A 57671-nucleotide genomic window follows, 5' to 3' on the forward strand; every position below is an offset into this window, starting at 1 on the left:
GACGTTCCAGCGCACGATGAAGGAAGCAGCATGAGCCTGAAACATAAAGCATTTATCACGGGCGCCTCCAGTGGTATCGGTCAGTCGATGGTGGCGGCCTATCTGGCTGCCGGTTATGCGGTAGAGGGCATTGACTGTTCCCCGTCCGTTTTCGCCAATGAACCTGACTACGTTCATCACCAGCTGGATATTACCGATTCAGTGCGCCTGGATGGCGTGTTTGAAGCAGCAGAATACGCCAGCGATAACAATGTCTTAATAAACTGCGCCGGTACGCGTGAAATCTGCCGTATCGATGAATTATCCCTCTCACTGTGGGAACGTGTTTTTGCCGTCAACGTGACCGCCAGCTTTGTTGCCGGACGTGCATTCTGTCAGCAACTGGTTCGCCATAACCTGCCCGGCAATGCCGTCAATATCGCCTCGGTCTCCGGTCTGATGGGCGAGCCTGACCGCACCGCCTACGTCTCATCAAAGCACGCCGTGATCGGCCTGACGAAACAGCTGGCGCTGGAATACGGCAAACATCACATCCGGGTGAATGCCATTGCACCCGGCGTTATCCGCACGCCGCTCACTGAACCTTACTATGACAACCCGGCACAGATGGAGAAGATCCAGCGGGGTCAGTTCCTGCCTGTGCTGGGCGAAACGCAGGATGTGGCACAAGCGGCAATGTATCTCACCTCTTCTGATGCGCGATTTGTGACCGGCTCCACGCTGGTGATCGATGGCGGCTGGACGATTGGTAAAGACCTTTAATCCGATGGCCGGCATAACGGCCACAACTGACCTGCAGGAGTTTTACGATGAACAACACCTATATTTTGATCCTTGGCGGCGAGTTTGCTTTACGTGAGCGTGTGCTGGCGGGGGCGTTACGTGCCTCAGGCGGAATGCGGGTACTGACGATGGCAAAAAACCGCACCACGCCGACCATCAAATTTTTCGACGGCTTTTTACCGGGAGATGTCGCCGATGCAGAGGCTGTGCTGCGTGCTGTACAGGCTCATCAACAAGAAACCGGTGAAACCCCTGCGGCGGTGATCCCGATGAACGACTTCACCGTGCGCGCCGCCAGCCTGCTGACGGAGCATTACCAGCTTCACGGCAATGATTGCCAGACAATCACCAACTGCCGTGACAAATTTGTGATGAAGCAAATCCTGCAAGATGCCGGTCTGCCGGTGCCTCGCTTCGCTGCGTTTCGCACCCTCAGCGAGCTGAAAAACCTGATCGCAGAGTTTGGTCTGCCGGTGGTGATTAAACCGCGTGAACTGGCGGGCAGCCTGGGCGTGTTGAAAATCAGTCACGAACAGGAAATCGAAGAAGTGTTTGCCCGCTGCGTTACCGATGTGATTTCACTCAATGGTGAATCCTTTGCGCCGGAAGACTTGTTCCAGGTCGAGGAATATGTTCCGGCCTGGCAGGAAGTCAGCGTGGAGGTGATCAATCAGGGCGACTATCACCGGGCCATGGCGGTAACCGACAAATATCTCGGTGAAGAGCCGAACTTTGTCGAAGTGGGCCACAGTATGCCGTCGCTGCACAGTGACAATCAGGCCCTGCGTGACATCGCTGAACGCGCCTGTCATGCCCTGGGGATCCGTTACGGGGTGGCGCACTTTGAAGCCCGTATTACGCCAGCCGGTGAGATCAAAATCATCGAAGTGGGGGCGCGTACCGGCGGCGACACCATCATGGATCTGGTGGAAAGAACCTACGGCATCAACCCGTATGAACTGCACGTACTCAGCCATCTGAACAAACTCAAACCGCTGCCGGAGACGCTCGAGCCGCGCGGCCTGAGCGCCGTCGCTTTTATTAAAGCCGACGTGGGCGTGATCGAGAAAATCACCTTGCCCGCCAGCCTGCCCGATCATGTGGTGAATATGCAGGTTACCGCTAAGCCGCTGGATCTGTCGAAAAAGCTGGTGTCGTGGAAAACCCGTGAAGGTTCCGTCGAGTATTTCTGGCCACAGCGTGCCGCAGAACCGGGTTTTGACGAGCACTTAACGATTGCTGATCAATACGCTCGTTCGCTGTTTACCCTCCGTCAGGCCTGATATCCCCCGAGCCACCTCATGCGGGGTGGCTCCCGAACTTTTTTTAAGGAAAGCAACGATATGAACAGTGATCGTTTTGGATTAAAACGTTTCGTCTTTTCCCGCTTTGCCGGGTCACTGTGCGATCAGTTTCTGCTGTTTGCCGTGCCGCTGGCGATTTTGAAAGCGACCGGTTCCCTTACCTTTTCCTCGCTGGCATTCGTGATTGAATGGCTGCCGCGCATTCTGTTTTTCCCGCTGTCAGGTTTTCTGGCTGACCGTATTAAGCCCCGTTTTATCTTCTTTAACGTGGAAGCCGGACGCTGCGTGTTAATGGTGGTCGCTTTCCTGACCCTGACCTTTCATCCCGGCGCCACATTTCCGGTGCTGGCGGTCATGATGGCGCTGCTGTCGGTGGCCTATGTCCTGAACTTTGTCGCCACTGAGGCGCTGCTACCGCGCCATATTCCCGCAGAGACGCTGCCGAAAGCCCATTCCATGTTACAGGGTGTCGACCAGACCACGCAGGTTCTCGGCCCGGCGCTGGCAGTGGCCATTTCCGTCTATGGTGGCGTCGGGGCAATTTTAGCCTGCGCCGCCGTGCTGTTTGCCGTTTCTGCCATCAACTATCTGTTCCTCGAAACGCATGACCTTGAAGTGGCAGAGAAGATGAGTCTGCGTTCCATTTTGCAATCCAACATGACGGCGATTCAGGTGCTTAAGCAGAATAAAATCCTGCTGCATCTGTGTGCGCTGACCTGGGTGGTGAATCTGGTGTACGGTGCAGCGCTGGTGGTGAGTGCGGCGGTGATCCTCAAAGAGTTTCATCTGCCTGAGAGTTACTTTGGCGTATTACAGACCTCGGCGGCGCTTGTCACCATCGTGACGTTTTTCTTTGTGCCGCGGATTGCCAAACGCTTCGGGCTTTCCACGCTGGGCACCCTGTCGTTTTGCGGCATGATATTGTCAGGTGCGCTGATGTCGCTTTCACTCGATTACGCGATGTATCTGGCCGGTTACGCCTTACTGATGGCGTTTGACGGCGCATTCAGCGTCTACCTGCGCACCTTACGCAGCCAGATTATTCCGCAGAAACATCTGGGGAAAACCATGGGGCTGATTGGTCTGATGAATATGTGTTCGGTCCCCGTGAGCGGTCTGGCGGTGACAGCACTGGCAGGCAGCTTTATGCCGTTGCAAATCATCGCCATCATTTTGATTTTTGCGCTGATCTTAGGATTGATGTTGATCGTCATTGGCCGCCGCGCGTTCGGCTACAACAGCTGGCTACCGCCGGTCATCGCGCAGCCGCAGGCCTGAAAGGATCATCTCTTTTCAAACGATAAATAATGGGGAGAAAATCCCCTTTTCGGTTTATCCACATTTGTGCTTTGAGTTATCAGCGCAGTGAATGGTATTTTTAAGGCCATTTATCTGCGCTGAGAAAAAACAGACATTATGTCGATAAAACGCTATCCGCAACTGGCCCACTGGGGCGCTTATACCGCCGTGGTGGAAGATGGCCGGTTGATCCGCTGCGAGCCTTATCAGGCCGATGCCGATCCTTCCCCTTTACTCGATTCCATTGCGCCGCTGGTTTATTCCGACAAACGTATCCGTAAACCTGCCGTGCGCCGGTCGTGGCTGAAACACCGCGAAAACAGCGATCGCTCGCTGCGTGGCCGTGAAAATTTCGTCGAAGTGGACTGGGATCTGGCGCTGGATCTGGTGGCTGAAGAGAATAAACGCGTACGTGACCGCTACGGTGCGTCCGGTATTTTCAACGGCTCTTACGGCTGGTCATCCGCCGGTCGTCTGCATCATGCCCGTTCGCTGGTGCGTCGTTTTTATTTCACCGGCGGCGGCGGTGTGGATCAGCAGGGCAACTACAGCTGGGGTTCGGCGCAGTTCTTCCTGCCGTATGTTATCGGCACGTTTACCCCGCTGACCGGGCGCGTGACCTCGTGGCCGAGTGTGGTGGAACATGCTGAGATCCTGGTGGCGTTCGGCGGACTGGCGTTAAAAAATGCGCAGGTGGCGTCCGGCGGCGCGGTGGAACATACCCTGAAACCGGCACTGGAACAGCTGGCGAAGAAAGGCACCCGCGTCATTAACATCAGCCCGATGCGCGACGACTGCCCGGAATTCGTTAATGCCGAGTGGATCCCGATCCGCCCGAACACCGACGCCGCGCTGATGATGGCGGTCGCCTATGAAATTCAGCGCCGCGATGCGCAGGACGACGCGTTTCTGGCCAGCCACTGTGTCGGTTATCCGCAGCTTGCCGCCTATCTGCGTGGCGACACGGACGGCATCCCGAAAACCCCTGACTGGGCGAGCGACATCACCGGCGTACCGGCTGAACGTATTGCGCGTCTGGCTGACGATCTGATCGGCGTACGCAGCTTTATCACCTGTTCCTATTCCGTGCAGCGCGCCCACCGCGGCGAGCAACCTTACTGGATGATGATCGCCATTTCCGCCATGCTCGGGCAGGTCGGTTTGCCGGGCGGCGGCTTCTCGTTCGGCCATGGCTCGATGAACAGCGTGGGCAATCCGCGTTATGACACGCCGGGGCCAGCCGTCAGCGCCGGACCGAATCCGTCCGGTTTGTCGATTCCGGTGGCGCGTATCAGCGACATGCTACTCAATCCCGGCCAGCCGTATGAATTCCAGGGCGAGACGCTGAATTATCCTGATATCCATCTGGTGCACTGGGCGGGCGGTAATCCGTTCCATCATCATCAGCAGCTTAACCGTCTGGTGGAAGGCTGGCAGAAACCGGACACGGTGATTGTGCAGGATAACGTCTGGACACCGGCGGCGCAGATGGCGGATATCGTGCTGCCTGCGACCACGTCGCTGGAACGTAACGATATCGGCGGATCGTCGCGTGACCGCTTCGTGCTTGCGATGCATCAGGCGATAGCGCCTCAGCATCAGGCGCGTAACGATTTTGATATTTTCGCGGATATTGCGGATCGTCTCGGTTATCGCGAGCAGTTCACGCAAGGGCGCAATGAAGATCAGTGGCTGCGCCATATTTACCGTCAGTGCGGTGAGGCACAGAAAGGCACCGGCGTGGAATGGCCGGACTTCGACACCTTCTGGGAGCGCGGTTTTGTTGAACTGCCGATGCCGGAAAAAGATTACGTATTCTTTGAGGAATTCCGTAAAAGCCCGCGTGCGAATCCGCTGGGGACACACAGTGGCAAAATCGAACTGTTCTCTGAAACCATCGCCGGTTACGGTTACAAAGATTTTGCGCCGCATCCCGAATGGCAGCCGCCGGTGGAATGGCTGGGGGCTGAAAGCGCGAAACAGTGGCCGCTGCACCTGATTTCCATCCAGCCGAAAGATCGTCTGCACAGCCAGCTTGATCAGTCTCCGCTGGCGCAGGCGAACAAAACCGCCGGAAAAGAGACGCTGTTTATGCATCCGGAAGATGCGGGCAGCCGTCAGCTGAAAAACGGCGACCGGGTGAAAGTGCACAATACACGCGGCAGTTGTCTGGCGGGCGTGTCGCTGAACGACGGGATCACGCGCGGCGTGGTGCTGATGTCCACCGGCGCCTGGTTTGATCCGGGCTTTGGCGGTCAATGGCAGGAAACCGAGCAGGCCGGCAACCCGAATGTGCTGACGCTCGACATCGGCACGTCGCGTCTGACGCAGGGACCGAACGCCATGAGCTGCTTAGTCGACGTTGAGGCTGTTTAGCGTCTTTTTAATCAGTTAGGCTCTTTTGAGATAAATCGGGCCTATTTTCACCACTGGTTACATTTTGCGGGATTATGTTTCGATTGCCTGCTGGCGGTAGATCTCATAAACCAGCTAAATTGAACGTCCCAGAGGTATTGATTGGTGAATCATCAACGTGCTCTGCATGTTGATACCGATTAAATTTGCACCAACCTACGCGGATGCGTAGGTTTTTTTTTGCCTCAATTCCGGCACACCGATCAGTTCCCTCCTAAACTCTCTCTGACTGTCGTCATTTTTCAGCGGCTTATAGTATGCTGTTTCCCCAACCTTTTTCTTTCAAGATCAGGGATGACACATAAGGAGATGGCAAACATGTATAACTTTCTTTTCGCCGCGTTCAGGTGGCTTTTCCGTCTGATGTTCCGGGTCACGGTGACCCCGGTGAAAAACAACTTTGATTACCCGCGTTTAATCCTCACGCCAAACCATGTTTCGTTTATTGACGGCATGCTGCTGGTGCTTTTCCTGCCGATCAAACCGGTATTTGCGGTGTATTCCAACATCACGGACAGTTGGTTTATGCGCTGGCTGAAACCCTACGTGGATTTCATGCCGCTGGATCCGACCAAACCGATGGCGATCAAGCATCTCATCCGTCAGGTCGAAAAAGGGCGTCCGGTGATTGTGTTCCCGGAAGGCCGCATCACGGTGACCGGCTCACTGATGAAGATTTATGACGGCGCGGCCTTTGTGGCGGCGAAGTCTGGCGCAACGGTGATCCCGGTGCGTATCGACGGGGCGGAATACACGCCGTTTGGCCGCCTGTTCGGCAGCTTTAAAATCCGCTGGTTCCCGAAAGTCACTATCAACCTGTTACCGCCAACCACCATTCCGATGCCGGAGGCCGCACGTTCCCGCGACCGCCGCGTGCTGGCCGGTGAGCACTTACATCAGATCATGATGCAGGCGCGCATGGACACCCGCGAGCCGCAAACGCTGTATCAGGCGCTGCTGTCTGCGCAAACCCGTTATGGCCGCCGCAAACCCTGCATCGCCGATATCGCGTTCAAAGAAGATTCCTATCAGGGCCTGCTGAAAAAATGTCTCGGTGTCAGTCGCATACTGCAACGTTTTACCCGCGAAGGTGAGCACGTCGGCATGCTGCTGCCGAATGCCACCATTATGGCGGCGGCGCTGTTTGGCGCGTCGATGCGCAACCGCATTCCGGCGCTGCTCAACTACACCGCCGGGGCGAAAGGGCTGCAAAGCGCGATGAAAGCCGCGCAGATCAAAACCATCGTGACCTCCCGCCAGTTCCTTGAGAAAGGCAAACTGACGCATCTGCCGGAAAATGTGCCGGAGGCGAACTGGGTCTATCTGGAAGATCTGAAAGATACCGTGACCACGCAGGATAAGCTGTGGATCCTGTTCCATCTGATTTTCCCGCGTCGTGCGATGCTGCCGCAAAAGCCTGATGATGCGGCGCTGGTACTGTTTACTTCCGGTTCGGAAGGCAATCCGAAAGGTGTGGTGCATTCCCATGCCAGCCTGCTGGCGAACGTTGAGCAAATCCGGACTGTTGCAGACTTTACGCCGCGTGACCGATTTATGTCGTCGCTGCCGCTGTTCCACGCTTTTGGCCTGACCGTCGGATTACTGACGCCGCTGATCACCGGCGCACGCGTATTTTTATACCCAAGCCCGCTGCATTATCGCATCGTGCCGGAACTGGTGTATGACCAGAACTGTACCGTGCTGTTTGGGACTTCCACCTTCCTGGGAAATTACGCCCGCTTTGCCCACCCGTATGATTTTGCCCGTTTGCGTTATGTGGTGGCTGGCGCTGAGAAACTGGCTGAAAGCACCAAGGAAATCTGGCAGAACAAATTCGGTATCCGCATTCTGGAAGGCTACGGCGTGACCGAATGTGCGCCGGTGGTGGCCATCAACGTACCGATGGCGACCAAAGTGAATACCGTCGGCAAAATTTTGCCGGGGATGGAATCGCGCCTGATTACCGTGCCGGGGATTGAAGAGGGCGGTCGTCTGCAACTGCGTGGCCCGAACATCATGAAAGGCTATCTGCGCGTGGAAAATCCGGGCGTGCTGGAAACTCCGCAGGCTGAGAATGCCGCAGGTGAAATGCAGGCTGGCTGGTATGACACCGGTGATATCGTCACGCTGGATGAAAAAGGTTTCTGCGCCATCCGTGGTCGCGTGAAGCGTTTTGCCAAACTAGCGGGAGAAATGGTGTCGCTGGAAAGCGTCGAGCAACTGGCGATCAAGGCTTCACCGGATAAACAGCATGCGGCGACGTCGCGCAGTGACGCCAGCAAAGGCGAGGCATTGGTGCTATTTACCACCGATACTGAATTGCGTCGTGATGCGCTGAGCAAAGCTGCCCGTGAACTCGGGCTGCCGGAACTGGCGGTACCGCGTGATATTCGTGTCGTTAAAGCGTTACCGTTGCTCGGCAGCGGTAAACCCGATTTTGTCACCCTGCGCCAGATGGCAGAAAACCCGGAGACTGAGGCATGATCCAGCCAGTCAAGGCGGCATCGCCGCTAATGTCAAAAAGTATGAGTGCGGTGATTGTGGCGCAGTTCCTGTCCGCTTTCGGTGACAACGCACTGCTATTTGCCGCGCTGGCGCTGATCAAACAGCAGCTTTATCCCGACTGGAGCCAGCCCGTCTTACAAATGGCGTTTGTGGCGACGTACATTATCCTCGCACCGTTTGTCGGGCAGTTCGCGGACAGCTTCTCGAAGGGCCGCGTGATGATGGTCGCTAACCTGCTGAAACTGGCGGGCGCAGCGGTGATTTGCGCCGGTATGAATCCGTTCCTCGGCTATACGCTGGTCGGCATTGGTGCTGCGGCGTATTCACCGGCGAAATACGGCATTCTCGGTGAAATCGCCAGCGGTGAGCAGTTAGTGAAAGCCAACGGTCTGATGGAAGCCTCCACCATTGCTGCGATCCTGCTGGGTTCTGTTGCCGGTGGCGCACTGGCGGACTGGAGCATTCTGGCGGCGCTCGGGATCTGCGTGCTGGCGTACGGCGCGGCAGTGGCGGCAAACTGGTTTATTCCGAAGCTGAACCCGGCGCGTCCGGGGCAGTCGTGGAATCCGGCAAACATGAGCCGGACATTTTTCTCCGCCTGTAAAACACTGTGGCAGGACGGCGAAACCCGCTTCTCGCTGATGGGCACCAGTTTGTTCTGGGGCGCGGGCGTGACCCTGCGCTTCCTGCTGGTGCTGTGGGTGCCGGTAGCGCTGGGTATCACCGATAACAAAACCCCGACGTTGCTCAACGCCATGGTGGCGATCGGGATTGTGCTTGGTGCGGGCGCGGCGGCGAAACTGATCCGTCTGGACACCGTCAAACGCTGCCTGCCCGCGGGCGTTGCCATCGGCATTGCCGTGGTGGTATTTGCGTTACAAACCAGCATGTTGAGTTCCTACATTGTGCTGGTGGTGGTGGGGATCCTGGGTGGTTTCTTCGTGGTGCCGCTGAATGCGTTGTTACAGCATCGCGGGAAAATCTCTGTCGGCGCGGGGAATGCTATTGCCGTGCAGAACCTTGGAGAAAACACCGCCATGCTGCTGATGCTCGGTCTGTATTCGCTGGTGGTGATGGCGGGTGCGCCGGTAGTGGCAATTGGCATCGGATTCGGTGTGGTGTTCGCGCTGGCGATCGCCGGGTTGTGGATCTGGAAGAACATGCAGAAACGCCGTCTGGCGTAATGTTATTTGGCATAAAAGAAAAGGGCGCTCAGCGCCCTTTTTTGTTGCCTGCAATCCGGTGCTTATGGCGCCGGAATGGTGAAGCGTTTGTGGATATTTTCCAGATCCGCGAGGATTTCCGCATCAAGCGTCACATCCTGACTGTCGATGTTGATCTTCAGCTGTTCCAGCGTGGTCGCGCCTAACAGTGTACTGGCGACGAACGGTTGCTGACGCACAAAGGCCAGCGCCATCTGTGAAGGATCCAGATTGTGTTTCTTCGCCAGCGCCACGTATTCGGCAATCGCCGCTTCCGCCTGCGGTGAAGAATAACGGGTGAAGCGGCTGAACAGTGTATTACGCGCTCCGGCCGGTTTCGCGCCGTTGAGGTATTTACCGCTCAGCGTGCCGAAGGCCAGGCTGGAATACGCCAGCAATTCCACGCCTTCATGCTGACTGATTTCCGACAACCCGATTTCAAAGCTGCGGTTCAGCAGGCTGTACGGGTTTTGAATGGAAACGATACGCGGCAGATCGTGTTTTTCCGCCAGTTGCAGATAACGCATCACGCCCCACGGAGTTTCGTTCGACACCCCGATATAACGGATTTTACCGGCGCGTACCTGTTCGTTCAGCGCTTCCAGCGTTTCCAGCAAGGTCACCGGAGATTGCTCTTCGGTGTACTGATAGCTCAGTTTGCCGAAGAAGTTGGTCTGGCGCTGCGGCCAGTGCAACTGATAGAGATCCAGATAATCCGTGTTCAGACGTTGAAGACTGGCATCCAGTGCCGCGCGGATATTTTTGCGATCCAGCATCTGAGCCGGGCGAATGGCGTTGTCACTGCCACGGGAAGGTCCGGAGACTTTGCTCGCCAGAACAATTTTCTCACGGTTGCCCCGGGCTTTCAGCCAGCTGCCGATATAGCTTTCCGTCAGACCCTGCGTTTCAGGGCGCGGCGGAACGGGATACATCTCTGCGGTATCAATCAGGTTGATGCCCGCCGCAACGGCGTAATCGAGTTGCTGGTGGGCGTCGGCTTCGCTGTTTTGTTCACCAAAAGTCATGGTGCCAAGTCCCAGTAAGCTCACTTCTAAAGAACTGTGGGGTATACGGTGATATTGCATTGCCGGTCTTCCTTTATATCTGAGAATGTCAGCCTGTTAGAAAAAGCGCCTTAACTGACTATATACAAGGCAGGCAGATGGGGGAAGTGGCAGTGTGTGCGGGAGAAACGGCGCGGGCGGGGGATAAAATGTAAAGAGCCAGTCATGAGAACCGGCTCCCTCAGGGTAAAGAGAAATCCTGCTTAACGCTTCATGACCTGGCTGACATTATCATTGTTGATCTGGCGGTCATTGCCTTGCTCATCTGTATAACTCAGCAGACCGGTGGATTTATCCAACTTGGGTTTGCCGTCGGTCAGGATCATATTGCCGTCTTTGGTTGAGATCACATAGTCGCTGGCACAACCCGCGAGACCCAACACCAGAATCGCAGCACCTGCTGCCATCAACGTTTTCTTCATCATGGTTAACATTCCTTTTTGTCAGTACCGAAGAGAGTCACAATTTAGCGTAGCAAACTATGCCGCCGGCGTCGGAAAATGATATCGGTTAAAGCTGAAAATGACGGGCCAGCAGCGCGGCGGTGAAACGCTTCTTAAGATAGAAGCCACGCGGCAGCGTCATCACCGGTTGGCCGAATTCGCCGATCGCTTCTGTCAGCGCTTTACTGTTTGCGGCTTTTGGGCGTATTTGCAGAAATTCCCCGTGACGCGCGGTGATGCTTTCCACTTTGCCCAGTACGATCAGATCCATCAGTTCTTCCCAGTCCTGACGCAACTGGTCGTCTTCTTCCTGCGAGGGTTGCCACAATAAGGGCGCGCCGATGTGGCGCTCCGCCAGCGGGATCTGTCGCTCTCCTTCCACCGGTATCCACAACACCCGCGCGAGTTTGTGGCGCACATGGCTGTTTTCCCACGTTACGCCGCTGTTGCCGGTTAACGGGGCGACGCAGACAAACGTGGTTTCCAGCGGCCTGCCACGGGAATCAATGGGGATGGTTTTCAGCTCAATACCGAGGTCAGCGAAATCCTGCTCCGGTTTGCTTCCTGCCACCGCACCGAGATAGACCTCGAGCAACATGCCGACCCAGCCTTTTTCCCGTTTCAGGTTTTCAGGAATAGGCAGCCCGGCGTGGGTGGCAAGTTCACCCAATGTATGACCCGCCAGAGATTGCGCGCGGAGCAACAGTGCCTGTTCGTTGTGAGGGGGCTGGGTGGCTGGCAAAGGAATAGACATAAAAAACAATGCTCACTCAATAGATTAAATTTCGTACTGCTTTTGTCGGGCACAGGGAATAAAAACGTATCCCTGTGGAACAATGAAATAATAGCATGATTTGCCTTAGGTTTTTTTTCGCTTTCTGGCCTGTTTTGTTCTCAGATGATTAGGTTGATCACCTGTTGAAGGCGACAATGAACAGGATCTTCCACCTACTTATCCACAGATTTCTTGGATAACCTCGTCTTAATCCGATCACTGGTTCGATTTACAGGCTTGACGCGCGGGGTTTTATCCAATTTTTGGGCTGACTGCGTCAACTTTTAGGCGATCGCTGTGGATAAAAACGACATTGGTGGATCTTTCGCCAGATCACTTTTGAGTGTGAGATAACTCTCATTTTTTGCCCTGGGATAACTGTGTGAAATGTCTTTATCGTTATGTTTTAAAGGGGTTTAATGGGATTTAATTTTTGGGATAAAAATAAGTTCCGCAGAGTTTTACCCCGCTTACTATGAAGTTCTTCACATATCTATCCACAGAAAAAGTGAATAAAATCGCGGGTGATTTCTAAAATCTGTTTATAACTTGGCGTATAACTGTGAGTTATCCCATTTTTATTCATGCCGTTCGGCATTAACCAGTGGTTTACCGCCTGTTGGTAGTATGAAACAATCAGAACATCTATGAGTTTAAGCTATTGAGGTAGTCCGGTGATCGATGATGATGGCTACCGCCCGAATGTTGGTATTGTAATCTGTGACAAGCAGGGTCAGGTGTTGTGGGCCAGACGATACGGCCAGCACTCCTGGCAGTTTCCGCAAGGGGGCATCAACCCCGGCGAAACCGCTGAGCAGGCCATGTACCGCGAGCTGTTTGAGGAAGTGGGGCTTGGCCGTAAAGATGTGCGTATTCTGGCTTCAACCCGTAACTGGTTACGTTATAAATTGCCAAAACGTTTGGTGCGTTGGGACACAAAGCCGGTTTGTATCGGCCAAAAGCAAAAATGGTTCTTGCTGCAACTGATGTGTAACGATGCTGATATCAATATGCAGCGCAGCAGTACGCCTGAATTTGATGGCTGGCGTTGGGTGAGTTTCTGGTATCCGGTTCGTCAGGTGGTGTCATTCAAACGCGATGTTTACCGGCGCGTCATGAAAGAGTTTTCCACTACGATTATGCCGATGCAGGAAGTCTCTCTTCCCAGGACATCACCCGCTTATCGTCGTAAAAGAGGCTAAGTCACGAAGAGATGCTCACGCGTTTGCGAGAAATTGTTGAAAAGGTAGCAATGGCGTCCAGCCTCAATGATGCGCTGGACGTACTGGTCAACGAAACCTGCCTGGCGATGGACACAGAAGTGTGTTCCGTCTATCTCGCTGACAATGACCGCCGTTGTTATTACCTGATGGCGACGCGAGGTTTGAAAAAACCTCGCGGGCGGACTATTACGCTGGCCTTTGATCAGGGGATTGTCGGACTGGTAGGGCGTCTGGCAGAACCCATCAACCTTGCCGATGCGCAGAGCCATCCCAGCTTCAAATACATTCCTGCCGTAAAAGAAGATCTTTTCCGATCCTTTTTGGGCGTGCCGATCATTCACCGTCGTCAGCTGCTGGGCGTGCTGGTTATTCAGCAACGTGAACACCGTCAGTTCGACGAGAGTGAAGAGTCATTTATGGTCACGCTGGCGACTCAGCTGGCGGCGATCCTCTCTCAGGCACAGCTGAATGTCCTTTACGGACGTTTCCGCCAGACCCGCGTCCGCGCACTTGCGGCATCGCCGGGCGTGGCGATAGGCATCGGCTGGCAGGACAGCTCGCAGCCTTCGCTCGACCATGTTTATATGGCGTCCACGCTTGATACCGTGCGTGAACGCGAACGCCTGACCCGCGCACTGGAAGATGCCGGTGCGGAATTCCGCCGTTTCAGCAAACGCTTCACCGCCAGCGCACAGAAAGAAAGCGCCGCGATTTTCGATCTCTATTCCCACCTGCTTAACGATGCCCGTCTCAAACGCGAATTGTTCGCCCAGATAGATCAGGGTGCGGTGGCCGAGTGGGCGGTCAAAAAGGTGGTTGAAGAGTTCGCTGCACAATTCGCCAGCCTGCAGGATACCTATCTGCGTGAGCGCGGCAGTGATTTACGCGCCCTGGGCCAGCGTCTGGTATTTCATCTCGATGACACCATTCAGGGCAACACGCAGTGGCCAGAACGTTTCATACTGGTCGCCGATGAACTGACCGCGACCTTGCTGGCGGAAGTGCCGCAAGACAGGCTGGCAGGCGTGGTGGTACGTGATGGTGCGGCCAACTCCCATGCGGCAATTTTAGTCCGTGCGATGGGCGTACCGACCATTATGGGCGCCGACATCCAGCCAGCCCTGCTCAGCCAGCGGCAACTGATCGTCGACGGTTATCGCGGTGAGTTGTTGATTGACCCGGAAGCTGTGCTGGTCACGGAATATAAGCGACTGATCAGCGAAGAAATGGAGCTGAGTCAGAAGGCTGAAGACGACGTTGAGCAACCGGCGGCGCTGAAAAGCGGCGAGCGGGTGAAAGTCATGCTCAATGCCGGTCTGAGTGCCGATCACGAAAAACTGTTTGGCAGCCGCGTTGACGGTGTCGGGCTGTACCGCACTGAAATACCGTTCATGCTGCAAAGCGGTTTCCCTTCCGAGGAAGAGCAGGTCGCGCAATATCAGGGCATGTTACAGCTGTTTCCGCAAAAGCCGGTGACGCTGCGTACGCTGGATATCGGTTCCGACAAACAACTGCCTTATATGCCCATCAGCGAGGAAAACCCGTGTCTGGGCTGGCGTGGCATCCGCATTACCCTCGATCAGCCGGAAATTTTCCTGATCCAGGTGCGCGCCATGCTGCGTGCTAATGCCGCGACCGGTAATCTCGGCATTCTTTTGCCGATGGTCACCAGCCTCGAAGAGATTGATGAGGCGCGGCGTTTAATCGATCGCGCCGGGCGCGAGGTGGAAGAACAGCTGGGTTATGAGCTGCCACGAACCCGCCTTGGCGTGATGATTGAAGTGCCGTCGATGGTCTTTATGCTGCCTGCGCTGGCCGGGCGGGTAGAATTTATTTCGGTCGGCACCAACGACCTGACGCAATATCTGCTTGCTGTCGATCGTAACAATACGCGGGTCGCCGGGCTTTACGACAGCCTGCATCCGGCGATGTTGCGGGTGCTCAAGCAAATCGTTACCAGCGCAGAAGCGGCCGGACTGGATGTCAGTTTGTGCGGCGAGATGGCGGGTGATCCGATGGGGGCTCTGCTGCTCACCGGCATGGGCTTTCGTAATCTCAGCATGAACGGCCGCAGCGTCGCCCGTGTGAAATACCTGCTGCGCCGTATCGAATTGCATGACGCCGAAGAGCTGGCCGGACGGGTATTGCAGGCGCATTTCACCACCGATGTGCGTCATATGACCGCTGCATTTATGGAACGACGCGGACTGGGCGGCCTGATCCGTGGGGGTAAATAAGCGCCGGACGCCACGTTCTGCGCTGCGTTATGCTCATCCTGATGGTCTTGCGGCACAGGATGAGATGATTTTTTACAGAACTTTTCCAGCGGCTTAGCCCCGGAAAACCTTCCGGCTATGCTACTATTCGCTCCCTGCTGGCCCCTGACCGGGCAATAATGATAAACAATTTGTGGTGATAGATGAGCAACAGCTATCTGGCGTTTCCCCAGTTTGATCCCGTGATTTTCTCAATCGGACCGGTATCTCTCCACTGGTACGGACTGATGTATTTAGTCGGTTTTGTCTTCGCGATGTGGCTGGCGGTGCGCCGTGCCAATAAGCCAGGCAGCGGCTGGACCAAAGACGAAGTCGAAAATCTGCTTTATGCCGGTTTCCTCGGGGTGTTCCTCGGGGGGCGTATCGGTTACGTTTTCTTCTACAACCTGCCTCTGTTCCTCGAAAATCCGCTATATCTGTTCAAAGTCTGGGATGGCGGCATGTCCTTCCACGGCGGCCTGATTGGCGTGATCGTGGTGATGCTGATTTTTGCCCGTCGTACCAAACGCAACTTCTTCCAGGTTGCCGATTTTATCGCGCCGCTGATCCCGTTTGGTCTGGGTGCCGGTCGTTTAGGTAACTTCATCAATGGCGAACTGTGGGGCCGTGTGACCACCGATGTGCCCTGGGCGATGCTGTTCCCCGGTTCCCGTCAGGAAGATATCGCCATTGCCGCCGCGGATCCTAAATGGCAGCCTTTGCTGAACCAGTACGGCGTATTGCCGCGCCATCCTTCCCAGCTGTATGAACTGCTGCTTGAAGGCATCGTACTGTTCATCATCCTGAACCTGTTTATCCGCAAATCACGCCCGATGGGCGCGGTATCAGGCTTGTTCCTGATCGGTTATGGCTTATTCCGCATCATCGTTGAACATTTCCGCCAGCCGGATGCACAGCTTGGCCTGTTCGACGGGGTCATCAGCATGGGACAGGTGCTGTCCATTCCAATGGTTGTCATTGGCCTGATTATGATGGTCTGGGCATATCGCCGTCCGCAGAAACAATTGTCGTGAGGTAACATGAAACAGTATCTGGATTTAATGCAGAAAGTGCTCGACGAGGGCACCCCTAAAGCCGACCGTACCGGTACTGGCACGTTGTCGATTTTTGGTCATCAGATGCGTTTCAACTTGCAGGAAGGCTTCCCGCTGGTCACGACTAAACGCTGTCATTTGCGCTCCATCATTCATGAACTCCTGTGGTTCCTGAAAGGCGAAACCAACATCGCCTATCTGCGTGATAACAATGTCAGCATCTGGGACGAATGGGCTGACGAAAATGGCGATCTCGGACCGGTTTACGGTAAGCAATGGCGCGCCTGGGGCGCTGCTGATGGCAAGCAAATCGACCAACTGGCAAACGTGGTTGAACAGCTGAAAAAAGACCCGGATTCGCGCCGCATTATCGTGTCTGCATGGAACGTGGGCGAACTGGATCAGATGGCGCTGGCGCCATGCCATGCGTTCTTCCAGTTCTATGTGGCCGACGGTAAATTATCCTGTCAGCTGTATCAGCGTTCATGCGATATCTTCCTCGGCCTGCCGTTTAACATCGCCAGCTATGCGCTGCTGGTGCATATGATGGCGCAACAGTGTGATCTGGAAGTCGGTGACTTTGTCTGGACCGGTGGCGATACGCATCTCTACAGCAACCACATGGACCAGACCCATCTGCAACTGACCCGTGAGCCACGGGCCTTGCCAAAACTGGTGATTAAACGCAAACCTGCCTCCTTGTTTGATTACAACTTCGAAGATTTTGAGATTGAAGGGTACGATCCGCATCCTGCGATCAAAGCGCCTGTCGCGATCTGATTCTCCGTTGTTTACCGCCTGACCCTGTCGTCAGGCGGTGATTTACCTCTCTTCACGTTTCCTGCTGCACTTTTTACTCTTTTTCCTGACGAATCCCACTCCGATTTTCATCCGGATGTTATCCCTGCGAGACATCACGCAAACTTTCTGTCGCGTGCGTTTTGTTGCAACGATTGCTCTGAAGACATCCTGGAAAAAATGCTTTTGCCGCTGGCAGTAAAAATCTAAACGCCTATTTTGACCGCATGAAAACAGATAAGCGTGCAGGAGAGCAGGGAATGTCGCTGGTTGAAATGATGGTCGTGGTGGCGCTGGTGGCCATGTGTACGTTATGGGGAATACACCGCTGGCGCAGTTATCAGCAGGCCCTGACGCTTGAACAACATGCGCAGCAGTTGCGGATGTCACTGTATGGCACTCAGGCTGAAGCCAATCATTACAATCGCTCAGCGGTGTTATGGGCGGTCGAAGGGCACGCCGGATGCGTGGGAACGGGAACCCGACCTGCTGATTGTCATCATGCGACCGGTAAAATCCTTACCCTCACTGATCCGGATATTGAGTTGCTCGATTTTACCAACAAATCGATGGGTTTTTACGGGCTGCGTAACGCGGCAATGGCCGGACATCTGACCCTGAAAAATTCAGCCGGAAGCCTGCGGGTAGTGCTTTCCGCCAGAGGCCGGCTGCGCATATGCAGTGAAAATCAGCCTTTGCTCGGTATCGGGGTATGCCAGTGATGACCTCGCGCTGTCAGGGATTCACCTTACCAGAGGTCATGATTGCGATGGGGATTGGCAGCATGCTGATGCTCAGTGTCGCGCAGCTCTATCCGCTGATACGTCAGAGAAGTCAGAGCCTGGGAAGGCATTATCAGCTGGAACAACTGCTGCGTCAGACGCTTTTTACCGTCGCGAAAGATCTCCGGCGAGCGGGTTTCTGCAACGGCGACTGTGACGGCAAACCGGTCATTATCGGTAACGCTGCCGGTGAAGCCACCGGTTCATGCGTTATTCTTCAGTATGACCTGAACCGCAACGGACGCTGGGAAAAACAAGACACTGCGGAGTCTGAGTATTTTGGCTATCGCTTGCATCAGGGGAGCATTGAAATCCAACGCGGGGCGGGGGACTGCAGCAGTTCCGGCTGGGAAAAGCTTCTCGATACGTCAGAAGTTAAGGTCACAACCTTTAGGGTGACGGAAACGGCGGGAATTTATCCGGGTAGCCTTTACACCCTGCAACTGGGGGCCAGCTGGAGCAACGATCCGTTAATTCACCGGCAGGTCACCGACGTGCTGGCCGGGCATGCCTTATGAGCCGCAGAACGCGCACTGACATGCAAAGTGTTGGCCTGCTACGACAAAAGGGGAGTGCCATGATATTGAGCGTGATGGTCATGATGGGATTGGGTCTGCTTGCCCTCAACGCCCTGCAACAGCAGCTTTCAGCGGGGCTGGCACTGACATCAAATCAGCACCGTTATGTGATTGCCTGGGAAAATGCCGCGTCAGCCTTATCCTGGGGCATCCGTCAGCCCTGGAGAAATGTGCAGGAACCACAATGGCAATGTCTGAATGTGGCATCGGGCGTGGTGGTCACGGGAAAAGGCAGAGCCTGTGTCAGGCCGTCATTGCGGGAAGACATTTTTCTGGTGCGCGGCGAGGGGCGAATGACGGATGACAGCGAACCGGTCATGCTTTATCAGCAGGTGAGCAGGGAGGAGCAGGCCGACGGCAGTTCGGGCTTTTTACCTTTAAAGCAGGGATGGCTGGATTTTTGCCCTGAAGCTGATGAGCGAATCTGCAATGAATAACCGCACCGCAACGCAGCACGGATTCAGCATGGCGGAAGTATTGATCGCGATGCTATTGCTGTCCGTTTCGCTGCTGGGATTACTGAATTATTACCAGGTACTGACCTATGGATTTATGCGTCAGTGGCAGGTTCAGCAGGCATGGGAAGATGCACATTCACAGCTTGAAGCCTGTTCAGTAACAGGAAAGGGCGCAGAGATTTTGGCAAAAGGCTGGGATTATCAGCTGTCTGATGCTTTCGCCGGAAAATCGTGCGGGCTGGTCAGTGTAGTCGTCCAAACCCCTGCAAAATATCAGGCGGGGTTGCAGCGCTTTTACTGCAGATAACTTCTCAGAATAAGAGATGGTGAACCGCTAAATGTAGGGCAAAAATAGCGTTAAGCCCCTTGCAATGGTGGGCTAACAGCTTAGAGTGGTTTAACAGGGTGATTTTTCCCTCTCGGGAGCATTTGACTTTATGGCATGGGTTGAATGAAATCTCAGACAGGGCAGCCCGATGGATTTTTTACAACTATCCTGTCCCGGCGGGGTCTGAACAGAGTCAACCGCAGAAAATGGCAGGTTGAGGTTCATGGATAACTGAACCGCTTATTTTATTGCCCGTGTGGCACGTTTATTCGATTGAGGGAGAGTGGCAATGTTGAAACAGGTTACCCGAATTTACGGGTTACTGTTGTTATTGACCTTTTGGGCCCCTGTTGTCTCTGGTGCAGCCGAATGGCAGCCATACGCACAAGCTATCAATAAAAGTCAGAACGACCCGCGTCAGTATCAGGCCATCAAACTGGCCAATGATATGACAGTCTTGCTGGTGTCTGATCCCCAAGCTCCCAAGTCACTCGCTGCACTGGCTATCCCGGTCGGCTCGCTGGAAGACCCTGATTCTCAGCTGGGCCTGGCCCATTATACTGAGCACATGTTGCTGATGGGGTCGAAGAAATATCCTCAGCCGGAAAGCCTGTCAGAATTCCTGAAGAAACATGGCGGCAGCCATAACGGCAGCACGGCGTCTTACCGCACCGCGTTCTATCTCGAGGTGGAAAATGACGCTTTGCCGGAAGCCGTCGATCGTCTTTCAGATGCTATCGGTGAGCCTTTGCTGGATCCTGCTAACGGTGACCGCGAACGTAATGCTGTTAACGCCGAACTGACAATGGCCCGTTCGCGGGACGGCATGCGCATGGCGCAGGTTCGTGCTGAAACCTTAAACCCGGGGCATCCGGCAGCCCGTTTTTCCGGTGGTAATCTGGATACATTGAAAGATAAGCCGGGCAGTAAATTACATGACCAGCTGACCGCGTTCTATCAACGTTACTATTCTGCCAATCTGATGGTGGGCGTGATTTACAGTAATAAACCCCTGCCGGAGCTTGCTGATCTGGCCTCAGAGACGTTCGGGCAGATCGCCAATCATCACGCGGTGGTACCGGCGATAACGGTACCGACATTAACCGCTGCGCAGAAAGGTGAGTTCATACACTTTGTTCCCGCACAGCCGCGTAAAGAACTGCGCGTGGAATTTGCCATTGAAAACAACAGTGCAGATTTTCGCAGTAAAACGGATACCTATATCAGTTACCTGATTGGTAACCGCAGCCCGAACACTCTGTCTGACTGGTTGCAGAAACAGGGTTATGCCGACGGGATCAGCGCAGGTGCTGACCCGATGGTTAACCGCAATATGGGCGTATTCAATATATCCGTTTCCTTAACGGATAAAGGCCTGGCGGAACGGGATACCGTTATTGCGGCTATTTTCAATTACCTCAATGAAATACGCGCGCAGGGCATAAAAAAATCCTACTTTGATGAAATCGCGCATGTCATGGCGCTCGACTTCCGCTATCCGGCGCTGACCCGCGATATGGATTACGTCGAATGGCTGGTGGATACTATGCTGCGCGTGCCTGTTGAGCACGTTCTCGACTCGCCTTATCTGACCGACCAGTATGATCCTAAAGCGATAGAATCTCGCCTGACGGAAATGACGCCACAAAATGCGCGTTACTGGATCATCAGCCCGAACGAGCCGCACAATAAGGTGGCGTACTTTGTGAATGCCCCTTACGAGACAGATAAGGTGCCGCCAAAAACGTTTGAGCGATGGGCTACGCTGGAGAATGGCATTTCGCTGTCTTTGCCTGCGCTCAATCCTTACATCCCGGACTCTCTGGCGCTTGTCACCAAAGATTCCAAAGCGACAAAACCTGAGTTACTGGTTGAAGATAAAGGGCTGCGTGTGTTCTACATGCCGAGCCGTTATTTTGCTGCCGAGCCTAAGGCGAATGTGACCGTGTCTTTCCGCAATGAGCAGGCACTCAGCACGGCTAAAAATCAGGTGTTATATGGCCTGACGGATTACCTCACCGGCGTGGCATTTGATCAACTGAGCTATCAGGCCTCCATTGGTGGGATCACGTTCGGCACTTCGCCGGACAACGGTCTGCAATTTACCGCCACCGGTTTTACCGAGTGCCTGCCGGATTTGCTGGCGGCGCTGGTGGATAACTATCCCGATTTTAAACCGACTCAGGAACAGCTTGATCAGGCCAAGTCCTGGTATCTGGAACGGCTGGCGTCGGCGGACAAAGGCAAAGCCTTTGAACTGGCGCTGCAACCTGTTCAGCTTCTTTCCCGCGTGCCTTATACCGAGCGCAGCGAGCGTGAGAAGCTGGTTTCCGCCATCACGCTGGATGATGTGAATGCTTACCGTGAACAGCTGGTTCATCATGCGGCCGTGGAAGTGATGGTCGTGGGCAATATGACGGCTGATCAGGTTAAGGCGATGTCTCAGCAGATTATGCAAAAGCTGGGTGCACACGGGACGCAGTGGTGGCGGGGTAAGCAGGCTGAAATCACAGAGCCGCTCAAAGCCAATATCCAGCGTGTCGGTACCAGTTCAGACTCCGCGCTGGCGGCGGTGTATGTACCTACCGGTTACGATGAAGTACAAAGCATGGGCTACAGCGCGCTGCTCGGGCAGATTATTCAGCCGTGGTTCTACAGTCAGCTTCGCACACAGGAACAGTTAGGCTATGCCGTGTTTGCTTTCCCTATCCCGGTCGGGAAGCAGTGGGGGATTGGTTTCCTGCTGCAAAGCAACAGCAAGCAACCCGATTATCTGTATCAGCGTTATCTGGCGTTTTATCCGCAGGCTGAAAAGCGTCTGCGTGAGATGAAGGATGATGAGTTCCTGCAATATAAGCAGGGACTGGTAAATGAAATGCAGCAGCGTCCGCAGACCTTAGATGAAGAGGCCGATCGTCTTGGCAATGACTTCAGTCGCGGGAATCCGCAGTTTGATACCCGTGCGAATGTCATCCGGGTGATTGCGGGGCTGACACAAACTCAACTGGCGGATTACTTTCATCAGGCCGTGATTCAACAGGATGGTCTGGCGATGTTGTCACAGGTTTCGGGGAATGACAGCAAGACACCGCAATATGCCGCGCCTGCAGGCTTTAAAACCTGGCCGGATACCTCAACGTTGCAACAGACGTTTGAGCCTCACACCGATAAATAACCTGCTGATATTCAGGGAGAAACAAAAGGACGCATGAGCGTCCTTTTTTACGGCTTAATAATGGTTTGCAGATTTCTAGAGTTCAGCAATCAGGATTTTTGAACGACGCTGGTAGTTGTACATTTCCTGTTTCTGAATCGGCAGAACATCCACTTCCGCAGGTTTGAAGCCGCGCTCCTGGAACCAGTGAATGCTGCGGGTTGTCAGGACAAACAGCCGGTTCAGCCCCATCAGTTTCGCCTGGCTGGCAACACGTTGCAGCAGCATTTCACCGCGTGACGAACTGCGGTAATCCGGGTGAACCGCCACGCAGGCCATTTCGCCGATCCTCTCATCATGGAACGGGTAGAGCGCCGCGCAGGCAATGGTCAGGTTGTCCCGCTCGATAATGGTGAATTTATCGATTTCCATTTCCAGCTGTTCGCGGGAACGGCGAACCAGAATACCTTGTTGTTCCAGCGGCCGGATAAGCTCAAGGATGCCGCCAATATCATTGATAGTGGCGCGGCGCACTTGTTCGGCACTTTCCATCACGATTTGCGTACCAATGCCGTCGCGGGAGAACAGTTCCTGAACCAGCGCGCCATCTTCCTGATAACTGATCAGGTGGCTGCGGCGGACACCGCTGCGGCAGGCTTTCACCGCGCCACGCAGGAACCGCACGGTACCGGAAAGATAATCTCCGCTGGATTCCATCTGGTCGATTCGCAGCTGTGCATCATTCGGGAACAGTTCGGAAATGATGTTGCCTTCCTCGTTGATCACTCCCTGCGAAGAACAGAAGCCGATCATTTTTTCCGCTTTCAGTTTAATCGCCAGTTGCGTCGCCACTTCTTCAGACGTCAGGTTGAAGCTTTCACCCGTGACAGAAACCGCTACCGGGCCGAGCAACACAATGGCGTTGCTGTCGAGCTGACGGTGAATGGCTTCTTCATCGATACGGCGGATACGGCCACTGTGGCAGTAATCAATCCCGTCATCGACGCCCAAAGGCTGAGCGATGATAAAGTTACCGCTGACCACGTTGATGTGCGCGCCTTGCAGTGGCGTATTATTCAGACTCATCGAGAGCCGCGCCGTGATATCGAGCTGTAACAAACCGGCGGCCTGCTTGACCAGTTCGAGAGCACGGGCATCGGTGACGCGAATGTTTTTATGATAAATCGGTTCGTAATTATGCTCAGAAAGGTTCTCATCAATCTGCGGGCGGGCGCCATACACCACCACCAAACGGATGCCTAAACTGTGTAACAGTCCGATATCATTGACAATGTTGCTGAAGTTCTCATGTTCAATGGCTTCTCCACCGAGCATGACAACGAATGTTTTGCCACGGTGAGCATTAATATAGGGAACTGAGTGGCGAAATCCCTGAACCAGTTCAGTACTACGTTCCTTCACGGCAAAACCTCGTTTGAATTTTTATTCGTAATTTTTGTATTTTTATTCTTTTGGGGGGCTGTGGCAAGTAGGAAATCTCTGTTTTTGTTTTAACACTTATGACAAACAGTCAACAAACTGATTAATCGGGTAAATGTTTAGGAATGACTTGCAGGATATGATTCGTTAGAATTCGTAACCTGCTTTTTTTATCCTCTATTTTTTACTTTTGAAGACTTTTTGAGACTGCATGACTGACGATACTCACAATCCCGGAAGACGACGCCTCCTGCAAACCGTAGCTGCTTCCTGGATGCTCAGTGTGAGTAAAGTGGGTTTTGCTGCCAGCTCGCAGGTGATCGCCGTGCGTATCTGGCCTTCTTCAACCTATACCCGCATCACCCTCGAATCCAGCACCCCCTTAAAATATAAACAGTTTTTGCTCAGCGATCCGCCGCGCGTGGTCATTGATATCGAAGGCGTTCATCTCAACAGCGTCCTTAAAGGTCTGGGTGAAAAGGTTCAGCAGAGCGATCCTTATATCCGTCAGGCGCGGGTGGGGCAGTTTGATCCCAAAACGGTTCGCATGGTGCTGGAACTCAAGCGCGCCATCAGCCCGCATGTTTTCACTTTGAAACCGGTCGCGGAGTTTCATAACCGGCTGGTGGTTGATCTGTATCCGCAAGAGGGGGAAGTCACCGCACAAGATGATCCGCTGCTGGCCTTGCTGGAAGATTATAACCGCGGGGATGTGGCGAAAAACCTGCCGCCGGAAACGCCGAAAGACGGACAGGCGGGCAGAAGCCGTCCGCTGGTGATCATGCTCGATCCCGGGCATGGCGGCGAAGATCCGGGGGCTATCGGCAAATATAAAACCCGTGAAAAAGACGTGGTGCTACAGATTGGTCGCAAGTTACAAAAACTGATCGCGCGTGAACCCAACATGAAAGCGCACATGACGCGCAATGAAGACGTGTTTATTCCCCTGAAAGTGCGTGTGGCCAAGGCGCGAAAGCTACGGGCCGATCTTTTTATCTCTATCCATGCGGATGCCTTTACCAGCCGTGCCGCGAAAGGCTCGTCGGTATTTGCCTTGTCGACCAAAGGTGCCACCAGTTCAGCAGCACGTTTTCTCGCACAAACGCAGAATGAATCTGACCTGATAGGCGGCGTCAGTAAAAGCGGCGACCGGTATCTGGATCATACGATGTTTGATCTGGTTCAGACCGCGACCATCAGCGACAGCCTGAAATTTGGCAAAGAAGTGCTGACCCGTATGGGGAAGATTAATCATCTGCACAAAAACAAAGTGGATCAGGCTGGATTCGCCGTGCTGAAAGCGCCGGATATTCCGTCCATTCTGGTCGAAACGGCGTTTATCAGTAACATCAATGAAGAGAAAAAATTGCGAACGTCCCATTTTCAGCAGCAGGTGGCGGAATCCATTCTGGCAGGGATCAAAGCGTACTTCGCGCAAGGTGGGATGTCGGCGAGGGGATGAGTAAGGCAGGGCGGGACGACGACTCCCGTGGTTTGCCGGAATTCAGATACAAAAAAACACCCGTTAAGGTGCTTGTTGTTTTTACTTTACTGCTTGTTTTAGTAGTTGGTTGCGGGGGCCGGATTTGAACCGACGACCTTCGGGTTATGAGCCCGACGAGCTACCAGGCTGCTCCACCCCGCGTCCGTCACTACTGATACTGCTTTACTTCATCACATTATCCGAACTGAGCATCTTCATGCATCGGTCTCGAATTGGTTGCGGGGGCCGGATTTGAACCGACGACCTTCGGGTTATGAGCCCGACGAGCTACCAGGCTGCTCCACCCCGCGTCCGTATACTGCTTTACTTCATCGTACAATTCAACTGAGCATTTCATGCATCGAAATCGAATTGGTTGCGGGGGCCGGATTTGAACCGACGACCTTCGGGTTATGAGCCCGACGAGCTACCAGGCTGCTCCACCCCGCGTCCGATGGAGGCGAACTATACTCCCCATGAGATTTCGTGCAACCCTTTTTTGAATTTATTCAAATAAAGCACTTAGTTGCTGGCTTTTTATCCACAAAATGGCCGTTTGAGGTCCAATTTGGCTCAGTACACTTTTTTCGACTGTGGCAATTCCTTTCTGATAGTCCGTTTGTTATCGTTTCGCCAGTCATTTCCCTGAAAGTAAGAGAGCGCGGCAATAATGAAAGGACGTTGGAGTAAGTATCTGCTGGGTGGTTTGGTGCTGGCGGTGCTGGCGGGTTGTTCTTCGCGACCGACTGACCGGGGTCAGCAATATAAGGATGGCCGTCTGGATAACGCGCTCGAATACGTGAATGAGCCGAACGCCACAGGCAAGCCGGTGAATGCGCTGGATTACTCCAATCAGGTGGCCGCCGTTCAGATCGCCTCTTCTTCTTTATATGGCCGCAATAACACCACCTTTCAGGCCGTCGAGCAGTGGCTGCGCTCCGGCGCGGATACCCGCAATCTGAGCCAGTACGGCATCAGTGCCTATCAGATGGAAGGGGCCGACAATTTTGGTAACGTGCAACTGACCGGCTATTACACGCCGGTGGTGCAGGCACGCTATACCCGTCAGGGCGAATTCCAGTACCCGCTTTACCGGATGCCACCTAAACGTGGACGTCTGCCGGATCGCGCCTCTATTTACTCCGGTGCGCTGAGCGATAACTACGTCGTGGCCTGGACTAACTCCCTGATGGATAACTTCATGATGGAAGTGCAGGGCAGCGGCTATGTCGATTACGGCGACGGTCGTCCGTTCATGTTCTTCGGTTATGCCGGTAAAAACGGCCATGCTTACCGCAGCATCGGCAAGGTGCTGATTGACCGTGGCGAAGTGGCGCGCGAGAACATGTCGATGCAGGCGATCCGCCAGTGGGCAGATACCCACAGCCCGGCAGAGGTGCGTGAGCTGCTGGAGCAAAACCCGTCTTTCGTGTTCTTCAAACCTGAGCCTTTCGCCCCGGTACGCGGTGCCAGCGGTGTGCCGCTGATTGCTAAAGCCTCCGTGGCGTCTGACCGTTCGCTGATCCCGGCGGGCACCACGTTGCTGGCAGAAGTGCCGGAGCTTAACGATAAAGGCAAGTTCACCGGTAAATATCATATGCGTCTGATGGTCGCGCTGGATGTTGGCGGGGCGATTAAAGGACAACATTTCGATATGTATCAGGGGATTGGCCCTGACGCCGGACATTCCGCAGGATTTTATAATCACTACGGGCGCGTCTGGGTGTTAAAATCAGCGCAGAACGGCAAACCGCTGTTCACGGCTTACGCACCATCAAACTAGATTTCGACATAACGTACTGAGGTTTATTTTTTCATGACAGCAACATACTCCGACGCTTATCAGCAACGCTTTGGCGGCACTGCCCGGCTTTATGGCCAGCAATCGCTTGAGCTGTTCTCACAGGCTCACGTCTGTGTGATTGGTATTGGCGGAGTGGGGTCATGGGCGGCGGAAGCGCTGGCCCGTACGGGAATTGGCGCGATCACGCTGATTGATATGGATGATGTCTGCGTGACCAACACCAACCGGCAAATCCATGCGTTACGTGAAAATGTCGGACAGGCGAAAACGGAAATCATGGCGCAGCGTATTCTGGCGATTAACCCGGAATGCAAGGTGACCTGTATCGACGATTTCATCACGCCGGATAACGTTGCTGCGATGCTCAACCAGGGTTTCAGCTACGTGATTGATGCTATTGACAGCGTGCGGCCAAAAGCAGCTCTGCTGGCTTATTGCCGTCGTTATAAGATCCCGGTGGTAACGACAGGCGGTGCGGGCGGGCAGATCGATCCGACGCAGATCGCGGTCGTGGATCTGGCGAAAACCATTCAGGATCCGCTGGCGGCAAAACTGCGCGAACGGCTGAAAAATGATTTCAACGTGGTGAAAAACAGTAAAGGGAAGCTGGGGATTGATTGTGTCTTTTCCAGTGAACCGCTGATGTACCCGCAGGCGGATGGCTCAGTGTGCGCTTCACGGGCAACGGCAGAAGGCCCGAAACGGATGGATTGCGCGTCCGGCTTCGGCGCGGCGACGATGGTCACCGCCACCTTTGGTTTTGTCGCCGTGTCTCACGTTCTGAAAAAAATGATGGCGAAAGCGCAGCGTCAGGCGGCTCAGGCAGCCTGACGGGCAAGGGCGATCACGCCTTCTGCCAGCGCGTTCAGTCCGCTGGAACGGCTGGTGCTGAGTTGTTCCCGCAAACCTAGAACATCAAACAACGCCAGCGGATCCCGCTTTAAGATTTCTTGCGGTGTTTTGCCTTCCACGGCGGTCAGCAGAACCGCCAGCAAACCTTTGACGATCCGCCCTTCACTGTCGCCATAGAAGTGCATCGTCCCGTTCTCCGTTTTTTCCGCACCGAGCCAGACGCGATTTTCACAGCCAGACAGTTCGTGGTCGGGTGTTTTCAGTGACGGATCCAGCGGTGGCAACGATTTCGCCAGCAGGATTAACTGACGATAACGATCTTCCCACTGACGGAATGACGCGAATTTCTCCGTCAGTGAGGATTCAGTGATCTCATGGCCGAAAGGATGGGGCGCTGACATGGTATTCCTCGAAGTCTTCAATGATGTTAATCCGCCAGCAGGTCGAGCGCATAGTGAACTGCCGTGACCAGCCGGGTGACGTCCTGCTCATTATTATAAGGCGCGAACGAGGCACGCAATGTTCCGCTGATGCCCAGCGCCTCCATCAGGGGCTGGGCGCAATGTTGCCCGGCACGTAGTGCAATCCCCTGTTCTGCCAGTAACGCCACCAGATCACTGTGATGCACACCGGCAATATCAAATGCCAGCAGCGATGAATTCTGACAGCGGAAGCTGCGGAAACCTTCAAGTGCAGAAAGCTGCTGTTCAGCCAGCGTCGCAAGACGTTGTGCATGCGCTTCGGCAGCGGGCATATCGACCTCTTTCAGCCAGGTCAGCGCGGCCGCCATTCCTATTACTCCGGCAATATTTGGCGTACCGGCTTCGAAACGATGCGGCACCGCCTGAGGGATAAATCCCGTCATGGATGCCCGGGTCAGCATTTTGCCCCCGCCTTGCCACGGTGCCATGCTTTCCAGTAATGCCGTTTTGCCGTACAGCACGCCGATACCGGTCGGCCCGTAAAGCTTATGACCGGAAAAGGCGTAAAAGTCGATATCCAGCTGCTGAACGTCCGGCGGACAATGCACCACACCTTGTGCGCCATCGATCATCACCGGCGTACCGTTAGCGTGTGCCAGCTCGATGGCGCGGGCAATATCGGGCATGCCGCCGGTGACATTCGACATTTGCGTCAGCGCCAGCAGGCGGGTTTTTCTGTTCAGCAGGGCAGGGAGCGCCTGAACATCCGGTACGCCGTCAGTATCCAGCGGCAGCGTGATGACCTGCGCCTGACACTGTTCAGCCACGATAAGCCACGGGATCAGGTTCGCGTGATGTTCCGCCTGACTGACAATGATTTCATCGCCGGGCTGTAAACGCGGGCGTAGCCAGCCTTGTGCCACCATATTGACGGATTCTGTGGTCCCCCGTGTCCAGACGATATCCTCAGAACGCGGCGCGTTAATCCATTGTGCGGTCAGCGTTCTGGCCTGTTCATAGGTTTCAGTCAGGTTTTGCGCGGCACGATGCTGGCTGCGGTGAACGGTGGCCCCTTCCTGAGAATAGAAATTCAGGGTGGCGTCGATCACGGCCTGCGGTTTCAGTGCTGTGGCGGCGCTGTCGAGATAACACTGCCCCTGAGACAGCGCGGGAAACTGTTGACGGAAATCAGCAGGATTAAAATCAGTCATACGAAATCGGATCCTTCGGCCTGAGTGAGAAATACAGGTGTATCTGTAACACAAGCCACTTATTCATTTTAGGAATGGTTACCTGGAAATTTATCAGAGGTTTGTTATGCTGAATTACGATGACTAGAAGCATTAGCCTGGAGTCTTACCAGGAATTTAAAGCATTTTAATCTGCAAGGAGTCTATGATGAAGAAGATCGCCGCCGTAATTTCTGCTGCACTGCTGACGACAACACTTGCCGCCTGTTCGAGCAACTACGTGATGCATACCAACGATGGCCGTACCATTGTTGCGGATGGCAAACCGAGCACGGACAGTGATACCGGTATGATCAGTTATACCGATGCGTATGGCAACAAGCAGCAGATCAATAAATCTGAAATCAAAGAAATGGCAGAAGGGAATTGATCCCCGATGTGAACACCTTGAGTCTGATGCTCAGGTAACCTCACACTGTGCTTTATGACAAAACCGGCCCCTCTTGCGATGTGGCCGGTTTTGTCACATTATGCGCTCGCCTGACGACCCTTTTGCCCGCATCGCACAGCATCAACGGCAAAAAAAGGGTAAAAAAAAGCACCGCAAATTGCGGTGCTAAAAAATCACTTTGGACAGACAGGGTAATGTACAGGAAGTGAAAAGTTTGTAGCATTCAAGCTACGTGTCCGGATTGCCAGACAATTGCAAACACAACATCACAACCACAAGCCAAAAGTATTTCAGCATCCTCATACCAATCTACTTTTCGTTCCGGCTCAGGAAGTGGCGCCACTATAGGTTTTTGCCTGTACATCCTCAACGGACAAATTATAATGTCTCGGATTAAAAAAACTAATATCTAAACCCACGGACAGGCGTTCCGCTTACCGGCGAATAAGAAGTATCCATTCTATGTCAAAACGTTTACCGCCTTTGAATTCACTGCGGGTGTTTGATGCCGCAGCGCGCCACCTTAGTTTTACTAAGGCTGCCGAGGAATTGTTCGTCACGCAGGCCGCTGTTAGCCACCAGATTAAGTCACTTGAGGACTTTTTAGGGCTAAAACTGTTTCGGCGGCGAAACCGGTCTTTGTTACTGACCGAAGAAGGGCAGAGCTATTATCTGGATATTAAAGAGATATTCTCATCCCTGAATGAAGCCACGCGCAAACTGCAGGCGCGCAGTGCAAAAGGGGCGCTGACCGTCAGTTTGCCGCCAAGCTTTGCGATTCAATGGCTGGTGCCAAGATTGTCTGGCTTTAACTCAGCTTATCCGGGCATCGATGTGCGCATTCAGGCTGTCGACCGTGAAGAGGACAAATTGTCCGACGATGTTGACGTCGCCATTTTCCATGGCCGGGGCAACTGGCCGGGGTTACGGGCAGAGCGTTTATATGCGGAATATTTACTGCCCGTTTGTTCTCCCTCTTTGCTGATGGGCGATAATCCGCTGAAGGAACCGGCCGATTTAAGCCATCACACGTTACTGCATGACGCTTCCCGCCGCGACTGGCTGGCTTACACCAAGCAACTGGGTTTGCAGCAAGTGAATGTGCAGCAGGGGCCGATTTTCAGCCACAGTGCGATGGTGGTGCAGGCGGCGGTTCACGGGCAGGGCATCGCGCTGGTGAATAATGTTATGGCGCAGACTGAAATTGAGGCCGGGCGTCTGGTGTGTCCGTTCAGTGAAGTGTTGATCAGCAAAAATGCTTTTTATCTGGTTTGTCATGACAGTCAGGCAGAACTGGGTAAAATAGCCGCCTTTCGTCAGTGGATCCTCGCCCGCGCAGCCAGCGAGCAGGAAAAACTGCGTTTTCGTTTCGATCAGGCATAAGGCCAGATCGCCGGGGATAGAAAGTTGTAAGTCTGTCGATATGACTGTTTTGTCAGGGTTTTATCGGCACATAATGATAACAGGTAACGCATAATGACCAGTCGTTCAATGTTGATCTTTGCCGCCATCAGCGGCTTTATTTATGTCGCTTTCGGAGCCTTTGGCGCACACGTGTTGAGCCAGTCGCTCGGCGAAGCGGAAATGGCATGGATCCATACCGGGTTAACTTATCAAAGTATTCATACGCTGGCGGTGATGATTCTGGGTGTTGCGATGCAGCGCCAGCGCAATGTGTGGTTCTACTGGAGCAGCGCCTTTTTAGCGCTGGGAACCGTTTTATTCAGCGGCAGCCTCTATTGTCTGGCGCTGTCACATCTCCGTTTATTCGTTTTTGTCACTCCGATTGGCGGTACCTTGTTCCTGGTCGGTTGGATTTTGTTGTTGATCGGCGCATTGCGCCTGAAGAAAAAGGCCGAACGCCATGAATAAAGTTGCTCTCTACTGCCGTCAGGGTTTTGAAAAAGAATGCGCAGCAGAAATTACCGACAAAGCCGCGAAGATGGAAATCTTCGGGTTTGCCCGCGTAAAAGAAAACAGCGGATATGTGCTGTTTGAATGTTATCAGCCGGATGATGCTGACAAGATTGCGAAGAATTTGCCGTTCCGCGAACTGATTTTTGCCCGTCAGTTAATTGTGGTCGGTGAATTGCTGAAAGATTTACCGCCGGAAGATCGCGTTTCTCCGATCGTCGGCATGGTTCAGAATGTGATCACCAACGGTGGCGAGTTGCGCGTTGAAGTGCCGGACACCAATGAAAGTAAAGAACTGACCAAGTTCTGTCGCAAACTGACGGTGCCGCTGCGTGCTGCGATGCGTGAACGTAAGGTTCTGGGCAAGAAAGAGAATGCGTTGCGCCCTGTCGTCCATGTGTTCTTCATTGCGCCGGGTTGCTGTTATGTCGGGTATTCCTACAGTAATAACAATTCACCGTTCTATATGGGGATCCCGCGCCTGAAATTCCCTTCCGAAGCGCCAAGCCGTTCAACGCTGAAACTGGAAGAAGCTTTCCACGTCTTTATTCCTGCCGATGAGTGGGATGAGCGTCTGGCAAGCGGCATGTACGCCGTCGATTTGGGCGCGTGTCCGGGCGGCTGGACCTATCAGCTGACACAACGCAGCATGATGGTAACGGCCATCGATAACGGCCCGATGGCACCAAGCCTGATGGAAACCGGTCAGGTGATCCATCTGCGTGAAGATGGCTTCCGCTATAAATCCACCAGTACAAAGAACTACTGGCTGGTGTGTGACATGGTAGAAAAACCGGCGAAAGTGGCGGCACTGATGTGTGACTGGCTGGTCAACGGCTGGTGCCATGAGGCAATTTTCAACCTGAAGCTGCCGATGAAAAAGCGTTACGAAGAAGTGTCGAACATTCTTGAGCGCATCGACGAACGTCTTAAAGAAAATGGCGTGAATGCCGAGATCTTCGCCAAACAGCTATATCACGATCGCGAAGAAGTCACTGTGCACATTCGCCGTTTCTGGTCGGCAATTGGCGGACGTCGCGATGAGCGCGATCGCTGATACTGGTCATACTTCGGGTTGCTGATGCGTTGGCTGCGTGTGTTCACCCTGCCGCCTTCCTGCCACTCGGATTATTCAGAGTATCTTTCCTGAGCGCTTCCTTTTGAGAAGCGCTTTTTTTATGGCAGGCGCAGTTGCTGTAAGTTGCCGTCCAGCGCGACGTCGGTTTGCAGCGTCGACACCCGTTTGCAGGCATAGGCCAGTTCCCGGTGCTCCTCCAGCTTATGACGCCATTTTTCCGGCACGCCTTCCAGATTGTCGTAAAGTGCATCCAGCGAGCCAGTTTGCGTCAGCAAGGTGACCGCTGTTTTCGGGCCAATGCCCGGCACGCCCGGAATTTTGCTGCTGCTGATCCCCGCCAGTCCCCAGTAGTCGGTCAGCTGGTGCGGCAATACACCAAAGGTTTCCTGCACAAAAGGCATATCCAGCCAGCGTTTCTGAAAATAATCGCGGATCTGGATATTCGGTGCCAGTAACTGACAGTAACCTTTGTCCGTTGAAACGATAGTGACCTGATGACCGCCCGCCGACACTTTTGCCGCCAGCGTCGCCGCCAGATCATCGGCTTCATTCCCCGCCGAGTGCCAGCAGGCAATGCCCTGTGCTTCGAAACCGGCTTTCAGGCTGGGCATTTCCGCGAACAGGTTGTCCGGCATCGGTGAACGTCCGGCTTTGTAGTCCGGCAGGCACTGATGACGCCAGCTGTCGGCGCGGTCGTCTTCATCGAACACGGCAACGGCATGAGTGGGTTGTGTATGTTGGATCAGTTGCCCGATGGCATTCTGGCAGGTCACCAGACAAGGCGAGCCCTGCACCGCATGGATCCGGCGGATCAGGTTCAGGGCATCGATAATCAGCAGATGTATAGCCATGATAATCTCCATAATAAAGGCGACTCGCGTCGCCCTTAGATCTGCTTCAGAAGTGTGACTGGTCGTATATTCAGCCGGTCAGGCACAAATCTCATAACAAGGGATGTACGCGCTGCCCGGCAATTTCATGCGGTGCTGTGCGACAAAACCTTGCAGCAGGCTGTCCATTTTTTTCATTAAGGCCGGGTCACCGTGCAGTTTGAAGCGCCCGTGTTTTTCGATGGCGTGGATCCCAAATTCTTTGACGTTACCGGCCACAATCCCGGAGAAGGCGCGGCGCAGGGCAGCGGCCAGCTCCTGTGGTGGCTGGTTTGGATAAAGATTCAGGTTCGCCATATTTTCGTGATTTGGCTCGAACGGATGCTGTAAATCAGGCGCAATACGAATCGACCAGTTGAAGCTGTAGGCATCACCGCTGTTACGGCGGTTCTCTTTCACCAGCGGCATAGCGTGTTTCATCTGACGGGCGACTTCGGTCGGATCGTCGATAATGATGGTGTAGAACTTACAGGCTTCCTCACCCAGCGTCTCTTTAATGAAGGCATCGAGAACGTGGAAATAGTCGGCGCTTTCTTTCGGGCCGGTGAGGATCAGCGGTAAAACCTGATCGCTGTTTTCCGGATCCATCAGAATGCCCAGCAGATACAGCAATTCTTCTGCCGTGCCCACGCCGCCCGGGAAAATAATGATCCCGTGGGCAATGCGTACGAACGCCTCAAGCCGTTTTTCGATATCCGGCATGATGATCAGTTCGTTAACCAGCGGATTCGGCGGCTCGGCGGCAATAATTGAAGGTTCGGTCATGCCGATGAAGCGTCCGGCTTTGTAGCGCTGCTGCGCGTGACCCACGGCGGCCCCTTTCATTGGCGCTTCCATCGCACCCGGCCCACAGCCGGTACAGATGTTCAGTTCGCGCAATCCCAGCTGGCTGCCGACGTTACGGGCGTACTGGTATTCGATTTCATTGATGGAATGGCCGCCCCAGCAGACCACCATGTTCGGATCTTCATCCAGATGCAGGGCGCGGGCGTTGCGTAAAATAGAAAACACCAGGTTGGTCAGATGCGCTGAATTTTCGGTATTCAGATTCTGGTAGCGACCGGCGTTGTCGATTTGCCCGCTGACGAAGAGGATATCGCGCAGGACGGCAAACAGGTTGGCCTGCAACGAGCGGATAATCCGGCCATCAACAAACGCATCTTCCGGCGGATTCACCAGTTCAAGTTTCACGCCACGCTCTCTGCGCAGCACATTGATATCAAAGCTTTCGTAACGATCGAGGAGTTCTTTACTGCTGTCAGTCTGGCTGCCGCTATTAAGGACGGCCAGTGAACAATTTCGGAAAAGGCGATAGAGGTCGCTGCTCGCCGTGCGTTTGAGCATGTCGACTTCCAGCTGCGACAACAAATCCATTGAGCCTAACGGGCTGATATGTGTAATCAAAGTTGCTCCTTGACACCAACGGGTGCAGTGATTCTTTCTGCTACCTGATTGCGGCGCATGATTTTTCGGATCATGTTTTTTGCGCCGTATGCAATTTAACAGTAACCCTGTCATCAGGCTTTTACCAATGCTCACAGAGCGTTAGCTCAGTTCTTGAGCAACGTCTCGCATTATTGTCTGACAAGTCTCGCTGTTGCAGGTTCAAACGGGAAGTTGGATCTCCACGGATTGATATCCAGCCCGCCGCGACGAGTGTAGCGGGCGTACACGGCGAGTTTTTCCGGCTGGCAGAAACGCAGCAGATCGTTGAAGATCCGTTCGACGCATTGTTCGTGGAATTCGTTGTGATGACGGAAAGACACCAGATAGCGCAGCAGGGCTTCGCGGTCGATTTTCGGGCCACGATACCGGATTTGCACGGAACCCCAGTCGGGCTGATGGGTAATCAGACAGTTTGATTTCAGCAGATGACTCACCAGAGATTCTTCAACGATTTCTTCACCTTTGGCACTGGCCAGATAATCAGTGCTGAATTCGTAGTTGTCGATTTCAATATCCTGCTCATCAATACAGATACCGTCGAAACGTCCTACCGGCGTGCCTTCAATTTCAGACAGGCGGCTGACCGTTACGGTCACGTCACCTTGCGCACAGGCGCTCAGGTCACGGGTTAAGGTTTTCTGCACTGTTTCCCAGTCCGGGAATACCGTCTGGTTGAAACTGTTCAGATAGAGCTTGAAGCTTTTGGACTCGATCAGGTTCTGGCTGTTAGCATTCAGACTGATTTCGCCCACGGCAACCTGCGGCAACCCTTTAGCATTGAGCCACGACAGTTCATACAGCGTCCAGATATCTGCGCCATGAAAGGGCAGGTTGTCAGGGTATAAACCCAGGGGTTCGCGGTTCATGCTGCGTGGCACGGCCTGTAATAAAGACGCGTCGTAGTGATCGACATAAGCCGTACTTTTACCCAGCGTTAGTTGCGCCAGGGCGGGGTTATCCTGATATGAGGACATGCTGTCACCTTACGAAATAGGTACAATAAAGAATAATCCCTAGTTTACCCCAGCCTTACCGGAAGATGAGAGAATTATGGAGTCTGAAGTTTCTGTAGCATTGCGTGAATTTACTCAGCGTTATGTCGATTTCTGGCAACAGGAAACCGGCATGCCGCCCGCCAGCGAAGCCCTTTTGGGTGTGGCATCACCTTGTGTGGTGAAAACGGAGGAAGATAAGGTTTACTGGCTGACGCAGACGTTTATCCCTGAAGCAACGCTGCAAAATGTGGAGCGCGCGCTGGAATTACAATTGCGTCCCGAAGCCCATGCGTTTTACACCACGCAATATGCCGGTGACATGACCGCCAGCTGGCAGGGAAATGCGCTGACGTTATTGCAGGTCTGGAGCGAGGATGATTTCACCCGCTTGCAGGAAAATCTGATCGGCCATCTGGTGACGCAAAAGCGGCTGAAACTGACGCCAACAGTCTTTCTGGCGACCACCGATTCTGATCTGGATATGGTCTCGTTATGCAATGTGACCGGCAATGTGCTGCTCGAACAATTCGGCAGTAAAAAACGCACTATACTCTCGCCATCGTTGCCAGAATTTCTTACAATGCTGACCGCTGTTTACCCCGCCTGATTTATATCCGTTGAACACCCCATCCCGCAGAGCACAAATGGCTCACAAGCGTGTGAGAGATCTCTCACAAAGGCTGTAAGAGATCTCGCTAATTTGACTTAATTATCTTCTGCGGTAAATGTGTTAACTATTAAAAAACAACACTTTAGGTTTTAAACGGGGTGTGAGGCGGCTTACGCGCCCTGGATATGGCTTACAGCCTGTCTTGCCCGGAAGGGCGAAATCAACGATTCTAATCGGGCAGAAAGGAAGCATGAAACAGAACATCAGGATGATGGCTGATTCATCAAGAAGGGGACGACTCAGGAAGAGTCAGGACGGCATCGGATTATGCCAGGATGTTTCAGGATGAAACCAGGGACACCTCCAGGACGGAGAAGAGAGCTCACAAAGGAAGCTGAGCGGGTCACAGATGACCAAGGGATTTCAGTCAGGATGACTTAGGACAGACCGTCAGGATGAAAGTTGGACGATGCGAAGGACAGCCGGTTAGGATAACCGCAGGAAAAGTTTTCAGGGATTGAGCAGGGAGCACTTAGGTAGCTGGATTGCTATAAAACGAACCGGGGGCACTGTGTAAACAGTGCCCCCAACTTTTTGTCTCAATAAAATTTTCCCGCCGGACACTCCCGCCTGTCAGCCGATTGCCCCTAATACATCATCCTGTCCCTGCTTTTTCGGTAACAGGAATAACGTGGCGAAAATATCCAGCAGATAAATTGCCGCCAGCAAAGTAATGGCCGCGGTAAATGACACCTGCGCCACCAGCATGCCGATCACCAGCGGACCAAAACCGCCGACACCGCGTCCAAGGTTAAATAACAGATTTTGCGCCGTCGCCCGGACACGCACCGGATAGAGATCGGAAATCAGCCCGCCGTAACCGCCAATCATGCCATTCACAAACATGCCCATCAGCGCGCCCGCGAATAACATCAGCGTCGGGTCAGTCAGTTGTGCGTAACACACCACCATCACGACCGCACCAATCTGATAAATCAGGAAGATTTTCCAGCGCGGGAAACGATCCGACAACATGCCGAACAGCCAGATGCCAAAGGTCATGCCGATCACTGTTACGGCGGTCCACAGGCCGGATTTGGTCAGCGAAAAACCAAAGTTTTTCGACAGGTAACTTGGCATCCAGATCATCAGTCCGTAATAGCCAAAGTTCTGCACGGAACAGAGGATCAGAATGCCGAGGCTGGCTTTGGTGGTGGCTTTATCGCGGAACAGTAATTTAATGCGGCTGAACAGGGAACCGTCATTGCTGGCGGTGGCGCTTTTTACGAAGGCTTCCGGTTCGCCCATCGTCCGGCGGATCAGGAAAGACGCCAGCGCGGGCAGCAGACCGACCAGGAACATGCCGCGCCAGCCGATAATACCGAGCAGAAGTGGCGTCAGGAAGGCCGCCATTAACACGCCGAGCTGCCAGCCCATGCCGACGTACGCCGAGGCACGGTTGCGTTTTTCGGCAGGCCAGGCTTCTGCGATCAGCGCCATGCCGATCCCAAATTCACCGCCCAGCCCGACACCGGCCAGCGTGCGGTAAATCAGTAAATCCCAGTAACCTTGTGCAAAGGCACACAAACCGGTGAACAGGGAGAACATCAGGATAGTGAAAGTCAGGACGCGGATACGGCCGAAACGGTCGCTGATCGGACCAAAAATCACGCCGCCCAGCACCGCGCCAATCAGCGTCCAGGTCACCAGTGAACCGCTTTGTGAGGATGACAGGCCAAATTCGCTGGTGATGGCCGGGAGCATGAAACCGAGGATCAGTAAATCGAAACCGTCCATGGCGTAGCCGGTGACGGAGGCCAGCATGGCTTTGGCGGGTGTTGCATGGGCTTTTTGAGTGTGTTTTGCGGACATGAGGACACATCTGTAAAGAAAAAAGTGGCGGTAGTTTGCCCGTATCGGGCGTTTATCGCCACCATGAAAATCTTATGGTTGAATAGATAAAATGGATACGATGCAGAAAGTTGGGGCATCAGTCCTTCAATGTTATGCTTTGCGCCCCTGGCGGAGGCTGCCCGGGGCCATGAACGAAGAGAGTCATTGATGAATACAGAAAACCAGGTTCGCCAGATTTTAGAAGACATCGAGCAGGCCATGCGCGATGACAAATTGTGGCATGCCACGCCGCCGGAACCGGAAGCCTTTGAAAGCAAAGAGCCGTTCTCCGTGGATACCCTGTCGGCTGAGCAATGGTTGCAGTGGGTGCTGATCCCGCGCATGTACGCCTTGCTGGAAGCCGATGCGGCACTGCCCACCCGTTTTGCTATCACCCCCTATTTTGAAGTCGCGATGCCGGAAGCAATCCGTTTGCTGACCCAGCTGCAACGCCTCGACGATTTGCTGAATATAGAAGACTGACATGCTGGAAATTTTGTATCAGGACGAACATCTGGTCGCAGTGAATAAACCTGCGGGCATGCTGGTTCATCGCAGCTGGCTCGACCGGCATGAAACGGTGTTTGTGATGCAGACATTGCGTGACCAGATTGGTCAGCATGTGTTTACGGTTCACCGGCTGGATAAGCCGACATCCGGCGTTTTACTGCTGGCGCTGTCCAGCGACGTGGCGCGTTTGCTGTCGCAGCAGTTTGAAAATAACCAGATGAGCAAGACGTATCACGCCGTGGTGCGCGGATATGTGCCGCAAGACGGCACCCTTGATTACGCGCTGACCGAAGAGCTGGATAAAATCGCGGATAAGTTTGCTAACCCGGATAAAGCGCCACAGCCCGCCGTCACGCATTATCGCGTGGTGGCGCAGGTGGAAATGCCGGTGGCGGTCGGGCGTTATGACACGGCCCGCTACAGCCTGATGGAACTGAAACCGGACACCGGCCGTAAACACCAACTGCGCCGGCATATGTCGCATTTGCGCCATCCGATTATCGGTGACAGCGCCCATGGTGATTTAAAGCAAAACCGCGGCATGACGCAGCATTTCGGCTGTTCAGGATTGATGCTTCACGCCAGCCATATGCAACTGCCACATCCGGTGACCGGCGAATTATTATCGCTGCACGCCCGCTGGGATCACCGCTGGCAAAACGTGGTGACGCAGTTTGGCTGGCAGGGGAAAATCCCTGAGCTTGAAAGGGTTGAGTTTGCTGAAACTTGCCGTCAGGATAATGAACAAATTTAAGATCTCCGCACGATATTTTGGCGGGGGAGCGACCATCACACAGGAGTGAAGCTCATGGCAGAAGTCGGAATTTTTGTCGGTACGGTATACGGCAATGCGTTACTCGTCGCAGAAGAAGCGGAAACCGTGCTGAAAGGCCAGGGCCATGACGTGAAACTGTTTGAAGAAGGCACGCTGGAAGCCTGGCAGTATTACCGTCATCACTTTGTGCTGATCGTGACATCCACCACCGGTCAGGGCGATTTGCCGGACAGCATCGCGCCGCTGTATGTGGCGATCCGCGACACCGTGGGTTATCAGCCGGAACTGCGTTACGGCATGATTGCGCTGGGCGACATCAGTTACGATCATTTCTGCGGCGGTGGTCATAAGCTGGATGATTTATTGCAGGAGCAGGGCGCATCACGCGTGGGCGAAATGCTGGAAATCGATGCCATGGAAACCGCCGAGCCGGAAACTGTTGCTATCCCGTGGGTAGAAAAATGGGGCCAGTTGCTGAAATAAAAAGCCGCTGTTCTCCGGTTTCGCGCAATTAAAAAGGTCAGGCAAATGCCTGACCTTTTTTGTATTCAACGTATTCCCTGCGGAATTTATCAGCGACCGTTGGTGAGTTTTTCCAGATCAGATTCAATCTCAGAAATTTTATTCGCCACCACGGATTCGAGATGACGCAGGTCATCAAGAATTTTACGTTTCAGATCCACTTCCACCTGATCGCGCTGACAAATCTGATCCAGCTCATCAATGACATAACGCAGGTTCGGGCTGATTTCATGGATTTCTTTGTAGCCTTGCCCTGCGTTGTCGGCAACGATGGTTTTGCGCTGGCGCGGGTATTTAAACTTCACGCTTTTTGCAAAAAACTCGCCTTTATCTCTGCGGAAATAGATCTTCAGAATGTCGTTATTGGCCTCCTGACGCAGGCTGTAACGATCAATATCGTCGGGATTATTAATGCCCAGGCTTTTCAGATTGTCATACATAGCGCTACCTTCGTTTAGGAGAATATTTAACGGTCATGATGAACCGAAGAAGAATTCGAATCGTTGATTAATGACACAATTTGCCATCAGCAAGATAAAAAAATAGCGGGTAACTGATACCCGCTATTTTTAATCTTAGTCGATGGTACGCAATAACTCATTCAGGCCGGTTTTGCCCAGGGTTTTTGCATCCACTTTCTTGACGATAACCGCGCAGTACAGGCTGTATTTACCGTCTTTGGACGGCAGGTTACCGGAAACCACTACCGAGCCAGCCGGCACGCGACCGTAATGCACTTCGCCGGTTTCGCGGTCATAAATTTTGGTACTCTGACCGATGTAAACGCCCATGGAAATCACAGAGCCTTCTTCAACGATCACGCCTTCAACGATTTCTGAACGTGCGCCGATGAAGCAGTTGTCTTCGATGATGGTCGGGTTAGCCTGCAAGGGCTCCAGCACGCCGCCGATGCCCACGCCGCCGGACAGGTGTACGTTTTTACCGATCTGCGCGCAAGAGCCGACAGTCGCCCAGGTGTCTACCATGGTGCCTTCATCAACGTAAGCGCCGATGTTGACGTAGGAAGGCATCAGCACGGTGTTGCGGGCAATGAATGCGCCTTTACGCACGGCAGCCGGGGGCACCACGCGGAAACCTTCACGCTGGAAACGCGCTTCGTCGTAGTCAGCGAATTTCATTGGCACTTTATCGAAGTAACGGCTTTCACCGCCTTCCATTACCTGGTTGTCATTGATTCTGAACGAGAGCAGTACCGCTTTCTTCAGCCACTGATGCGTCACCCATTCGCCATCAATCTTCTCAGCCACGCGCAATTCGCCGCTGTCGATTTTGCTGATAACCTGAGTGATGGCGTCGCGCGTTACGCTGTCAACGTTAGCCGGGGTGATGTCCGCACGGCGCTCGAAGGCTTGTTCAATAACGGTTTGTAGTTGCTGCATCCTGTTCTCTTTCCTGAATTGGTTTTAAAAGATAGTGGTACTTGTATCACATTTTATCGCCAGGGTTGAGTGCCTCAGTTAATCGGCGTGTGATTTCCTGGCGGGTTTGCTTATCCAGCGCGCGACGCTCGCCATTTGCCAGAATAAATAAGTCCTCTACGCGTTCGCCGATGGTGGAGATTCGCGCACCGTGCAGCGAAAGCCCGAGATCAGAGAACACTTCCCCGACGCGGGCCAGCAGGCCGGGCTGATCGAGAGCCACCAGTTCCATATACGTCCGGCGATCCGTATGCGTTGGCAGGAAACTCACTTCCGTCTGTACGCTGAAATGCCGCAGTTTTGGCGAAGGACGTCGTGCCCGTGGCGGCTGATACGCTTGTGTCATGGACTGTTCCAGCGCGTAACGTATCGCTTCATGGCGATCCTGTGCCAGCGGGCTGCCGTCCGGCTCGAGCACGATAAAGGTGTCCATCGCCATGCCGTCGCGGTTGGTGAAAATTTGCGCGTCATGAATGCTCAGATTGCGCCTGTCCAGCTCACCGGCAACGGTGGCAAACAGATACGGGCGGTCGGGACTCCAGATAAAGATCTCCGTCCCTCCGCGTGTTGCCTGACGGCTGACCAGCACCAGCGGTTTGGTGGAGTCATGCTCCAGCAGATGTCTTGCATGCCACGCCAGCTGATTCGGCGAGTGACGCAGGAAATAATCCGCCCGGCAACGGCTCCAGATCCGGTGCAGCGCTTCTTCATCAATGTTATCCATGCGCAGCAATGCCAGTGCCTGCAGACGGTGATGGCGCACACGTTCGCGCAGATCCGGCGTGTTTTGCATACCGCGGCGCAGCTGTTTTTCAGTGGCAAAATACAGTTCGCGTATCAGGCTCTGTTTCCAGCTGTTCCATAAGGTTTCGTTGGTGGCGCAGATATCCGCCACGGTAAGACTGACCAGATAACGCAGACGCACTTCGCTTTGCATTTCGGCAGCGAACTGCTGAATTTCGTTAGGATCCTGAATATCGCGCCGCTGTGCCGTGACCGACATCAGCAAATGACAGCGAACCAGCCACGACACCAGCTGGGTTTCGCGGGAGTTCAGCCCGTGCAGCTCAGCAAATTCCAGCACATCCTGCGCGCCGAGAATGGAGTGATCGCCGCCACGGCCTTTGGCGATATCGTGGAACAACGCCGCCATTAACAACAATTCAGGCTGCGGCAGGCGCGGGTACAATTCCACGCACAAAGGATGCTTTGGCCGCGTCTCTTCATGGGCAAAACTTTCCAGTTTTTGCAGCACGCGGATCGTGTGTTCATCCACGGTGTAGGCGTGGAACAAATCAAACTGCATCTGCCCGACGATTTGTCCCCATTGCGGCATATAAGCCCACAACACGCTGTGGCGATGCATCGGCACAAGCGCACGCGAGACTGCACCGGGATGGCGCAGGATACCCATAAACAGCTCGCGCGCCTGCGGGATCATGCACAGCGGCTCTTTGAGATGGCGGCGTGCATGGCGCAGCAGGCGCACGGTGGTGGAATAGATACCTTTGATTTCACGGTGGCGCACCATCAGATGGAACATGCTGATAATGGTTTCCGGACGGCGCTCAAAGAGCGTGCTGTCGCGCAGATCAATCAGATCACCCCGCAACTGGAAATCGTCATCCAGCGGGCGCGGTTTCTCATTCGGGCCTATGGCCAGAATCGCCTCATCGAACAACTGCAATAACATCTGATTCAGCTCGCCGACCCGGCGGGTCATGCGGTAGAAATCCTTCATCATGCGTTCGACAGGCTGGTTGCCTTCGCCCTGATATTGCAGCAGTTGCGCCACGCTTTGCTGACGGTCAAACAGCAGACGGTTGTCGTAGCGGGGCAGCAGCAAATGCAGCGCAAAACGGATGCGCCACAGGAAACTCTGGCATTCGAGCAGTTCGTTGCGCTCGGCCTTGGTCAGAAAACCAAACGCTACCATTTCATCGAGCGATGTCGCGCCAAAATGACGGCGGGCGACCCACAGAATCGTGTGAATGTCGCGCAGGCCGCCGGGGCTGCTTTTGATGTCCGGCTCAAGGTTATAACTGGTGCCGTGATAACGCTGATGACGTTCATTCTGTTCATCAATCTTGGCGCGGAAAAAGTTTGGCGAAGGCCAGAATCCGTCGCTGAAAATGTGCTTCTGCATGCTGAGAAACAGCGCGACATCGCCGCAAATCAGACGGGATTCGATCAGGTTGGTGGCTACCGTTAGATCGGCCAGCCCTTCCAGCAGACACTCTTCCAGCGTACGCACGCTGTGACCGACTTCCAGCTTGAGGTCCCACAGCAAGGTAATCAGTTCGCCAATCCGCAATGCCTGTTCATCGTTAAGGCGTTTCTGACTGAGCACCAGCACGTCGATATCAGATAAAGGATGCAGCTCACCACGTCCGTAACCGCCCACGGCAACCATCGCTGTTTCAGGAATATTGTCGAAGCCGTAGAACGTCCACAGACGTTGCAACAGCTGATCGATGTAATGCGTCCGGGCATCCACCAGCTCTTCCGCCCGTTGCCCCGCATTGAAGGCATCCGCCAGCCACGCCTGAAACTGTTCCATATGCTGTTTCAGGCTTTGACGGTTTAAATCGTCATCCGGATAAACAGAAGGGGACGCGGGCTGTGGCGGAAAAGTGCGGGTGAGATCCTGCGGGGTTTGCAGTTGCAGGTTCTTTTCAGCAGAGAAGTTTTCAATCATGGGTGCGCAGCCCTACACGTGAGAGACCAATAAACGTGAAAGATAAAAAAACCGGCTTTCGCCGGTTTGATTCACAGATTTATACCCTCTCCGCAGAGCGGGTGACTGTTAGTCGTGCGTCAGAATAGCCGGGATGGTGTCATCCTTACGCAGCGTCATAATTTCACAACCGTTATCTGTCACCACAATAGTATGCTCGTACTGAGCCGACAAGCTGCGATCTTTAGTTTTTACTGTCCAGCCGTCTTTCATGGTGCGGATACGGTAATCGCCCGCGTTGACCATAGGTTCAACCGTGAACGCCATCCCCGCCTGCAACACCACGCCGCCGTCATCCGCATCGTAATGCAGAACCTGAGGTTCTTCGTGGAAACCTTCACCGATGCCATGACCGCAATATTCGCGTACCACCGAGAATTTCTCGGCTTCCACGAACTTCTGGATCTCTTTACCCAGCGTGCGCAGGCGGATACCCGGCTTGATCATGCGCAGCGCGATATACAGGCTTTCCTGGGTGATGCGGCACAGGCGTTCGCCAAGGATTGTGGGTTTACCCGCGATGAACATTTTTGAAGTGTCACCGTGGAAACCGTCTTTAATGACGGTCACGTCAATGTTGACAATATCGCCATCTTTAAGGATTTTATCTTCGCTCGGAATGCCGTGGCACACCACTTCGTTAACGGAGATACACACGGATTTCGGGAAACCGTGGTAATCCAGACAGGCAGAAACCGCGTGTTGTTTGTTCACGATATGATCGGCACAAATGCGATCCAGCTCGCCGGTGCTGACGCCCGGCTTGACGAAAGGCTCAATAATTTCCAGCACTTCCGCGGCCAGACGGCCCGCCACGCGCATTTTTTCGATATCTTCAGGGGTTTTGATTGAAATAGCCATGTGTTGTCCTGCAGGTTCTGTGCATCAGGTGTGCTTTATTTCTACACCGATGTCGTCAATAATTAGCTGTGGCTTATGGTATCAGCCCTGATATTTGCTGCCAAACTATCATTTCCCGGAGAGCAATCCGGTGAACAAAAGTTGCTGCCGGGCCGTTATTTATGGTATAAAGCGCGCCGGCAATCCGCTCTGAGTCTTACGACGCTGAGGGATTAAAGCCAAAATCACTCATTGTGTACTTATTAACGTAAGTAATAACACACACGTATCGACACATACGCCGGGGTGCCCTGGGAATTCGTTCTACAGGGTCGGTTGTATGGGATACGTGGAGGCATAACCCCAACTACTTAATAGAGGTTTTATCATGGCAACTGTTTCCATGCGCGACATGCTCAAGGCCGGTGTTCACTTCGGTCACCAAACCCGTTACTGGAACCCGAAAATGAAGCCATTCATCTTCGGCGCTCGTAACAAGGTTCACATCATCAACCTTGAGAAAACTGTTCCAATGTTCAACGAAGCTCTGGCTGAGTTGCAGAAGATCTCCTCCCGTAAAGGTAAGATCCTGTTCGTTGGTACTAAACGCGCAGCAAGCGAAGCGGTAAAAGAAGCTGCACACAACTGCGACCAGTTCTTCGTGAACCATCGCTGGTTGGGCGGCATGCTGACTAACTGGAAAACCGTTCGTCAGTCCATCAAACGTTTGAAAGATCTGGAAGTTCAGTCTCAGGACGGCACTTTCGAGAAGCTGACCAAGAAAGAGGCGCTGATGCGTACTCGCGAACTGGCTAAGCTGGAAAACAGCCTGGGTGGTATCAAGGATATGGGTGGTCTTCCTGATGCTCTGTTCGTTATCGACGCTGATCACGAACACATCGCAATCAAAGAAGCTAACAACCTGGGTATCCCGGTATTCTCCATTGTTGATACCAACTCCGATCCGGATGGCGTTGACTTTGTTATCCCTGGTAACGATGACGCAATCCGTGCAGTAAATCTGTACCTGAGCGCTGTTGCTGCCACTGTCCGTGAAGGCCGTTCGCAAGATCTGGCTGTTCAGGCAGAAGAAAGCTTCGTAGAAGCTGAATAATAAGGCAAGCTCAGCAGAGCCCTTATTAACCAGGTATTGAAATATGTTGGTTAGGGGGCCTTTATTGGCCCCCTTTGCTTATCTTAAATGCGAGAAATATCTCACCGCAAAATACTTTTTTGCCCTGAGATAATCGAGGAAAATACAATGGCTGATATTACCGCTGCCCTGGTAAAAGAACTGCGCGAACGTACTGGCGCGGGCATGATGGATTGTAAGAAAGCTCTGGTTGAAGCAAATGGCGACATCGAGCTGGCAATCGAAAACATGCGTAAATCTGGCGCGATCAAAGCTGCGAAAAAAGCAGGCAACGTTGCTGCTGACGGCGTGATCAAAACCAAAATCGAAGGCAACTTCGGCGTGATTCTGGAAGTTAACTGCCAGACTGACTTCGTGGCTAAAGATGGTGGTTTCCAGGCATTCGCTGACAAAGTGCTGGACGCTGCTGTTGCAGGCAAAGTGACTGATGTTGAAGTCCTGAAAGCTCAGTTCGAAGAAGAGCGTATTCAGCTGGTTGCTAAAATCGGTGAGAACATCAACATCCGTCGCGTTGCGATCCTGGAAGGCGATGTACTGGGTAGCTACCTGCACGGCGCACGTATCGGTGTTCTGATTGCTGCTACCGGCGCTGATGAAGAACTGGTTAAACAAGTTGCGATGCACGTTGCAGCAAGCAAACCAGAATTCGTTAAGCCTGAAGATGTGTCTGCTGACGTAGTCGAAAAAGAGTACCAGGTTCAGCTGGACATCGCGATGCAATCTGGCAAGCCAAAAGAAATCGCAGAGAAAATGGTTGAAGGCCGCATGAAGAAATTCACCGGCGAAGTTTCTCTGACTGGTCAGCCTTTCGTTATCGACCCAAGCAAATCTGTGGGCCAGGTTCTGAAAGAGCACAACGCTGACGTGACTAACTTCATCCGCTTTGAAGTGGGCGAAGGTATCGAGAAAGTTGAGACTGACTTTGCTGCTGAAGTTGCAGCAATGACCAACAAGTCTTAATCAGTACCTGATACACCCAAAATGGAACCGCTGCGAAAGGGCGGTTCCGTTTTATCCAGCCCCATATTCCTATTACATTGTACGTATCGTCATTCAGACCGCGCTATGATGTAAAGACCGACTATCCATTAAGACACATTGCTTCTAGGACAGACACCATGGCTACCAATGCGAAACCCGTTTATCAACGTATCCTGCTCAAACTCAGTGGCGAAGCCCTGCAGGGTAGTGAAGGTTTTGGTATCGACGCGAGTGTATTAGATCGTATGGCTCAGGAAGTGAAAGAGCTGGTCGAACTCGGCATTCAGGTAGGCGTTGTGATCGGCGGCGGTAACCTGTTCCGTGGCGCTGGCCTCGCACAGGCGGGCATGAATCGTGTTGTAGGCGACCATATGGGTATGCTGGCGACTGTCATGAACGGCCTGGCAATGCGCGATGCATTACACCGTGCGTATGTTAACGCACGCCTGATGTCTGCAATTCCTCTGAACGGTGTTTGTGATAATTACAGCTGGGCGGAAGCCATCAGCTTGCTGCGTCATAACCGTGTGGTGATTTTCTCCGCCGGTACCGGCAATCCTTTCTTTACCACTGACTCTGCAGCGTGCCTGCGTGGTATCGAAATCGAAGCTGATGTGGTATTAAAAGCCACCAAAGTTGACGGCGTTTATTCTGCTGATCCGGTGAAAAATCCGGAAGCGACGCTGTATGAAAGACTGACCTATCAGGAAGTGCTGGAACAGGAATTGAAAGTGATGGATCTGGCGGCCTTTACCTTGGCCCGCGATCACAATCTGCCAATTCGTGTTTTCAACATGAATAAGCCTGGCGCACTGCGTCGCGTGGTGATGGGTGAAAATGAAGGGACGCTGATTTCTAAAGCGGAGTGATCCTTCACAATTGAACATTGCGTTCAGCCAGCCTCTGCTGGCACGAGTATTCACGGACTATACTGATGTTATGGTCTGCCAGGTAACCCGCTTTCAAAGGTTAACAACGTGATTAACGAAATCAAAAAAGACGCTGAAATTCGTATGGAAAAATGCGTCGAATCATTCAAAACGCATATCAGCAAAATCCGCACCGGCCGTGCTTCACCAGGCATTCTGGATGGCATCATGGTGGAATACTACGGTTCAGCCACGCCTTTGCGTCAGCTGGCGCAGGTCACGGTAGAAGATTCCCGTACTCTGGCCATCTCCGTATTCGACCGTTCTATCAGCGCAGCCGTTGAAAAAGCGATCATGACTTCTGATTTGGGTCTGAACCCCTCTTCAGCCGGCGCAACGATCCGTGTTCCATTGCCAGCACTGACCGAAGAACGTCGTAAAGACCTGATCAAAGTCGTTCGTGGCGAAGCAGAGCAGGGTCGTGTCTCTGTGCGTAACGTCCGCCGCGATGCGAACGACAAAACCAAAGCACTGTTGAAAGATAAAGAAATCAGCGAAGACGAAGATCGTCGTTCTCAGGACGACATCCAGAAGCTGACTGACATCTTCATCAAGAAAATCGACGTTGCTCTGAGTGAGAAAGAAGCCGAGTTAATGGAGTTTTAATCCGGCCTGAATCTCTGCCAAAGCGCCGCAATTGCGGCGCTTTGTTTTTAAGGAGATTTAATTTTTTACCGGTTCGCACAATCTCATAGACAAGCCAGATAAGAGGTTTCAGACTGTGCACTTTCCGAATTTACGAGCGCTATCCCGGGCATTTTCATGAAACAAATGACTATTCTTGGTTCGACAGGGTCTGTCGGCACCAGCACGCTTTCCGTTGTCCGGTCTAATCCTGACGATTTCTCTGTTAAAGCACTGGTTGCAGGATGCAATGTTGACGTTATGGCGCAACAGTGTCTTGAGTTCCGCCCTGCGTATGCCTGCATGGCAGATGAATCCTCCGCCCGCCTGTTGCGGGCAATCCTGACCGAACAGGGAAGCCGCACTGAAGTTCTGTCCGGGCCCGACGCGGCGATGGAACTGTCTGCCCTTGATGATGTGGATCAGGTGATGTCAGCCATTGTTGGCGCTGCGGGATTGTTACCGACGCTGGCTGCGGTTCGTGCAGGCAAACAGGTACTGCTGGCGAACAAAGAATCGCTGGTGACCTGCGGCCGTATCTTTATGGATGCCGTTCGTCAAAGCCAGTCTCAGCTTCTGCCTATCGACAGCGAACATAATGCGATTTTCCAGAGTTTGCCTGAATCCGTTCAGAAACAGCTGGGATATGCTTCACTCAAAGAGCATGGGATTTCCCGTATCGTGTTAACCGGCTCCGGCGGGCCTTTCCGTGAATTACCGCTCGACAGGTTCAGCGACGTCACGCCTGATCAGGCCTGTGCACATCCGAACTGGTCGATGGGACGGAAAATCTCCGTCGATTCGGCGACCATGATGAATAAAGGGCTGGAGTACATTGAGGCGCGCTGGTTGTTCAATGCATCGGCAGCGGAAATGGAAGTCATTATCCACCCTCAGTCGGTGATCCATTCTATGGTGCGATATTGCGACGGAAGTGTGCTTGCTCAGCTGGGTTCCCCAGATATGCGCACGCCGATTGCGCATGCAATGGCTTACCCGCAAAGAGTGAAAACCGACGTCGACGCGCTGGACTTTTGTAACATGGGCGCAATGACCTTCAGTGCGCCAGATTATGCCCGCTATCCGTGCCTGCAACTGGCCATTGAAGCCAGCAATACCGGGCAGGCAGCCACGACGGCGCTCAATGCGGCTAACGAAATTTCAGTCGCGGCTTTCCTCAATGGCGAGATCCGCTTTACGCATATCGCGTCGGTTAACCGCCAGGTAATGGAAGAGTTAGTCAGCGCTGAACCCACTTCCGTTGAGGAAGTGCTGGAGATCGACACACAGGCGCGTGCCAGTGCAAGAGAAAAACTTCGTACATTTGCGTGATAACGCTGTTTTAGTACTTATGCAGCAGTTTGTTAGCATCACATTGAAATGGTATAGTCTGCGCCACACTGACAGTAGATTCGGCTTTTCACAGCCTGAACAGTACAGGTGGAATCGGTGAGCTGTCAGCGCAAGCCGTGCCTGCAAGGGAGACACGGCTTTTTTGCGCGTGTAGTCGCATCATGATAAACAGGCGCAGCGCAAGCTAACCGTCACGGCGTAAGCCAGAAAGAGTTAGGCACGCTGGAAAGCCGTTGTGTTCTGATAAAAGGAAATGAGTACGCGTTATGTCCCTCGAAAATCAACAGATGTCTGATATGTGTTGTTCTCAACCTCGCCATGTTGCCATTATCATGGACGGTAACGGACGCTGGGCAAAACGTCAGGGTAAAATGAGGGTATTCGGTCATAAAGCGGGAGTGAAATCAGTGCGCAAAGCGGTCAGTTTTGCTGCCAGTCATCATTTAGATGCTCTCACGCTTTATGCCTTTAGCAGTGAAAACTGGAATCGTCCGGCTCAGGAAGTCTCTGCATTGATGGAGCTGTTCGTCCGTGCACTGGACAGTGAAGTCAAAAGCTTGCACAAACATAATGTCAGGCTGCGGATCATTGGCGATGTCAGCCGTTTTAGTGCTCGTCTGCAGGAACGCATTCGTCGTTCAGAAACACTTACTCAAAATAACGACGGTCTTACGCTCAACATCGCTGCAAATTACGGTGGCCGGTGGGATATTATTCAAGGCGTTAAGACGCTGGCGGGTCAGGTCGAAGCCGGTACTCTGCGGGCAGAGCAAATTACAGAAGAATTGCTGAATTCAGCGGTCTGTATGAGCGAACTGGCACCCGTCGATTTGGTGATCAGAACCGGTGGGGAACATAGGATCAGTAACTTCCTGTTATGGCAAATTGCCTATGCAGAACTGTATTTTACCGATGTCCTCTGGCCTGATTTTGATGAAAATACCTTTGAAGGTGCGCTGACTGCTTTTGCACAACGTGAGCGCCGCTTCGGGGGGACTACACCTATCGGCGCTGATGCGTCCTAGGGAGAACATTTGCTGAAGTATCGCATTATCACAGCTCTGATTTTAATACCGATTGTTATTGCTGCACTCTTTTTACTGCCGCCGGTCGGCTTTGCCATCGTGACACTGGTTGTGTGCATGTTGGCGGCATGGGAGTGGGGACAACTTGCCGGACTCGCCACACGTAATCAGCGTATCTGGCTGGCGATTTTATGTGGTTTTCTGCTGGCGGCAATGATGCTGAGCATTCCCGCTTATCAGCAAAGTGTACATTTGTTGCAAGTCGGTGGCTCGTTATGGGCGGCACTTGCCTGGTGGTGCGTGGCGCTGGTGCTGGTCGTGGGTTATCCCGCTTCCGCCGCGTTCTGGCGTGAGTCCCGCGTATTGCGCGTCTTGTTCGGTGTGCTGACGATTGTGCCGTTTTTCTGGGGCATGCTCGCATTACGCCAATACGGTTATACCGAAAATCATCATACTGGCGCATGGTGGTTGTTATATGTGATGCTACTGGTCTGGGGTGCGGATTCCGGCGCTTACCTGTTTGGTAAACTGTTCGGCAAGCATAAACTGGCACCGAAAGTGTCTCCGGGGAAAACCTGGGAAGGTCTGATCGGGGGGCTTCTGACCTCGGCGCTGATCGCCTGGTTGTTTGGCCGTTACGCACCGCTGAGTGTGCAACCCGCCACCTTATTGATTTGTTCCGTTGTCGCGGCGCTGGCTTCAGTGCTGGGTGACCTGACGGAAAGTATGTTCAAACGCGAGGCAGGCATCAAAGACAGTGGTCATATGATCCCTGGCCACGGTGGGATCCTGGACCGTATAGACAGCCTGACGGCTGCGGTCCCTGTATTCGCCTGTCTGATGCTGTTAGTGTATTAATCCGTCGCAGACGGTGAAGTTTCTAAGGAATAGTTAGACATATGATGAACATACTCTGGAGCCTGGCCGCCTTTATCGTCGCATTGGGGGTGCTTATCACCGTGCACGAGTTCGGCCATTTCTGGGTTGCTCGTCGCTGTGGTGTGCGTGTTGAACGTTTTTCTGTCGGTTTCGGGCGTGCGCTGTGGCGTCGTACGGACCGGCAGGGGACGGAATATGTTCTGGCTATCATTCCTCTCGGGGGCTACGTGAAAATGCTCGACGAACGTGTCGAGGCCGTAGCCCCTGAATTTCGTCACCAATCTTTCAATAACAAAAAAATCTGGCAACGTGCTGCTATCATCAGCGCCGGGCCAATTGCCAATTTCATTTTTGCCGTTTTTGCATACTGGCTGGTCTTCGTGATCGGCGTGCCAAGCGTGCGTCCTGTTATCGCAAATATCACTGAAAATTCAATCGCTGCTCAATCCAATATTTCACCAGGAATGGAACTAAAGTCTGTTGCTGGTATCGAAACGCCTGATTGGGATTCAGTTCGTATGGCGTTAGTTGGCGAAATTGGCGATGATCAAACGACCGTGGGAGTGGCGCAATTTGGCTCGACTCAGGTGACTGAGAAAACGCTCGATTTGCGTCAATGGCAGTTTGATCCTGAAAAGCAGGATCCGGTGGTCTCTCTGGGTATGATTCCCCGCGGGCCGCAGATAGAATCTGTTCTGCAGGAAGTGCAGCCAGATTCCGCCGCGCAAAAGGCGGGTTTGCAAGCCGGAGACAGGATCGTTAAAGTCGATGGTCAGATTCTGGAAAATTGGCAGTCGTTTGTCATACAGGTACGTGACAATCCGGGCAAACCAATTGCACTGGAAGTTGAGCGGGCGGGAAATCCTGTCCCGTTAACACTGACGCCGGACACGAAGTCCGCAGGCAAAGGCAAGATACAGGGTTTTGCTGGTGTGGTACCGAAGGTGATACCGCTGCCTGATGAATATAAAACAATCCGTCAGTATGGTCCGTTCGTGGCGTTTTATGAGGCCGGGGATAAAACCTGGCAACTGATGAAACTCACCGTGAGCATGCTGGGTAAGTTAATTACCGGGGATGTAAAGCTGAACAATCTGAGTGGCCCAATTTCCATCGCACAGGGCGCAGGAATGTCAGCTGAGTATGGTTTGGTGTCTTACCTCACGTTCCTGGCACTCATTAGTGTCAATCTGGGGATCATCAACCTCTTCCCGTTACCGGTATTAGATGGTGGACACCTGCTGTTTCTCTTAATAGAAAAGCTCAAGGGTGGGCCAGTTTCCGAGCGAGTTCAGGACTTCAGTTACCGCATTGGTTCAGTTTTGCTGGTGTTGTTGATGGGGCTTGCACTTTTCAATGATTTCTCCCGTCTTTAAGGCCGGAGATTAGGTTAGGAAGAACGCATAACAACGATGGCGATCAAAAAGTTGCTCATAGCGTCGCTGCTGTTTGGCAGCGCCACCGTATACGGTGCAGACGGTTTCGTAGTGAGAGATATTCATTTCGAAGGCCTGCAGCGAGTTGCCGTCGGTGCGGCGTTACTCAATATGCCGGTTCGTGTCGGTGATACGGTTACTGAAGATGATATCAGTAACACCATTCGTGCATTGTTTGCCACTGGCAACTTTGAGGACGTTCGCGTCCTGCGTGATGGTGATTCTCTGATTGTTCAGGTTAAAGAACGTCCAACCATTGCCAGCATTACTTTCTCCGGTAACAAATCGGTGAAAGATGACATGCTGAAACAAAACCTGGAAGCCTCTGGCGTCCGTGTTGGCGAAGCCCTTGACCGTACAACCATCGGCAGTATCGAAAAAGGTCTTGAAGACTTCTACTACAGCGTCGGTAAATACAGTGCGTCGGTAAAAGCGGTTGTGACCCCTTTACCACGTAACCGTGTTGACCTGAAGCTGGTCTTCACCGAGGGTGTTTCTGCAAAAATTCAGCAGATCAACATTGTTGGTAACCATGCCTTCACGACCGATGACCTGATTTCACGCTTCCAGCTGCGTGATGAAGTGCCATGGTGGAACGTGGTCGGTGACCGTAAATACCAGAAACAAAAACTGGCAGGTGACCTTGAAACCCTGCGCAGTTTCTATCTGGATCGCGGTTATGCCCGTTTCAATATTGATTCGACGCAGGTCAGCCTGACGCCGGACAAAAAAGGCATCTACATCACGCTGAACATCACAGAAGGTGATCAATACAAACTTTCTGGCGTTGAAGTGACCGGCAGCATGGCGGGTCACTCAGCAGAAGTACAAAGCCTGACTAAAATTGATAAAGGCGAGCTGTATAACGGCGCCAAAGTCACCAAAATGGAAAACGACATCAAGCAGATGTTGGGGCGTTATGGTTATGCCTATCCACGTGTGACGACACAGCCAGAAATTAACGATGCAGACAAAACCGTTAAACTGCATATCAACGTGGATGCGGGTAACCGTTTCTACGTGCGTCATATCCGCTTTGAAGGGAATGACACCAGTAAGGACAGCGTACTGCGCCGTGAAATGCGTCAGATGGAAGGTGCCTGGTTAGGCAACGATCTGGTCGATAAAGGTAAAGAACGTCTGAACCGTCTGGGTTACTTCGAAACGGTTGATGTGGATACGCAGCGCGTTCCGGGTTCACCGGATCAGGTTGATGTTGTCTACAAAGTGAAAGAACGTAACACCGGTAGCTTCAACTTTGGTGTGGGCTACGGTACTGAAAGTGGTGTCAGCTTCCAGGTGGGTGTCCAGCAGGACAACTGGCTGGGTACGGGTAACTCCGTCGGCATCAGCGGTACCAAGAACGATTACCAGACGTATGCCGAATTCACTATCACTGACCCGTACTTCACCGTTGATGGCGTAAGTTTGGGTGGTCGTATCTTCTATAACGACTTTAAAGCAGATGATGCGGACCTGTCTGACTATACCAACAGAAGTTACGGTATTGGCGGCAACCTTGGTTTCCCAATCAATGAGAACAACTCATTGCGTCTGGGTCTGGATTACGTACATAACGATCTGTCCAATATGGAACCTCAGATCGCCATGTTCCGTTATCTGAACTCTGTTGGCCTGAAACCTGCGGTGACCACCAGTGACAACGCGGATGCTGACTTCAGTGCGAATGACTTCTTCGCCAATATCGGCTGGGGTTATAACAACCTCGACCGTGGCTACTTCCCGACAGCCGGGACGAAAGCCAGCCTGAACGGTAAAGTGACTGTTCCGGGCTCTGATAACGAATATTACAAAATCACTTTTGATTCAACCAGTTATCTGCCACTGAATCAGGATCGTGATTGGGTGCTGATGGGCCGTGCGCGTGCAGGTTACGCTGATGGTCTCGGCGGCAAAGAAGTGCCGTTCTACGATAACTTCTATGCCGGTGGTTCAAGCAGTGTTCGTGGTTTCCAGTCGAACACCATTGGTCCAAAAGCGGCATATTACAAATGTACTACGGCTAATACCTCGTACAGCGGTTGTCCGATTGATAACTCGGACGATGCAGTCGGTGGTAACGCAATGGCTGTATTGAGTGCGGAACTGATCGTTCCTACTCCGTTTGTTAGCGAGAAATACGCTAACTCCTTGCGTACTTCCCTGTTCGTGGACAGCGGTACCGTCTGGGATACCGGTTGGGAAAACACCCCGCAAACTATTGCGGCCGGCGTTCCTGATTACAGTAAACCAGGCAACATTCGTGTTTCTTCAGGTCTTGCGTTGCAGTGGATGTCTCCACTTGGGCCATTGGTCTTCTCTTACGCACAACCGATCAAGAAATACGAAGGCGACAAGGCAGAACAGTTCCAGTTTAATATCGGTAAAACCTGGTAACGTCCTGCCTGAACAGAGTTTGTTCAGCAGAATCGCAATGGCCTGATGCTGAAAGTGATACACGGGTTTCGGCCCGTGTATTGTTTTAGCGTCCGGTGTTTTGTGTAATTTACTGTGCCAGATGGCACAACGGGTGATGGAAGGAGTTTATAGTGAAAAAGTGGTTATATGCCGCAGGCCTCGGTTTAGTTATGGCTTCTTCAGCCAGCGTTCAGGCTGCTGATAAAATTGCTATCGTTAACGTAGCAAGCATTTTCCAACAAATGCCTGCACGTGAAGCTGTAGCAAAACAGCTGGAAAACGAGTTCAAAAGCCGCGCAACAGATTTGCAATCTCAGGAACGTGATCTGCAAACCAAAATGCAACGTCTGCAACGTGATGGCTCAACCATGAAAGCCAGCGATCGTTCTAAACTCGAAAAAGACGTAATGGCTCAACGCGAAGCGTTCTCAGCTAAAGCGCAACAATTCGAGCAAGATAACCGTCGTCGTCAGGCTGAAGAACGTAACAAAATCCTGAGCCGTATTCAGGATGCTGTGAAATCTGTAGCCAGCAAAGAAGGTTATGATGTTGTTATCGATGCAAACGCCATCGCGTATGCTGACAATGACAAAGATATTACTGCTGATGTGCTGAAACAGGTTAAATAAACATGTCTTCAATTCGACTGGCTGATCTCGCACAGCAGTTGGATGCACAATTGCACGGTGATGGCGAAATTGCCATCACCGGCGTTGCTTCAATGCATTCCGCACACTCTGAGCAAATCACGTTTTTATCAAACAGCCGTTACCGTGAACAGTTGGCCTCCTGTACCGCAGGTGCCGTAGTGTTGACGGAAGCGGATCTGCCATTTTGCCCTACAGCGGCATTAGTGGTTAAAAACCCTTACCTGACCTATGCGCGTATGGCGCAATTGCTGGATACGACACCAGCACCTGCACAGGATATTGCTGCGAGTGCGGTGATCTCTGACAGTGCTTCTTTAGGTAAGAATGTCTCGGTTGGCGCAAATGCAGTCATCGAATCTGGCGTGGTATTAGGTGACAATGTGGTCATCGGTGCCGGCTGCTTTATCGGTAAAGAAGCGAAAATTGGCGCAGGTACGCGTCTGTGGGCCAATGTTTCAATTTATCATCGTGTTGAAATCGGTGAGATGTGTCTGATTCAGTCCGGCACAGT

Annotated in this window: 52 protein-coding genes and 3 tRNA genes (2 of these 55 only partly in view); 38 read left to right on the forward strand and 17 right to left on the reverse strand. The window is 53.1% G+C overall.

Annotation, left to right across the window (positions count from 1 at the left end; genetic code table 11):
* The 7 genes from hilB to lplT form a co-directional block, all read left to right on the forward strand.
* A protein-coding gene (hilB, locus tag J9880_RS11725; RefSeq protein ID WP_095923253.1) for a 3(1)-hydroxy-L-isoleucine 4-dioxygenase HilB crosses the window boundary here: on the forward strand, positions 1-34 show its final stretch. It extends 698 nt beyond the left edge of the window; the window shows 34 of its 732 coding nt (coding positions 699-732); the start codon falls outside the window, past its left edge; its stop codon occupies positions 32-34.
* On the forward strand, positions 31-762 hold the full coding sequence (locus J9880_RS11730; protein ID WP_015696055.1) for an SDR family NAD(P)-dependent oxidoreductase: 732 nt from the start codon (positions 31-33) through the stop codon (positions 760-762). The genes hilB and J9880_RS11730 overlap by 4 nt, the downstream gene beginning before the upstream one ends.
* A gap of 47 nt (positions 763-809) precedes the next feature.
* Positions 810-2066, forward strand: a complete 1257-nt coding sequence (locus J9880_RS11735; RefSeq protein WP_095923251.1) for an ATP-grasp domain-containing protein — start codon at positions 810-812, stop codon at positions 2064-2066.
* Between the two features lie 60 nt (positions 2067-2126).
* Entirely contained in the window at positions 2127-3365 is a 1239-nt protein-coding gene (locus J9880_RS11740; protein ID WP_131693862.1) for an MFS transporter, read from the forward strand.
* A 138-nt stretch (positions 3366-3503) separates the two neighbouring features.
* The gene (locus J9880_RS11745; RefSeq protein WP_232769364.1) at positions 3504-5762 is read left to right on the forward strand and encodes a molybdopterin guanine dinucleotide-containing S/N-oxide reductase; all 2259 of its coding nucleotides are present in this window, start codon (positions 3504-3506) and stop codon (positions 5760-5762) included.
* Positions 5763-6119: 357 nt separating this feature from the next.
* The gene (gene aas / locus J9880_RS11750) at positions 6120-8285 is read left to right on the forward strand and encodes a bifunctional acyl-ACP--phospholipid O-acyltransferase/long-chain-fatty-acid--ACP ligase (protein ID WP_232769365.1); all 2166 of its coding nucleotides are present in this window, start codon (positions 6120-6122) and stop codon (positions 8283-8285) included.
* Positions 8282-9490 (forward strand): lysophospholipid transporter LplT, encoded by a 1209-nt coding sequence (lplT, locus tag J9880_RS11755; protein WP_232769366.1) that lies wholly within the window; start codon positions 8282-8284, stop codon positions 9488-9490. The genes aas and lplT overlap by 4 nt, the downstream gene beginning before the upstream one ends.
* 62 nt (positions 9491-9552) lie before the next feature.
* On the opposite strand, the gene J9880_RS11760 is transcribed toward lplT, so the two are convergent.
* From J9880_RS11760 to mutH, 3 genes are all read right to left on the reverse strand, one after another.
* Positions 9553-10593, reverse strand: a complete 1041-nt coding sequence (locus J9880_RS11760) for an NADP(H)-dependent aldo-keto reductase (RefSeq protein WP_095923246.1) — start codon at positions 10591-10593, stop codon at positions 9553-9555.
* A gap of 182 nt (positions 10594-10775) precedes the next feature.
* A complete protein-coding gene (locus tag J9880_RS11765; protein ID WP_162928568.1) occupies positions 10776-10994 on the reverse strand; it encodes a YgdI/YgdR family lipoprotein in 219 nt (72 codons plus the stop codon).
* Between the two features lie 88 nt (positions 10995-11082).
* On the reverse strand, positions 11083-11769 hold the full coding sequence (gene mutH / locus J9880_RS11770; RefSeq protein WP_095923244.1) for a DNA mismatch repair endonuclease MutH: 687 nt from the start codon (positions 11767-11769) through the stop codon (positions 11083-11085).
* Between the two features lie 695 nt (positions 11770-12464).
* Between mutH and rppH the strand changes: the two genes are divergently transcribed.
* The 9 genes from rppH (at position 12465) to ptrA (ending at position 22442) form a co-directional block, all read left to right on the forward strand.
* Positions 12465-12992, forward strand: coding sequence for an RNA pyrophosphohydrolase (rppH, locus tag J9880_RS11775; RefSeq protein ID WP_013574162.1), 528 nt, complete (start codon positions 12465-12467; stop codon positions 12990-12992).
* 11 nt (positions 12993-13003) lie between these two features.
* A complete protein-coding gene (gene ptsP / locus J9880_RS11780; RefSeq protein WP_095923243.1) occupies positions 13004-15250 on the forward strand; it encodes a phosphoenolpyruvate--protein phosphotransferase in 2247 nt (748 codons plus the stop codon).
* A gap of 182 nt (positions 15251-15432) precedes the next feature.
* Positions 15433-16302, forward strand: a complete 870-nt coding sequence (lgt, locus tag J9880_RS11785; RefSeq protein ID WP_095923242.1) for a prolipoprotein diacylglyceryl transferase — start codon at positions 15433-15435, stop codon at positions 16300-16302.
* A gap of 6 nt (positions 16303-16308) precedes the next feature.
* Positions 16309-17103, forward strand: a complete 795-nt coding sequence (gene thyA / locus J9880_RS11790) for a thymidylate synthase (RefSeq protein WP_131693859.1) — start codon at positions 16309-16311, stop codon at positions 17101-17103.
* 278 nt (positions 17104-17381) lie between these two features.
* Complete coding sequence (locus J9880_RS11795; RefSeq protein ID WP_232769367.1) at positions 17382-17843, forward strand: prepilin peptidase-dependent protein; 462 nt, start codon at positions 17382-17384, stop codon at positions 17841-17843.
* Positions 17834-18421 (forward strand): prepilin peptidase-dependent protein, encoded by a 588-nt coding sequence (locus J9880_RS11800; RefSeq protein ID WP_232769368.1) that lies wholly within the window; start codon positions 17834-17836, stop codon positions 18419-18421. The genes J9880_RS11795 and J9880_RS11800 overlap by 10 nt, the downstream gene beginning before the upstream one ends.
* On the forward strand, positions 18418-18918 hold the full coding sequence (locus J9880_RS11805) for a YgdB family protein (RefSeq protein WP_232769369.1): 501 nt from the start codon (positions 18418-18420) through the stop codon (positions 18916-18918). The genes J9880_RS11800 and J9880_RS11805 overlap by 4 nt, the downstream gene beginning before the upstream one ends.
* Positions 18911-19246, forward strand: a complete 336-nt coding sequence (locus J9880_RS11810) for a prepilin-type N-terminal cleavage/methylation domain-containing protein (protein WP_232769370.1) — start codon at positions 18911-18913, stop codon at positions 19244-19246. Before J9880_RS11805 ends, J9880_RS11810 begins: the two co-directional genes overlap by 8 nt.
* 310 nt (positions 19247-19556) lie before the next feature.
* Complete coding sequence (gene ptrA, locus J9880_RS11815) at positions 19557-22442, forward strand: pitrilysin (protein ID WP_232769371.1); 2886 nt, start codon at positions 19557-19559, stop codon at positions 22440-22442.
* Positions 22443-22517: 75 nt separating this feature from the next.
* Here the strand turns inward: ptrA and argA are convergent, their stop codons facing one another.
* Complete coding sequence (gene argA, locus J9880_RS11820; RefSeq protein WP_232769372.1) at positions 22518-23843, reverse strand: amino-acid N-acetyltransferase; 1326 nt, start codon at positions 23841-23843, stop codon at positions 22518-22520.
* Between the two features lie 229 nt (positions 23844-24072).
* On the opposite strand from argA, the gene amiC reads away from it, so the two are divergent.
* Positions 24073-25323 carry an N-acetylmuramoyl-L-alanine amidase AmiC gene (gene amiC / locus J9880_RS11825; protein ID WP_095923235.1) on the forward strand — a complete coding sequence of 417 codons (1251 nt, stop codon included), beginning with the start codon at positions 24073-24075 and terminating at the stop codon, positions 25321-25323.
* Between the two features lie 106 nt (positions 25324-25429).
* Here amiC and J9880_RS11830 read toward each other — a convergent pair.
* The 3 genes from J9880_RS11830 to J9880_RS11840 all read right to left on the reverse strand — a co-directional run bounded on the left by J9880_RS11830 (position 25430) and on the right by J9880_RS11840 (position 25794).
* Positions 25430-25506, reverse strand: a tRNA-Met gene (locus J9880_RS11830).
* Positions 25507-25578: 72 nt separating this feature from the next.
* Positions 25579-25655, reverse strand: a tRNA-Met gene (locus J9880_RS11835).
* A gap of 62 nt (positions 25656-25717) precedes the next feature.
* A tRNA-Met gene (locus tag J9880_RS11840) sits at positions 25718-25794 on the reverse strand.
* 220 nt (positions 25795-26014) lie between these two features.
* Here J9880_RS11840 and mltA point away from each other — a divergent pair.
* Entirely contained in the window at positions 26015-27127 is a 1113-nt protein-coding gene (mltA, locus tag J9880_RS11845) for a murein transglycosylase A (RefSeq protein WP_013574173.1), read from the forward strand.
* A gap of 33 nt (positions 27128-27160) precedes the next feature.
* The gene (gene tcdA, locus J9880_RS11850) at positions 27161-27979 is read left to right on the forward strand and encodes a tRNA cyclic N6-threonylcarbamoyladenosine(37) synthase TcdA (protein ID WP_232769373.1); all 819 of its coding nucleotides are present in this window, start codon (positions 27161-27163) and stop codon (positions 27977-27979) included.
* On the opposite strand, the gene csdE is transcribed toward tcdA, so the two are convergent.
* Positions 27967-28401 carry a cysteine desulfurase sulfur acceptor subunit CsdE gene (gene csdE / locus J9880_RS11855; RefSeq protein ID WP_133823602.1) on the reverse strand — a complete coding sequence of 145 codons (435 nt, stop codon included), beginning with the start codon at positions 28399-28401 and terminating at the stop codon, positions 27967-27969. The two genes, tcdA and csdE, sit on opposite strands and share 13 nt — an antisense overlap.
* A 26-nt stretch (positions 28402-28427) precedes the next feature.
* Positions 28428-29633 (reverse strand): cysteine desulfurase CsdA, encoded by a 1206-nt coding sequence (gene csdA / locus J9880_RS11860; RefSeq protein WP_232769374.1) that lies wholly within the window; start codon positions 29631-29633, stop codon positions 28428-28430.
* 187 nt (positions 29634-29820) lie between these two features.
* Here csdA and J9880_RS11865 point away from each other — a divergent pair, with 187 nt between their 5' ends.
* From J9880_RS11865 to rlmM, 4 genes are all read left to right on the forward strand, one after another.
* Positions 29821-30042 (forward strand): YgdI/YgdR family lipoprotein, encoded by a 222-nt coding sequence (locus tag J9880_RS11865; RefSeq protein ID WP_095923231.1) that lies wholly within the window; start codon positions 29821-29823, stop codon positions 30040-30042.
* Between the two features lie 483 nt (positions 30043-30525).
* A complete protein-coding gene (locus tag J9880_RS11870) occupies positions 30526-31446 on the forward strand; it encodes a transcriptional regulator GcvA (RefSeq protein ID WP_095923230.1) in 921 nt (306 codons plus the stop codon).
* Between the two features lie 93 nt (positions 31447-31539).
* On the forward strand, positions 31540-31935 hold the full coding sequence (locus tag J9880_RS11875; protein WP_095923229.1) for a DUF423 domain-containing protein: 396 nt from the start codon (positions 31540-31542) through the stop codon (positions 31933-31935).
* On the forward strand, positions 31928-33034 hold the full coding sequence (gene rlmM, locus J9880_RS11880) for a 23S rRNA (cytidine(2498)-2'-O)-methyltransferase RlmM (protein ID WP_232769375.1): 1107 nt from the start codon (positions 31928-31930) through the stop codon (positions 33032-33034). The genes J9880_RS11875 and rlmM overlap by 8 nt, the downstream gene beginning before the upstream one ends.
* A gap of 119 nt (positions 33035-33153) precedes the next feature.
* Here rlmM and xni read toward each other — a convergent pair whose 3' ends face one another.
* The 3 genes from xni to queF all read right to left on the reverse strand — a co-directional run bounded on the left by xni (position 33154) and on the right by queF (position 36365).
* Entirely contained in the window at positions 33154-33906 is a 753-nt protein-coding gene (gene xni / locus J9880_RS11885) for a flap endonuclease Xni (protein ID WP_119822829.1), read from the reverse strand.
* A gap of 78 nt (positions 33907-33984) precedes the next feature.
* Complete coding sequence (gene ppnN, locus J9880_RS11890) at positions 33985-35349, reverse strand: nucleotide 5'-monophosphate nucleosidase PpnN (protein ID WP_095923226.1); 1365 nt, start codon at positions 35347-35349, stop codon at positions 33985-33987.
* 170 nt (positions 35350-35519) lie between these two features.
* On the reverse strand, positions 35520-36365 hold the full coding sequence (gene queF / locus J9880_RS11895) for an NADPH-dependent 7-cyano-7-deazaguanine reductase QueF (protein WP_112288317.1): 846 nt from the start codon (positions 36363-36365) through the stop codon (positions 35520-35522).
* A gap of 76 nt (positions 36366-36441) precedes the next feature.
* Here queF and syd point away from each other — a divergent pair, with 76 nt between their 5' ends.
* Positions 36442-36993 carry a SecY-interacting protein gene (syd, locus tag J9880_RS11900; protein ID WP_232769376.1) on the forward strand — a complete coding sequence of 184 codons (552 nt, stop codon included), beginning with the start codon at positions 36442-36444 and terminating at the stop codon, positions 36991-36993.
* Between the two features lie 636 nt (positions 36994-37629).
* Here the strand turns inward: syd and J9880_RS11905 are convergent.
* On the reverse strand, positions 37630-38868 hold the full coding sequence (locus J9880_RS11905) for an MFS transporter (RefSeq protein ID WP_131693855.1): 1239 nt from the start codon (positions 38866-38868) through the stop codon (positions 37630-37632).
* A gap of 189 nt (positions 38869-39057) precedes the next feature.
* Between J9880_RS11905 and J9880_RS11910 the strand changes: the two genes are divergently transcribed.
* Genes J9880_RS11910 through J9880_RS11920 form a run of 3 tightly spaced genes read left to right on the forward strand, consistent with a single transcriptional unit; the run spans position 39058 to position 40657 of the window.
* On the forward strand, positions 39058-39372 hold the full coding sequence (locus tag J9880_RS11910) for a YqcC family protein (RefSeq protein WP_095923222.1): 315 nt from the start codon (positions 39058-39060) through the stop codon (positions 39370-39372).
* 1 nt (position 39373) lies between these two features.
* Positions 39374-40153, forward strand: a complete 780-nt coding sequence (truC, locus tag J9880_RS11915; protein WP_095923221.1) for a tRNA pseudouridine(65) synthase TruC — start codon at positions 39374-39376, stop codon at positions 40151-40153.
* A gap of 54 nt (positions 40154-40207) precedes the next feature.
* Entirely contained in the window at positions 40208-40657 is a 450-nt protein-coding gene (locus tag J9880_RS11920) for a flavodoxin (protein ID WP_095923220.1), read from the forward strand.
* 89 nt (positions 40658-40746) lie between these two features.
* Here the strand turns inward: J9880_RS11920 and J9880_RS11925 are convergent, their stop codons facing one another.
* The 4 genes from J9880_RS11925 to map all read right to left on the reverse strand — a co-directional run bounded on the left by J9880_RS11925 (position 40747) and on the right by map (position 45733).
* Positions 40747-41136: a DUF3461 family protein gene (locus J9880_RS11925; RefSeq protein ID WP_013574189.1), complete on the reverse strand. Its 390-nt coding sequence runs from the start codon at positions 41134-41136 to the stop codon at positions 40747-40749.
* Between the two features lie 135 nt (positions 41137-41271).
* Positions 41272-42096, reverse strand: coding sequence for a 2,3,4,5-tetrahydropyridine-2,6-dicarboxylate N-succinyltransferase (gene dapD / locus J9880_RS11930; RefSeq protein WP_119822824.1), 825 nt, complete (start codon positions 42094-42096; stop codon positions 41272-41274).
* Positions 42097-42142: 46 nt separating this feature from the next.
* Complete coding sequence (gene glnD, locus J9880_RS11935; RefSeq protein WP_119822823.1) at positions 42143-44833, reverse strand: bifunctional uridylyltransferase/uridylyl-removing protein GlnD; 2691 nt, start codon at positions 44831-44833, stop codon at positions 42143-42145.
* A 108-nt stretch (positions 44834-44941) separates the two neighbouring features.
* The gene (gene map / locus J9880_RS11940; protein WP_232769377.1) at positions 44942-45733 is read right to left on the reverse strand and encodes a type I methionyl aminopeptidase; all 792 of its coding nucleotides are present in this window, start codon (positions 45731-45733) and stop codon (positions 44942-44944) included.
* A gap of 367 nt (positions 45734-46100) precedes the next feature.
* On the opposite strand from map, the gene rpsB reads away from it, so the two are divergent.
* From rpsB to lpxD, 11 genes are all read left to right on the forward strand, one after another.
* Positions 46101-46826 (forward strand): 30S ribosomal protein S2, encoded by a 726-nt coding sequence (rpsB, locus tag J9880_RS11945; protein WP_095923217.1) that lies wholly within the window; start codon positions 46101-46103, stop codon positions 46824-46826.
* Between the two features lie 147 nt (positions 46827-46973).
* A complete protein-coding gene (gene tsf / locus J9880_RS11950; protein ID WP_095923216.1) occupies positions 46974-47825 on the forward strand; it encodes a translation elongation factor Ts in 852 nt (283 codons plus the stop codon).
* Positions 47826-47983: 158 nt separating this feature from the next.
* Entirely contained in the window at positions 47984-48715 is a 732-nt protein-coding gene (pyrH, locus tag J9880_RS11955; protein ID WP_095923215.1) for a UMP kinase, read from the forward strand.
* Between the two features lie 108 nt (positions 48716-48823).
* Positions 48824-49381 (forward strand): ribosome recycling factor, encoded by a 558-nt coding sequence (gene frr / locus J9880_RS11960; RefSeq protein WP_013574196.1) that lies wholly within the window; start codon positions 48824-48826, stop codon positions 49379-49381.
* A gap of 156 nt (positions 49382-49537) precedes the next feature.
* Entirely contained in the window at positions 49538-50731 is a 1194-nt protein-coding gene (gene ispC, locus J9880_RS11965) for a 1-deoxy-D-xylulose-5-phosphate reductoisomerase (protein WP_119822820.1), read from the forward strand.
* Positions 50732-51018: 287 nt separating this feature from the next.
* Positions 51019-51777 carry a (2E,6E)-farnesyl-diphosphate-specific ditrans,polycis-undecaprenyl-diphosphate synthase gene (gene ispU / locus J9880_RS11970; protein ID WP_095923213.1) on the forward strand — a complete coding sequence of 253 codons (759 nt, stop codon included), beginning with the start codon at positions 51019-51021 and terminating at the stop codon, positions 51775-51777.
* Between the two features lie 9 nt (positions 51778-51786).
* Entirely contained in the window at positions 51787-52635 is an 849-nt protein-coding gene (gene cdsA, locus J9880_RS11975; protein ID WP_095923212.1) for a phosphatidate cytidylyltransferase, read from the forward strand.
* A gap of 41 nt (positions 52636-52676) precedes the next feature.
* Entirely contained in the window at positions 52677-54032 is a 1356-nt protein-coding gene (gene rseP, locus J9880_RS11980; RefSeq protein WP_095923211.1) for a sigma E protease regulator RseP, read from the forward strand.
* A gap of 36 nt (positions 54033-54068) precedes the next feature.
* Positions 54069-56489: an outer membrane protein assembly factor BamA gene (gene bamA, locus J9880_RS11985; RefSeq protein ID WP_095923210.1), complete on the forward strand. Its 2421-nt coding sequence runs from the start codon at positions 54069-54071 to the stop codon at positions 56487-56489.
* 152 nt (positions 56490-56641) lie between these two features.
* The gene (gene skp / locus J9880_RS11990) at positions 56642-57139 is read left to right on the forward strand and encodes a molecular chaperone Skp (RefSeq protein WP_095923209.1); all 498 of its coding nucleotides are present in this window, start codon (positions 56642-56644) and stop codon (positions 57137-57139) included.
* A 2-nt stretch (positions 57140-57141) separates the two neighbouring features.
* Positions 57142-57671 carry the 5' portion of a UDP-3-O-(3-hydroxymyristoyl)glucosamine N-acyltransferase gene (gene lpxD / locus J9880_RS11995; RefSeq protein ID WP_095923208.1) on the forward strand. The gene runs 493 nt beyond the window's last position, so 530 of the gene's 1023 nt are visible here — the first part of the coding sequence; it begins with the start codon at positions 57142-57144; the stop codon falls past the right edge of the window.

The sequence above is a fragment of the Rahnella victoriana genome (assembly GCF_021276285.1).
In the GTDB taxonomy this organism is placed as follows: domain Bacteria; phylum Pseudomonadota; class Gammaproteobacteria; order Enterobacterales; family Enterobacteriaceae; genus Rahnella; species Rahnella victoriana.

Excerpts from the sequence above, each read along its gene's own strand:
- J9880_RS11730 (WP_015696055.1), top strand. The coding sequence starts at position 31 with ATGAGCCTGAAACATAAAGCATTTATCACGGGCGCCTCCAGTGGTATC.
- J9880_RS11735 (WP_095923251.1), top strand. The coding sequence starts at position 810 with ATGAACAACACCTATATTTTGATCCTTGGCGGCGAGTTTGCTTTACGT.
- J9880_RS11740 (WP_131693862.1), top strand. The coding sequence starts at position 2,127 with ATGAACAGTGATCGTTTTGGATTAAAACGTTTCGTCTTTTCCCGCTTT.
- J9880_RS11745 (WP_232769364.1), top strand. The coding sequence starts at position 3,504 with ATGTCGATAAAACGCTATCCGCAACTGGCCCACTGGGGCGCTTATACC.
- aas (WP_232769365.1), top strand. The coding sequence starts at position 6,120 with ATGTATAACTTTCTTTTCGCCGCGTTCAGGTGGCTTTTCCGTCTGATG.
- lplT (WP_232769366.1), top strand. The coding sequence starts at position 8,282 with ATGATCCAGCCAGTCAAGGCGGCATCGCCGCTAATGTCAAAAAGTATG.
- J9880_RS11760 (WP_095923246.1), bottom strand. The coding sequence starts at position 10,593 with ATGCAATATCACCGTATACCCCACAGTTCTTTAGAAGTGAGCTTACTG.
- J9880_RS11765 (WP_162928568.1), bottom strand. The coding sequence starts at position 10,994 with ATGAAGAAAACGTTGATGGCAGCAGGTGCTGCGATTCTGGTGTTGGGT.
- mutH (WP_095923244.1), bottom strand. The coding sequence starts at position 11,769 with ATGTCTATTCCTTTGCCAGCCACCCAGCCCCCTCACAACGAACAGGCA.
- ptsP (WP_095923243.1), top strand. The coding sequence starts at position 13,004 with ATGCTCACGCGTTTGCGAGAAATTGTTGAAAAGGTAGCAATGGCGTCC.
- lgt (WP_095923242.1), top strand. The coding sequence starts at position 15,433 with ATGAGCAACAGCTATCTGGCGTTTCCCCAGTTTGATCCCGTGATTTTC.
- thyA (WP_131693859.1), top strand. The coding sequence starts at position 16,309 with ATGAAACAGTATCTGGATTTAATGCAGAAAGTGCTCGACGAGGGCACC.
- J9880_RS11795 (WP_232769367.1), top strand. The coding sequence starts at position 17,382 with ATGTCGCTGGTTGAAATGATGGTCGTGGTGGCGCTGGTGGCCATGTGT.
- J9880_RS11800 (WP_232769368.1), top strand. The coding sequence starts at position 17,834 with ATGCCAGTGATGACCTCGCGCTGTCAGGGATTCACCTTACCAGAGGTC.
- J9880_RS11805 (WP_232769369.1), top strand. The coding sequence starts at position 18,418 with ATGAGCCGCAGAACGCGCACTGACATGCAAAGTGTTGGCCTGCTACGA.
- J9880_RS11810 (WP_232769370.1), top strand. The coding sequence starts at position 18,911 with ATGAATAACCGCACCGCAACGCAGCACGGATTCAGCATGGCGGAAGTA.
- ptrA (WP_232769371.1), top strand. The coding sequence starts at position 19,557 with ATGTTGAAACAGGTTACCCGAATTTACGGGTTACTGTTGTTATTGACC.
- amiC (WP_095923235.1), top strand. The coding sequence starts at position 24,073 with ATGACTGACGATACTCACAATCCCGGAAGACGACGCCTCCTGCAAACC.
- mltA (WP_013574173.1), top strand. The coding sequence starts at position 26,015 with ATGAAAGGACGTTGGAGTAAGTATCTGCTGGGTGGTTTGGTGCTGGCG.
- tcdA (WP_232769373.1), top strand. The coding sequence starts at position 27,161 with ATGACAGCAACATACTCCGACGCTTATCAGCAACGCTTTGGCGGCACT.
- csdE (WP_133823602.1), bottom strand. The coding sequence starts at position 28,401 with ATGTCAGCGCCCCATCCTTTCGGCCATGAGATCACTGAATCCTCACTG.
- csdA (WP_232769374.1), bottom strand. The coding sequence starts at position 29,633 with ATGACTGATTTTAATCCTGCTGATTTCCGTCAACAGTTTCCCGCGCTG.
- J9880_RS11865 (WP_095923231.1), top strand. The coding sequence starts at position 29,821 with ATGAAGAAGATCGCCGCCGTAATTTCTGCTGCACTGCTGACGACAACA.
- J9880_RS11870 (WP_095923230.1), top strand. The coding sequence starts at position 30,526 with ATGTCAAAACGTTTACCGCCTTTGAATTCACTGCGGGTGTTTGATGCC.
- J9880_RS11875 (WP_095923229.1), top strand. The coding sequence starts at position 31,540 with ATGACCAGTCGTTCAATGTTGATCTTTGCCGCCATCAGCGGCTTTATT.
- rlmM (WP_232769375.1), top strand. The coding sequence starts at position 31,928 with ATGAATAAAGTTGCTCTCTACTGCCGTCAGGGTTTTGAAAAAGAATGC.
- xni (WP_119822829.1), bottom strand. The coding sequence starts at position 33,906 with ATGGCTATACATCTGCTGATTATCGATGCCCTGAACCTGATCCGCCGG.
- queF (WP_112288317.1), bottom strand. The coding sequence starts at position 36,365 with ATGTCCTCATATCAGGATAACCCCGCCCTGGCGCAACTAACGCTGGGT.
- syd (WP_232769376.1), top strand. The coding sequence starts at position 36,442 with ATGGAGTCTGAAGTTTCTGTAGCATTGCGTGAATTTACTCAGCGTTAT.
- J9880_RS11905 (WP_131693855.1), bottom strand. The coding sequence starts at position 38,868 with ATGTCCGCAAAACACACTCAAAAAGCCCATGCAACACCCGCCAAAGCC.
- J9880_RS11910 (WP_095923222.1), top strand. The coding sequence starts at position 39,058 with ATGAATACAGAAAACCAGGTTCGCCAGATTTTAGAAGACATCGAGCAG.
- truC (WP_095923221.1), top strand. The coding sequence starts at position 39,374 with ATGCTGGAAATTTTGTATCAGGACGAACATCTGGTCGCAGTGAATAAA.
- J9880_RS11920 (WP_095923220.1), top strand. The coding sequence starts at position 40,208 with ATGGCAGAAGTCGGAATTTTTGTCGGTACGGTATACGGCAATGCGTTA.
- J9880_RS11925 (WP_013574189.1), bottom strand. The coding sequence starts at position 41,136 with ATGTATGACAATCTGAAAAGCCTGGGCATTAATAATCCCGACGATATT.
- dapD (WP_119822824.1), bottom strand. The coding sequence starts at position 42,096 with ATGCAGCAACTACAAACCGTTATTGAACAAGCCTTCGAGCGCCGTGCG.
- glnD (WP_119822823.1), bottom strand. The coding sequence starts at position 44,833 with ATGATTGAAAACTTCTCTGCTGAAAAGAACCTGCAACTGCAAACCCCG.
- map (WP_232769377.1), bottom strand. The coding sequence starts at position 45,733 with ATGGCTATTTCAATCAAAACCCCTGAAGATATCGAAAAAATGCGCGTG.
- rpsB (WP_095923217.1), top strand. The coding sequence starts at position 46,101 with ATGGCAACTGTTTCCATGCGCGACATGCTCAAGGCCGGTGTTCACTTC.
- tsf (WP_095923216.1), top strand. The coding sequence starts at position 46,974 with ATGGCTGATATTACCGCTGCCCTGGTAAAAGAACTGCGCGAACGTACT.
- pyrH (WP_095923215.1), top strand. The coding sequence starts at position 47,984 with ATGGCTACCAATGCGAAACCCGTTTATCAACGTATCCTGCTCAAACTC.
- ispC (WP_119822820.1), top strand. The coding sequence starts at position 49,538 with ATGAAACAAATGACTATTCTTGGTTCGACAGGGTCTGTCGGCACCAGC.
- ispU (WP_095923213.1), top strand. The coding sequence starts at position 51,019 with ATGTCCCTCGAAAATCAACAGATGTCTGATATGTGTTGTTCTCAACCT.
- rseP (WP_095923211.1), top strand. The coding sequence starts at position 52,677 with ATGATGAACATACTCTGGAGCCTGGCCGCCTTTATCGTCGCATTGGGG.
- bamA (WP_095923210.1), top strand. The coding sequence starts at position 54,069 with ATGGCGATCAAAAAGTTGCTCATAGCGTCGCTGCTGTTTGGCAGCGCC.